At 63.2% G+C, this 55,657-nt stretch carries 59 protein-coding genes (1 of these 59 running past the window's edge); 34 read left to right on the top strand and 25 right to left on the bottom strand.

Annotated elements, in window-relative coordinates; genetic code table 11:
* Positions 1 to 145: 145 nt before the first annotated feature.
* Together ACH488_RS15105 and ACH488_RS15100 are read left to right on the top strand one after the other, a co-directional pair.
* Complete coding sequence (locus ACH488_RS15105; protein WP_397325372.1) at positions 146 to 1,579, top strand: ABC transporter permease; 1,434 nt, start codon at positions 146 to 148, stop codon at positions 1,577 to 1,579.
* Between the two features lie 2 nt (positions 1,580 to 1,581).
* Entirely contained in the window at positions 1,582 to 2,274 is a 693-nt protein-coding gene (locus tag ACH488_RS15100) for an ABC transporter ATP-binding protein (RefSeq protein ID WP_397325371.1), read from the top strand.
* On the opposite strand, the gene ACH488_RS15095 is transcribed toward ACH488_RS15100, so the two are convergent.
* From ACH488_RS15095 to ACH488_RS15080, 4 genes are read right to left on the bottom strand one after another with little or no spacing between them, the layout of a single operon-like run.
* A complete protein-coding gene (locus ACH488_RS15095) occupies positions 2,252 to 3,376 on the bottom strand; it encodes an ABC transporter permease (protein ID WP_397325370.1) in 1,125 nt (374 codons plus the stop codon). The two genes, ACH488_RS15100 and ACH488_RS15095, sit on opposite strands and share 23 nt — an antisense overlap.
* Entirely contained in the window at positions 3,325 to 3,765 is a 441-nt protein-coding gene (locus tag ACH488_RS15090) for an ATP-binding cassette domain-containing protein (RefSeq protein ID WP_397325369.1), read from the bottom strand. Before ACH488_RS15090 ends, ACH488_RS15095 begins: the two co-directional genes overlap by 52 nt.
* Positions 3,766 to 3,813: 48 nt before the next feature.
* Positions 3,814 to 4,422, bottom strand: a complete 609-nt coding sequence (locus ACH488_RS15085; RefSeq protein ID WP_397325368.1) for a hypothetical protein — start codon at positions 4,420 to 4,422, stop codon at positions 3,814 to 3,816.
* Between the two features lie 54 nt (positions 4,423 to 4,476).
* The gene (locus ACH488_RS15080) at positions 4,477 to 4,896 is read right to left on the bottom strand and encodes a biotin/lipoyl-binding protein (RefSeq protein ID WP_397325367.1); all 420 of its coding nucleotides are present in this window, start codon (positions 4,894 to 4,896) and stop codon (positions 4,477 to 4,479) included.
* A gap of 269 nt (positions 4,897 to 5,165) precedes the next feature.
* On the opposite strand from ACH488_RS15080, the gene ACH488_RS15075 reads away from it, so the two are divergent.
* A complete protein-coding gene (locus tag ACH488_RS15075; protein WP_397325366.1) occupies positions 5,166 to 6,236 on the top strand; it encodes a Gfo/Idh/MocA family protein in 1,071 nt (356 codons plus the stop codon).
* A 51-nt stretch (positions 6,237 to 6,287) separates the two neighbouring features.
* Here the strand turns inward: ACH488_RS15075 and ACH488_RS15070 are convergent, their stop codons facing one another.
* The 3 genes from ACH488_RS15070 to ACH488_RS15060 are packed head-to-tail and all read right to left on the bottom strand — an operon-like array spanning position 6,288 to position 8,234.
* Entirely contained in the window at positions 6,288 to 6,722 is a 435-nt protein-coding gene (locus ACH488_RS15070) for a DoxX family protein (RefSeq protein WP_397325365.1), read from the bottom strand.
* 37 nt (positions 6,723 to 6,759) lie between these two features.
* The gene (locus tag ACH488_RS15065) at positions 6,760 to 7,455 is read right to left on the bottom strand and encodes a phosphonatase-like hydrolase (RefSeq protein WP_397325364.1); all 696 of its coding nucleotides are present in this window, start codon (positions 7,453 to 7,455) and stop codon (positions 6,760 to 6,762) included.
* Between the two features lie 11 nt (positions 7,456 to 7,466).
* Positions 7,467 to 8,234: a GntR family transcriptional regulator gene (locus ACH488_RS15060; RefSeq protein ID WP_397325363.1), complete on the bottom strand. Its 768-nt coding sequence runs from the start codon at positions 8,232 to 8,234 to the stop codon at positions 7,467 to 7,469.
* A gap of 164 nt (positions 8,235 to 8,398) precedes the next feature.
* Between ACH488_RS15060 and ACH488_RS15055 the strand changes: the two genes are divergently transcribed.
* From ACH488_RS15055 to ACH488_RS15035, 5 genes are all read left to right on the top strand, one after another.
* Positions 8,399 to 9,637 (top strand): TIGR03364 family FAD-dependent oxidoreductase, encoded by a 1,239-nt coding sequence (locus ACH488_RS15055; RefSeq protein WP_397325362.1) that lies wholly within the window; start codon positions 8,399 to 8,401, stop codon positions 9,635 to 9,637.
* 30 nt (positions 9,638 to 9,667) lie between these two features.
* Positions 9,668 to 10,585, top strand: coding sequence for a phosphate/phosphite/phosphonate ABC transporter substrate-binding protein (locus tag ACH488_RS15050; protein ID WP_397325361.1), 918 nt, complete (start codon positions 9,668 to 9,670; stop codon positions 10,583 to 10,585).
* Positions 10,585 to 11,361 carry a phosphonate ABC transporter ATP-binding protein gene (locus ACH488_RS15045; RefSeq protein ID WP_397325360.1) on the top strand — a complete coding sequence of 259 codons (777 nt, stop codon included), beginning with the start codon at positions 10,585 to 10,587 and terminating at the stop codon, positions 11,359 to 11,361. The genes ACH488_RS15050 and ACH488_RS15045 overlap by 1 nt, the downstream gene beginning before the upstream one ends.
* The gene (phnE, locus tag ACH488_RS15040) at positions 11,358 to 12,212 is read left to right on the top strand and encodes a phosphonate ABC transporter, permease protein PhnE (RefSeq protein WP_397325359.1); all 855 of its coding nucleotides are present in this window, start codon (positions 11,358 to 11,360) and stop codon (positions 12,210 to 12,212) included. The genes ACH488_RS15045 and phnE overlap by 4 nt, the downstream gene beginning before the upstream one ends.
* Positions 12,213 to 12,347: 135 nt before the next feature.
* The gene (locus ACH488_RS15035) at positions 12,348 to 13,457 is read left to right on the top strand and encodes an FAD-dependent oxidoreductase (RefSeq protein WP_397325358.1); all 1,110 of its coding nucleotides are present in this window, start codon (positions 12,348 to 12,350) and stop codon (positions 13,455 to 13,457) included.
* Between the two features lie 69 nt (positions 13,458 to 13,526).
* Here the strand turns inward: ACH488_RS15035 and ACH488_RS15030 are convergent, their stop codons facing one another.
* Positions 13,527 to 15,746: an NADP-dependent isocitrate dehydrogenase gene (locus ACH488_RS15030; RefSeq protein WP_397325357.1), complete on the bottom strand. Its 2,220-nt coding sequence runs from the start codon at positions 15,744 to 15,746 to the stop codon at positions 13,527 to 13,529.
* A gap of 345 nt (positions 15,747 to 16,091) precedes the next feature.
* On the opposite strand from ACH488_RS15030, the gene ACH488_RS15025 reads away from it, so the two are divergent.
* Positions 16,092 to 17,093 (top strand): trypsin-like serine peptidase, encoded by a 1,002-nt coding sequence (locus ACH488_RS15025; protein ID WP_397325356.1) that lies wholly within the window; start codon positions 16,092 to 16,094, stop codon positions 17,091 to 17,093.
* A 118-nt stretch (positions 17,094 to 17,211) separates the two neighbouring features.
* On the opposite strand, the gene purH is transcribed toward ACH488_RS15025, so the two are convergent.
* A complete protein-coding gene (gene purH, locus ACH488_RS15020; protein WP_397325355.1) occupies positions 17,212 to 18,882 on the bottom strand; it encodes a bifunctional phosphoribosylaminoimidazolecarboxamide formyltransferase/IMP cyclohydrolase in 1,671 nt (556 codons plus the stop codon).
* 110 nt (positions 18,883 to 18,992) lie between these two features.
* Between purH and ACH488_RS15015 the strand changes: the two genes are divergently transcribed.
* The 3 genes from ACH488_RS15015 to ACH488_RS15005 are packed head-to-tail and all read left to right on the top strand — an operon-like array spanning position 18,993 to position 22,261.
* Positions 18,993 to 19,940, top strand: coding sequence for an N-acetylglucosamine kinase (locus ACH488_RS15015; RefSeq protein WP_397325354.1), 948 nt, complete (start codon positions 18,993 to 18,995; stop codon positions 19,938 to 19,940).
* The gene (murQ, locus tag ACH488_RS15010; protein WP_397325353.1) at positions 19,915 to 20,865 is read left to right on the top strand and encodes an N-acetylmuramic acid 6-phosphate etherase; all 951 of its coding nucleotides are present in this window, start codon (positions 19,915 to 19,917) and stop codon (positions 20,863 to 20,865) included. Before ACH488_RS15015 ends, murQ begins: the two co-directional genes overlap by 26 nt.
* Positions 20,866 to 20,908: 43 nt before the next feature.
* The gene (locus ACH488_RS15005) at positions 20,909 to 22,261 is read left to right on the top strand and encodes an MFS transporter (protein ID WP_397325352.1); all 1,353 of its coding nucleotides are present in this window, start codon (positions 20,909 to 20,911) and stop codon (positions 22,259 to 22,261) included.
* Positions 22,262 to 22,326: 65 nt separating this feature from the next.
* Here ACH488_RS15005 and ACH488_RS15000 read toward each other — a convergent pair whose 3' ends face one another.
* Positions 22,327 to 22,995 carry a hypothetical protein gene (locus ACH488_RS15000; RefSeq protein ID WP_397325351.1) on the bottom strand — a complete coding sequence of 223 codons (669 nt, stop codon included), beginning with the start codon at positions 22,993 to 22,995 and terminating at the stop codon, positions 22,327 to 22,329.
* A 386-nt stretch (positions 22,996 to 23,381) separates the two neighbouring features.
* On the bottom strand, positions 23,382 to 23,951 hold the full coding sequence (gene purN, locus ACH488_RS14995) for a phosphoribosylglycinamide formyltransferase (protein ID WP_397325350.1): 570 nt from the start codon (positions 23,949 to 23,951) through the stop codon (positions 23,382 to 23,384).
* Positions 23,952 to 23,962: 11 nt separating this feature from the next.
* Here purN and ACH488_RS14990 point away from each other — a divergent pair, with 11 nt between their 5' ends.
* Positions 23,963 to 24,412, top strand: a complete 450-nt coding sequence (locus ACH488_RS14990; protein WP_397325349.1) for a hypothetical protein — start codon at positions 23,963 to 23,965, stop codon at positions 24,410 to 24,412.
* A gap of 30 nt (positions 24,413 to 24,442) precedes the next feature.
* Here ACH488_RS14990 and ACH488_RS14985 read toward each other — a convergent pair whose 3' ends face one another.
* Positions 24,443 to 25,774: a DUF6350 family protein gene (locus ACH488_RS14985; protein WP_397325348.1), complete on the bottom strand. Its 1,332-nt coding sequence runs from the start codon at positions 25,772 to 25,774 to the stop codon at positions 24,443 to 24,445.
* 459 nt (positions 25,775 to 26,233) lie between these two features.
* Here ACH488_RS14985 and ACH488_RS14980 point away from each other — a divergent pair, with 459 nt between their 5' ends.
* Entirely contained in the window at positions 26,234 to 26,902 is a 669-nt protein-coding gene (locus tag ACH488_RS14980) for a hypothetical protein (protein WP_397325347.1), read from the top strand.
* Positions 26,903 to 26,954: 52 nt separating this feature from the next.
* On the opposite strand, the gene ACH488_RS14975 is transcribed toward ACH488_RS14980, so the two are convergent.
* A complete protein-coding gene (locus tag ACH488_RS14975; protein ID WP_397325346.1) occupies positions 26,955 to 27,938 on the bottom strand; it encodes an Lrp/AsnC family transcriptional regulator in 984 nt (327 codons plus the stop codon).
* A 98-nt stretch (positions 27,939 to 28,036) separates the two neighbouring features.
* On the opposite strand from ACH488_RS14975, the gene ACH488_RS14970 reads away from it, so the two are divergent.
* From ACH488_RS14970 to aqpZ, 3 genes are all read left to right on the top strand, one after another.
* Positions 28,037 to 28,897 (top strand): sigma-70 family RNA polymerase sigma factor, encoded by an 861-nt coding sequence (locus tag ACH488_RS14970; RefSeq protein ID WP_397325345.1) that lies wholly within the window; start codon positions 28,037 to 28,039, stop codon positions 28,895 to 28,897.
* On the top strand, positions 28,884 to 29,111 hold the full coding sequence (locus ACH488_RS14965; protein WP_397325344.1) for an antitoxin: 228 nt from the start codon (positions 28,884 to 28,886) through the stop codon (positions 29,109 to 29,111). The genes ACH488_RS14970 and ACH488_RS14965 overlap by 14 nt, the downstream gene beginning before the upstream one ends.
* A gap of 122 nt (positions 29,112 to 29,233) precedes the next feature.
* Positions 29,234 to 30,004, top strand: coding sequence for an aquaporin Z (gene aqpZ, locus ACH488_RS14960; protein ID WP_397325343.1), 771 nt, complete (start codon positions 29,234 to 29,236; stop codon positions 30,002 to 30,004).
* An 83-nt stretch (positions 30,005 to 30,087) separates the two neighbouring features.
* On the opposite strand, the gene ACH488_RS14955 is transcribed toward aqpZ, so the two are convergent.
* The 3 genes from ACH488_RS14955 to ACH488_RS14945 form a co-directional block, all read right to left on the bottom strand.
* A complete protein-coding gene (locus ACH488_RS14955; RefSeq protein ID WP_397325342.1) occupies positions 30,088 to 30,465 on the bottom strand; it encodes a hypothetical protein in 378 nt (125 codons plus the stop codon).
* Complete coding sequence (locus ACH488_RS14950) at positions 30,462 to 30,839, bottom strand: J domain-containing protein (protein WP_397325341.1); 378 nt, start codon at positions 30,837 to 30,839, stop codon at positions 30,462 to 30,464. The genes ACH488_RS14955 and ACH488_RS14950 overlap by 4 nt, the downstream gene beginning before the upstream one ends.
* Positions 30,840 to 31,058: 219 nt before the next feature.
* Complete coding sequence (locus ACH488_RS14945; protein ID WP_397325340.1) at positions 31,059 to 31,481, bottom strand: Hsp20/alpha crystallin family protein; 423 nt, start codon at positions 31,479 to 31,481, stop codon at positions 31,059 to 31,061.
* 143 nt (positions 31,482 to 31,624) lie between these two features.
* On the opposite strand from ACH488_RS14945, the gene ACH488_RS14940 reads away from it, so the two are divergent.
* The gene (locus tag ACH488_RS14940) at positions 31,625 to 32,047 is read left to right on the top strand and encodes a MerR family transcriptional regulator (RefSeq protein WP_397325339.1); all 423 of its coding nucleotides are present in this window, start codon (positions 31,625 to 31,627) and stop codon (positions 32,045 to 32,047) included.
* 133 nt (positions 32,048 to 32,180) lie between these two features.
* Positions 32,181 to 32,780 carry a hypothetical protein gene (locus tag ACH488_RS14935; protein ID WP_397325338.1) on the top strand — a complete coding sequence of 200 codons (600 nt, stop codon included), beginning with the start codon at positions 32,181 to 32,183 and terminating at the stop codon, positions 32,778 to 32,780.
* A gap of 56 nt (positions 32,781 to 32,836) precedes the next feature.
* On the opposite strand, the gene ACH488_RS14930 is transcribed toward ACH488_RS14935, so the two are convergent.
* Together ACH488_RS14930 and ACH488_RS14925 are read right to left on the bottom strand one after the other, a co-directional pair.
* Positions 32,837 to 33,307 (bottom strand): excalibur calcium-binding domain-containing protein, encoded by a 471-nt coding sequence (locus ACH488_RS14930; RefSeq protein WP_397325379.1) that lies wholly within the window; start codon positions 33,305 to 33,307, stop codon positions 32,837 to 32,839.
* Between the two features lie 450 nt (positions 33,308 to 33,757).
* Positions 33,758 to 35,647: an FG-GAP-like repeat-containing protein gene (locus ACH488_RS14925; RefSeq protein WP_397325337.1), complete on the bottom strand. Its 1,890-nt coding sequence runs from the start codon at positions 35,645 to 35,647 to the stop codon at positions 33,758 to 33,760.
* Positions 35,648 to 35,805: 158 nt separating this feature from the next.
* Here ACH488_RS14925 and ACH488_RS14920 point away from each other — a divergent pair, with 158 nt between their 5' ends.
* Both ACH488_RS14920 and ACH488_RS14915 read left to right on the top strand, forming a co-directional pair.
* Complete coding sequence (locus ACH488_RS14920) at positions 35,806 to 36,981, top strand: glycosyltransferase family 4 protein (protein ID WP_397325336.1); 1,176 nt, start codon at positions 35,806 to 35,808, stop codon at positions 36,979 to 36,981.
* Positions 36,978 to 38,387 (top strand): UDP-glucose dehydrogenase family protein, encoded by a 1,410-nt coding sequence (locus ACH488_RS14915; protein ID WP_397325335.1) that lies wholly within the window; start codon positions 36,978 to 36,980, stop codon positions 38,385 to 38,387. Before ACH488_RS14920 ends, ACH488_RS14915 begins: the two co-directional genes overlap by 4 nt.
* A gap of 140 nt (positions 38,388 to 38,527) precedes the next feature.
* Here ACH488_RS14915 and ACH488_RS14910 read toward each other — a convergent pair whose 3' ends face one another.
* On the bottom strand, positions 38,528 to 38,770 hold the full coding sequence (locus ACH488_RS14910; protein WP_397325334.1) for a hypothetical protein: 243 nt from the start codon (positions 38,768 to 38,770) through the stop codon (positions 38,528 to 38,530).
* Between the two features lie 61 nt (positions 38,771 to 38,831).
* Between ACH488_RS14910 and ACH488_RS14905 the strand changes: the two genes are divergently transcribed.
* Both ACH488_RS14905 and ACH488_RS14900 read left to right on the top strand, forming a co-directional pair.
* Positions 38,832 to 39,242: a hypothetical protein gene (locus ACH488_RS14905; RefSeq protein ID WP_397325333.1), complete on the top strand. Its 411-nt coding sequence runs from the start codon at positions 38,832 to 38,834 to the stop codon at positions 39,240 to 39,242.
* Between the two features lie 185 nt (positions 39,243 to 39,427).
* Positions 39,428 to 39,838 (top strand): hypothetical protein, encoded by a 411-nt coding sequence (locus tag ACH488_RS14900; RefSeq protein WP_397325332.1) that lies wholly within the window; start codon positions 39,428 to 39,430, stop codon positions 39,836 to 39,838.
* A 238-nt stretch (positions 39,839 to 40,076) separates the two neighbouring features.
* Here the strand turns inward: ACH488_RS14900 and ACH488_RS14895 are convergent, their stop codons facing one another.
* Both ACH488_RS14895 and ACH488_RS14890 read right to left on the bottom strand, forming a co-directional pair.
* Complete coding sequence (locus tag ACH488_RS14895; protein ID WP_397325331.1) at positions 40,077 to 41,339, bottom strand: APC family permease; 1,263 nt, start codon at positions 41,337 to 41,339, stop codon at positions 40,077 to 40,079.
* Between the two features lie 19 nt (positions 41,340 to 41,358).
* Positions 41,359 to 43,941: a LuxR C-terminal-related transcriptional regulator gene (locus ACH488_RS14890; RefSeq protein ID WP_397325330.1), complete on the bottom strand. Its 2,583-nt coding sequence runs from the start codon at positions 43,939 to 43,941 to the stop codon at positions 41,359 to 41,361.
* 253 nt (positions 43,942 to 44,194) lie between these two features.
* On the opposite strand from ACH488_RS14890, the gene ACH488_RS14885 reads away from it, so the two are divergent.
* Together ACH488_RS14885 and ACH488_RS14880 are read left to right on the top strand one after the other, a co-directional pair.
* Positions 44,195 to 44,587: a type II toxin-antitoxin system Phd/YefM family antitoxin gene (locus ACH488_RS14885; RefSeq protein WP_397325329.1), complete on the top strand. Its 393-nt coding sequence runs from the start codon at positions 44,195 to 44,197 to the stop codon at positions 44,585 to 44,587.
* A 93-nt stretch (positions 44,588 to 44,680) separates the two neighbouring features.
* Positions 44,681 to 45,412, top strand: a complete 732-nt coding sequence (locus ACH488_RS14880; protein ID WP_397325328.1) for an Abi family protein — start codon at positions 44,681 to 44,683, stop codon at positions 45,410 to 45,412.
* Between the two features lie 85 nt (positions 45,413 to 45,497).
* Here the strand turns inward: ACH488_RS14880 and ACH488_RS14875 are convergent, their stop codons facing one another.
* Positions 45,498 to 45,701, bottom strand: a complete 204-nt coding sequence (locus ACH488_RS14875; RefSeq protein ID WP_021472668.1) for a cold-shock protein — start codon at positions 45,699 to 45,701, stop codon at positions 45,498 to 45,500.
* A gap of 280 nt (positions 45,702 to 45,981) precedes the next feature.
* Here ACH488_RS14875 and ACH488_RS14870 point away from each other — a divergent pair, with 280 nt between their 5' ends.
* Genes ACH488_RS14870 through ACH488_RS14850 form a run of 5 tightly spaced genes read left to right on the top strand, consistent with a single transcriptional unit; the run spans position 45,982 to position 52,656 of the window.
* A complete protein-coding gene (locus ACH488_RS14870; RefSeq protein WP_397325327.1) occupies positions 45,982 to 47,424 on the top strand; it encodes a DUF3375 domain-containing protein in 1,443 nt (480 codons plus the stop codon).
* Positions 47,421 to 48,011, top strand: a complete 591-nt coding sequence (locus tag ACH488_RS14865; protein WP_397325326.1) for a DUF4194 domain-containing protein — start codon at positions 47,421 to 47,423, stop codon at positions 48,009 to 48,011. The genes ACH488_RS14870 and ACH488_RS14865 overlap by 4 nt, the downstream gene beginning before the upstream one ends.
* Positions 48,012 to 48,013: 2 nt before the next feature.
* On the top strand, positions 48,014 to 49,405 hold the full coding sequence (locus ACH488_RS14860) for an ATP-binding protein (RefSeq protein ID WP_397325325.1): 1,392 nt from the start codon (positions 48,014 to 48,016) through the stop codon (positions 49,403 to 49,405).
* A gap of 10 nt (positions 49,406 to 49,415) precedes the next feature.
* Positions 49,416 to 51,422: an ATP-binding protein gene (locus ACH488_RS14855; RefSeq protein ID WP_397325324.1), complete on the top strand. Its 2,007-nt coding sequence runs from the start codon at positions 49,416 to 49,418 to the stop codon at positions 51,420 to 51,422.
* Complete coding sequence (locus ACH488_RS14850; RefSeq protein WP_397325323.1) at positions 51,412 to 52,656, top strand: Wadjet anti-phage system protein JetD domain-containing protein; 1,245 nt, start codon at positions 51,412 to 51,414, stop codon at positions 52,654 to 52,656. Before ACH488_RS14855 ends, ACH488_RS14850 begins: the two co-directional genes overlap by 11 nt.
* 195 nt (positions 52,657 to 52,851) lie before the next feature.
* Here ACH488_RS14850 and ACH488_RS14845 read toward each other — a convergent pair whose 3' ends face one another.
* On the bottom strand, positions 52,852 to 53,391 hold the full coding sequence (locus tag ACH488_RS14845) for a hypothetical protein (protein ID WP_397325322.1): 540 nt from the start codon (positions 53,389 to 53,391) through the stop codon (positions 52,852 to 52,854).
* Between the two features lie 170 nt (positions 53,392 to 53,561).
* On the opposite strand from ACH488_RS14845, the gene ACH488_RS14840 reads away from it, so the two are divergent.
* From ACH488_RS14840 to ACH488_RS14830, 3 genes are all read left to right on the top strand, one after another.
* On the top strand, positions 53,562 to 53,921 hold the full coding sequence (locus ACH488_RS14840; protein ID WP_397325321.1) for a TfoX/Sxy family protein: 360 nt from the start codon (positions 53,562 to 53,564) through the stop codon (positions 53,919 to 53,921).
* 130 nt (positions 53,922 to 54,051) lie between these two features.
* Positions 54,052 to 54,396 (top strand): hypothetical protein, encoded by a 345-nt coding sequence (locus ACH488_RS14835; protein ID WP_397325320.1) that lies wholly within the window; start codon positions 54,052 to 54,054, stop codon positions 54,394 to 54,396.
* Positions 54,393 to 54,722, top strand: a complete 330-nt coding sequence (locus ACH488_RS14830) for a hypothetical protein (RefSeq protein ID WP_397325319.1) — start codon at positions 54,393 to 54,395, stop codon at positions 54,720 to 54,722. Before ACH488_RS14835 ends, ACH488_RS14830 begins: the two co-directional genes overlap by 4 nt.
* A 42-nt stretch (positions 54,723 to 54,764) precedes the next feature.
* Here the strand turns inward: ACH488_RS14830 and ACH488_RS14825 are convergent, their stop codons facing one another.
* On the bottom strand, positions 54,765 to 54,935 hold the full coding sequence (locus ACH488_RS14825) for a hypothetical protein (protein ID WP_397325318.1): 171 nt from the start codon (positions 54,933 to 54,935) through the stop codon (positions 54,765 to 54,767).
* Between the two features lie 90 nt (positions 54,936 to 55,025).
* A complete protein-coding gene (locus ACH488_RS14820; protein WP_397325317.1) occupies positions 55,026 to 55,226 on the bottom strand; it encodes a hypothetical protein in 201 nt (66 codons plus the stop codon).
* 217 nt (positions 55,227 to 55,443) lie between these two features.
* Between ACH488_RS14820 and ACH488_RS14815 the strand changes: the two genes are divergently transcribed.
* A protein-coding gene (locus ACH488_RS14815) for a hypothetical protein (RefSeq protein ID WP_397325316.1) crosses the window boundary here: on the top strand, positions 55,444 to 55,657 show its 5' portion. 152 nt of this gene lie beyond the right edge of the window; the window shows 214 of its 366 coding nt (coding positions 1-214); its start codon is at positions 55,444 to 55,446; its stop codon lies off the right edge, out of view.

Below are 55,657 nucleotides of genomic sequence, written 5' to 3'. Positions count from 1 at the left end.
GGGCTTTTTGCTGCGCCTGATTCTTCACAGCCCACGCATAGCTTCGGCTGGCTTCCTGCACAGCCGCCTTAACGAAGGTTGGATCTGCGGCCGGCGTCCAGCGGGCCGGGGCCTCCCGCGGCCCGAGCAGCTCCAAAGGAGAAACGTGAGCGTCCTTGCCCGAAGCGTAGGCAATGCCTTCCGCAACAAAATCAGAACGGCGGCCGTGGTTGCCGTCCTGGCCGTCGCCATCGGTTTGGCCCTGGCCATGCTCGTGGCCAACCAGGCCGTGGGCGCCAAGGTCCAGGAGCTCAACGCTTCGGTGGGCACCACCCTCACGGTGAACCCGGCCGGCGGGCAGGGCTTTGAGGGCGGCGGCGAACCGCTCACCTCTGCCCAGGCGCAAACCGCAGCGGGCGTCGCAAACGTCACGTCCGTCGTCGGGACCAAGGCGCTGCGACTCCAGACGGCGACCACCGGCACCACTGCCACGACGCAACAAGGCTTCGGCGGCCCGGGCGGCCAGCAAGGTACCACCGTCACCACCAACCTGACCGCCGCCGTCGATGCCGGAACGCTTGGAAACCGCAACAACGCGAGCGGAACAACCGGCAGCACTACTACGCAACCTGCCCGCTCCCTTCCCATCACGGCCACCGGCATCGGGGCCGAGGTGGACAGCACCGGCAAGGCGCTGGACATCACCAGCGGCACCGGCCTGGGCGACTACACCGCGGCCGAAGCCAAGGCAATCGTCGGAACCACACTGGCCGAAAAGAACAACCTGACGGTTGGCTCCACCTTCACCATCCAGGACAAGACCTTCACTGTGGCAGGCTTGTTCGACGCCGGAACCACGTTCGGCAACAACGCCGTCTACGTGACGCTCCCGGAGGCCCAGACGCTGGCCGAAACACCTGATGAACTCTCCACCATGATCGTCACGGTCAACAGCATGGAGAACGTGGACAGCACCAAGACCGCTCTGCAGAGCGCACTCGGTACGGACAAGGCCGACGTCACGCAGGGCCAGCGCAACCTTCAAACTGCCGTCAGCTCGCTGGACAGCGTCAAGAACATCTCCCTCGTTGCGTTCATCGCCGCCCTCGCGACCGCCGGGCTCATCATCCTGCTCATCATGGTGATGCTGGTCCGCGAACGCCGACGGGAAATCGGCGTCCTCAAGGCCATCGGCGCCCGCAACCGCACCATCGGCCTCCAGTTCGTGCTCGAGTCACTGGTCTTGGTGGCGTTGGGCAGCGTGGTGGGCGCGGCGATCGCGTCCTTCGCGAGCGGCGGCATCGCTTCCGCGCTGATCAGTTCCAACACAAGCACGACGGCGGCAACCACCAACCAGCGCGGCGGCGGCTTGGCAGGGGCGGCGGCCAACGGCGGCGTTCCCGGTGGTGGCGGCTTCGGTGGACAGGGCGGTCCGTTCGGCGGAGCCAACCAGTTGCTGACCTCCGTCACGGCGAGCGTCTCCCCCGGCGTCCTCGCTGCAGGCATCGCCGCGGTGTTCGCCGTCGCCATCATCGGAGCGTTGGTTCCCGCGCTGCTGACCGCCCGTATCCGTCCCATCGAAGTACTCCGAGGAGAGTAGCCGTGATCGTAGTCAAGGACCTGGTCCGTCAGTTCAAGTCCGGAGACCGGACCATCAAGCCGGTCAACGGCGTCAGTTTCGAGCTGGAGAAGGGCTCGCTGGCCTCGATCGTTGGCAAGAGCGGCAGTGGAAAGAGCACCCTGTTGTCCCTCCTGGGTGCGTTGGACAAGCCCACATCCGGAGACGTCGTCGTGGATGGCGTGAGCCTCGCCGGCCTTCCGGACGGCAAGCTCACCGAGTACCGCCGCCAGGACATCGGCTTCGTGTTCCAGCAGTTCAACCTGATTCCCAACCTCAGCGCTGTGGACAACGTGATGCTGCCCATGGAGTTTGCTGGGGTCCGGAAGTCAGCGCGGCTGCAGCGCGCCAAGGAACTCCTGGAACAGGTCCAATTGGATCCGGAGAAGCACTCCCGCCGGACCAACCGCCTTTCCGGTGGTGAGCAGCAGCGTGTGGCCATCGCCCGCGCGCTGGCCAACGAACCCAAGCTGATCCTGGCTGATGAGCCCACCGGCAACCTCGACGAACAGACCGGCGAGCACATCATCCAGCTCCTGAGCTCATTGAGCCGTGACCACAACACCACCATCCTGGTAGTAACCCACGACCGCTCCCTGGCCCAGAAGACGGATCGACGCTTCCGGCTTCAGCAAGGCCGCCTGACGGAGGAACTCAAAACCGGATCGCGTCAATAACCTTCACGCGCACCGCGACGAGCGCGGGAATCGCTCCCGCGAGTGCGCCTACAAGGACGGCCGCCCCGAAACCGAGGAGGGCGGCTTCGATGGGGAACGCCGGGTGCTCTGACAGGCCCGGCGCCACCTTTGACTCGATCCAGGGGTTCTTTACCACCGCGATTGCCAGCATCACTCCGGCCAGGCCGGCAACTGCGGTGGCCACCACGGACTCCATCATGACCCCGAAGAAGATGCGGCCAGACGTGGCCCCGAAGCTGCGCCGGATGCCGATCTCCCGGACGCGGTAGCGCACGGTGACCATGGAGATGTTCAACATCCCCACAGCCCCAAGCAGCAGCACCAACCCTGCGACGCCGCCCACCACCAACTGGACCGGGGCCAACGGATCACCGTGGGCGGCGTAGTCCATCCGGCTGGCTTGGGCGGAGTACGCAGGGAACTGACCCTGGAGGTCGGCGGAGATCGCGGCGGTCAGCGCATCCGCTTGTTCCTCGCCCACCCAAACCTTGAACTCGGACATATCAGGTGCCATACCGGCCAACGCCGCAGCTTTGGTAAGAATGAATGCGGCGGGCGGCGTCTCCGGCCACGCGTCAGGAACGACGCCGATAATCACCGCCGTTGCAGGCTGGTCGCCCGGGATGGAAACCGTTGGCTGGGTTGTCAGGTTGGGCCGGCCGGCTTGGTTGTAGAAGGCTTCGGAAACCACGACGGCGGGTGCCATCCTTTGGTCGTCATCGGTAGCGAACCAGGTTCCCATCAGCAGGGGGACGCGGTGGATGACGCCATAGCCCACGTCCACGATGGTCATGTCCACGTTCGTGACGCCGCGGGGGAATTGGAAGCCAGCTTGGGTACGGCCCACATGGGTGGACGTGGTGATGCCATAGCGCTGCTGGATGCCCTGGTAGGCCTTTTCAACTTCCGCGGGATCGGGCATTGTGGGGCCATATACGCCCAATGACAACGTGGCGGCCCGCCCTCCGTTCCGTTCGGATTGCTCCTTGTAGCCTTCCCGTGCGAGGTTGCCGAGTCCCACAACGGACGTCAGGGCCGCCACGGAAAGGGCAACACCAAGGAGCGCCAGGAGGATGCGCACTTTGTTGATGCGGAGTTCCTGCCACGCATGTCCATGGCGAGTTCGCGGCGACGCCAAAAATCCTTGCCCTTGGCGTACAGGAGCGGTGTGATCACGTTGTCCAGCGCGCTCCGGCCGGGCAGCAGGTTGAATTGCTGGAACACGAATCCCACAGTGGATCCGCGCAGCCGAGACCGGGCGTTGCTGCCCAGGCGTTCCGCGGGCTGCCCAAGGAACTCGAGTTCACCGGATGTGGGCACGTCCAAAAGGCCCAGGAGGTTGAGCAGAGTCGATTTGCCGCAGCCGGATCGGCCGACGATCGCGGTGTGGTCGCCGCTTTGTATTTCAAGATCCACGCCACGGAGGATCTGCAGCAGCTGCCCGTCCGGCAGCTTGACCGAGCGGGTCACCTCTCGAAGTCTGACCAGTGTTTCGTTGTTGTTCGAAGACTCCATGCCCTAGCCTGCTTGGATCTGTGTCACTGGCCCCGGCCCCATCATCGGGCCCTGGACGGCGGGAGCGCCGGGAACGAACTCGAGCACCTGTTCGCCTTCAGTCAGGCCGGACACCACCTCAACCACAGATCCGTCGTTCAAGCCGAGCTCTACCTTCCGCTGTTCAGGAGCTCCCCCGGCGACACCGGACGTCCAGACGATGCCGTCCTTCACGCTGCCCTTCACCGACGTCAAGGGCACGGTGACGACGTCGGTCGCCACGCCAGCGCTGACAGTCATGGTGGCACCGAGGCCGGCGAAGACTTCCTGGTCGGAGGGAACAGCGCAGCTCAGTGTGCCGGTGGGAGTGCTGTCCTCCTGCGACTGGCCGCTGGAACCTGGCCCAGCGATTGCCGCGCCAACTCCCATGCCAGCACCTCCGCCGGAGCCGGACAAACCGCCGGAGCCCGCGCCGCCGTCGTCGGACGCGTTGTTCTTGAGCGTCACCTCAGTGCACTGGAAGGGCGCCGGGCCACCCACCAAAGCGATCTCCGCCGGACCTGGCTTGCCCAACAGGCGGTACTGCTGGGCTGCGGTCACGGAACCCGAGACGACGTACGTGCCCGGATCCACCTTGCCGACCGTTTCGCCAACGGTGACTTGCTGATCGATCAGCGTTGTTAAGGATTACAGCGTTCCGCCGCTTGGCGCGAGGACATCGAGGTAGTCGTACACGGGCTTTGGCGGCGTACCGTCCTTGGACACCTGTGTGTTCGTGGCGACGCGCTCGGCTTTGACCTGGAAGAGCGGCGTGCCTTTCTCCACAGTTGCGCCCTGTTCAGCAAAGACTTTCACCACTTTGCCTGCAGCGGTGCTGCGGACGGGATCGGCGGCGTTGCTTTGAACGGTGCCCTTGACCTGAACAGTGTTGGTGACGGTGGCCCGCGTGGCCGGGACCATCGGAATGTCCACTTCGGCCAACGGAGCCGGCTGCGAAGCTGTGGACTTGAGTCCATCAATGAAGGCGATCTTGACCAAAGCCACGGCGATAATTGCGAAAACCAACAACCAGGCAACCGGCAAAATGACGCGCCGAAAAACACCCATCCCTGCTCCATTTCGGTAACTCCCCACAGAACCTCTGCGAGGGATGATTGCTCCAGCCTAGGCGAAGCCACCGACACCCCCGGTCATTCGAAAGGATGAACAGGCTGCTTACCGTGTCGCCGGGTTTGATCGGTCGCGGGACCCGTGCAAGACTGGTTACGTACACGCCCCAGTGACTATTCGGCAGAAATGCCGGACTCCTGGGGCAAACGTGTTTAAGAGCGGTGTTAGGCGCCGACGGCGGCCCCTGGTCTGAGAGGATTGCTGGCATGACTCTCCCTATCGCGAAGCCGTGGCTCTTCTCCCAGACCAACCAGGATCCGCGGGCTGCCACTGGTAGGCGGCTTCGGTGGGGTGTGGTGTCCACTGGGAACATCGCCAACAGTGTGTCGCAGGACCTGTCCTTGCTTGAGGACGCGGAGTTGTACGCAGTGAGTTCGCGGACCCAGGCGGCTGCGGACGCTTTCGCACGGAACCTGGGGTTCGCCAAGGGTTACGGGGACGACGGCGGCGTGCCCGGCTACCAGCGCTTGGTCGAGGATCCCGATGTCGACGTCGTGTACGTTGCCACGCCCCATGCCCAGCACTTCCTGATCGCCTCGGCCGCGCTGCGTGCGGGCAAACACGTCCTGTGCGAAAAGGCCCTCACCATCAACGCCCGCGAGGCCACCGAACTGGTCCGTTTGGCCCGGGAGCACAACGTCTTCTTCATGGAAGCAGTGTGGAGCCGGTTCCTGCCCAGCATGCGGCGTGCTTTCGAGATCGCGGCTTCCGGTGAGATCGGACAGATCCAGTGGGTCAGCGCGGACCTCGGATTCCCGGCACCCTACGATCCCTCAGCACGTATCTGGGCCTTGAACGATGGCGGCGGAGCACTCCTGGACATCACGGTCTACCCGTTGCTTTGGGCGCTCGGAACGCTGGGCTTCCCGCAATCAGTCACCGCTATAGGGACGCTCAACGACGACGGCGTGGACTCCCAAAACGCCTTGACCCTCGGCTATGACACCGGCGCCCAGGTCCAACTCACCTCATCGTTGATGGCGCATGGGCCCCGGACGGCGACCGTGGCCGGAGGCCTGGGCTACCTCCAAACCGTGGGCTCGGTAAACAACCCCCGCGAACTCGTGATCCGCGTGGGCTGGGACGAGCCACGGCACGAGCGCTTCGACGTTGTGGGAATCGGCTACACGTACGAACTCCGCGAAGTGACGCGCTGCATCCAGCAGGGCCTGACCGAGAGCCCCACCATGCCGCTGGAGGACTCCATCAACGTGATGCGCCTGTTCGACGGCGTACGATCCCAGTTGGGTATCCGCTACCCAAACGACGCGCGCTGACGGGCTGGAACGGGAAGACGAGTACCGCCGTCGTGATTTAACCCAGGCGCGCTAACGCTTGGCCGGTTGCCGCGTCAGTTTGCGGTCCAACGAGAGCGCACCCGGGCCAAGGAAGATGAACGACACCGAGATGGCAAAGTAGACGATCAGCAACTCAGCCGTTACTCCGGAGGCATCCGTGAGCAACGGCTTTCCTGCTTCCGTCACGAACCAGATGGACGCGAACAGGATCGCCGCCAGAAAGCCAGCCACACGGGTCAGGGCGCCAAGGACCAGCAGCGCGCCGAGCCCAAGTTCGCCGGCGATGACCAACCAGGCGATGACGTCCGGCTTCTGCACGCCCATGGCCGCTACGGAGGCGGCAAAGGCAGCGTGGCCGGCCATAAATTTCTGGAAGCCATGCACCATGAGCAACGCGCCGAAGACCACGCGAAGAATGGTGACGCCGCGGGAGGAGGACTTGGGAGACGGGTGAAGGAATTTCACGCATTCCAATCTTCCATGCCCACGGCCGCTCACCAAACTAGTTGAGCAGCGCCGGGATGTCCTTCACGCCGTCCAGGATGTGGTGGTGCGGATGCGCGGCGAGGGCTTCGCGATCCAGCTTGCCCGTGAGGACACCCACCGCCACGACGCCGGCATTGTTGGCGGCGGCGAGGTCGTTCACCGTGTCGCCCGCCGCGATCACGGCCCGGACGTCCTGGACGCCGGTCCGATCCATGGCACGGTGGATCATGTGCGGGGCCGGGCGACCCGCGGCTACTTCGTCTGAACATACGACGGCGTCCAGCACCTTGCCGGGGTCGCCCGCCTCGACGCCTGGAGCAGCAACACTCCAGCCGAGGCTGGCCAGCAGGGGCTCGGCAACATCGCGGGAGAAGCCCGTGGTCAGCGCTACTTTGACGCCCTGGCCGCGCAGCGTGCGGAACGCCTCTTCCACTCCGTCCAAGGCGACCGGCGGGTTGGCGGCGTAGAACTCGCCCAGGAGTTCCTTGAAGCGCGAGAAGGCAGCCGCCACGATTCCGGGAGAAGCTACGCCCCCGCCCGCCTGGATCAGCGCGGTGATGGCCTCCACCTTGTCCGCGCCCATCCACTCCTGGACGGCTTCGGGTGTGGTTTCGACGCCGGTTTCCTCGACGCAGCGAGCCAGGGCAACGTAGACGTCGCCGTGTTCGTCGATGGTGGTACCTGCCATATCGCAGGCAACTAGCTCGATCATGGGTAGCTCCTTCAGGTGGCTTGAGAGTCTGTGTGGATGCGGACCAGGGCAGCCCTGCGCTCCACAGTGTTGTCGATGGTGAAGTTGGTGAGCGCCGGGAGGTAGCGGTCCTCGGAGTACTCCAGGGGCTGACCGTCGGCGGACCGGGTGATGCGGCGTTCGCGCAACAACGGAATGCCTTCGGACTGTTCCAGCAGTTCGGCGTCCTCGTCGTTCGCAGCCACGGCGTCAATAGTGTGCCGGGCACTGTGCAGGTCCACGCCCTGTTCCTTGAGGAACGCGAAGATGGAGCCGGAATCGGTATCGAAGTCGAAAAGCTTCCTGCCCACTTCCAGGATGAACGTGGTCCGTTCGATCATGGCCGGGACCTGATCGAGATAGCGGACACGCAGGACCTCCACCACGGTGGTTCCCGGCACCAGGTTCAGGGCCTCGGCGGCTTCCGGGCTGGCCTCGCGACGGGCCACTTCGAGTGTCCGCTGGCCGGGGGTTTTGCCGATACCGGACGCCCATTCCGTGAACGAGTTGAACGTGGAGAACGACTGGGACGGCACCGACGAGCGGACCATCGGCGGCCGCCCGCGCCCACCCGTCACAGCACCTTCGGCACGCAGGAAGGCGAGCGCCTGGCGGATTGGCCCACGGGACGTTCCGAACTCACGGCACAGTTCCGCCTCGCTGGGCAGTTGGAAGCCCGGGGGCCAATCGCCGTCCGTGATCCGTCGCATGAATTCCTCGCTGAGACGGACGTGAAGGGGTGAGTTCTGTTGTGCGGTCACCAGTTGATCATACAAGTTGACCCGGTCCAGATCGCTGGTTTTGGGGTTATCCAGATGAATTCAGAGTGAACTCGGGTGAACAGATATTAAATTCAGATTAACTTGTATATACAAGTGCCGATCTGGCTTGATTTACCCCTCGACGGGCGGCCAGAGTCGTTGGTGTGAACATCCCAAGCCCTTCCTCCAACAACCCCAGCCAGCCCGCCGATGTCCTGATCGTCGGCGCAGGCATCGTCGGCCTGGCACACGCGGCACACGCCGTCGCCAACGGCCTGACCGTGACCATCATCGATCGTGACCACCGCGCGGCAGGCGCCTCCGTCCGGAACTTCGGGCATTGCTGCATCACCGCCCAGTCCGGCGAGCTGTACGAACTCGCGCAGACCTCGCGGAAGTATTGGCTCGAGTTCGCTGAACGGGCGGGCTTCTGGGCCGTCGAATCCGGCGCGGTGGTGCTTGCCCGCACCCAGGCCGAGTTGGAGGTGCTCCGCGAACTCTCGTCTGCGCGGGAACCGGGGCAGGTGGAACTGCTCACTCCCGAGGAGACCCGGGCCCGCTTGGGTGCCGGACATGCGTCTGCGAAAGAAGCGTGCGACGGCGGCGCCCGCCAAGGCGTGCCCGTCACCGGCGGCTCCACGTCCGACGGCGGCGCCTGGCCGGGACTCGTGGGCGGCGCCTTCCTCCGGGACGACCTCCGCGTCGACCCCCGCACCACCGTCGCACGGTTGGCCGAATGGCTGAGCCGGCAGCCCGGCGTCGAACTTCACTGGAACACTTCCGCGCTTGGCTTCAACCCGCAAGCCGAGGCAACCACGGTGCACACCTCCCGTGGTGACTTCAGGGCAAAGCAGGTGTTCGTGTGCGTCGGGCACGACGTCGATTACCTGTTCCCTGACCTCGCCGCCGAGCACAGGATCCAGCGGTGCGCCCTTCAGATGTCCTTGGCCGCCAAGCCGGCCGGGCTCGAACTCAACCCGGCGGTACTGACGGCAACCTCCATGCTGCGCTACCCCGCGTTCACGGACATGCCGGCAGCAGCGGCGCTCCGCGACGAGGTCCAGGCGACCCAGCCTGGACTGTTGGACATCGGGGCCAACGTCATGTTCACCCAACGCCCGGATGGCTCAGTGATCCTGGGCGATTCGCATCACTACCACCTCACAGCCGACCCCTTCCTGGACGAATCGGTGACTGCTGCCCTCAACAACGACATCGAGGCGAGGATCGGCCTGCCGCTGGAGATCATCCAGCGCTGGCAGGGCGTCTACGCGTCCTCGGATGTCGCCCCCATTTTGGTCAGGGACATCCAGCCCGGCGTCACGGTGGTGTCCGTGACCTCGGGCGTGGGCATGACCCTGTCCTTCGGGCTCGCCCACCGCAACGTTTCCCGCTTGACCTAAATCCCTCCCCCTTCGCATCCAAGGATTCCCATGAAAACCACGCTCTTCACCGGCTCCGCCCTGGCTCTTGCCGCCGCCCTCGCACTGACCGCGTGTGGCGGATCGGCCGAGTCAGCTTCATCCCCACTAGCGTCAGCCACTTGCCCCAATGGCGAGATTACGTTCGGCATCGAGCCCTATGAGGACCCTGCCAAGCTCAAGCCTGCCTACGACGTCCTGGCCAACGCCCTGTCCAAGAAGCTCGAGTGCCCTGTCTCCGTGCAGGTGGTGGAGGACTACGCGGCCGAGGTCCTGGCCATGCGCAACGGCAAGCTGGACCTGGGGCAGTTCGGTCCGCTCGGCTACGTTTTCGCCGACTCCAAGGCCGTCGCGGAACCCGTGGTCTCGTTCGGCACGGCGGAAAAGGAACTCAGCACCTACACGGCTGGAATTTGGGTTCCGAAGGACAGCCCCATCCAGGCAATCGGCGATCTCAAGGGCAAGTCACTGGCACTGGGCAGCGTGGGTTCCACGTCGGGTGACGTGCTCCCCCGCTTTGGTCTGCGCGAAGCAGGCATCGCGGACGCCGACCTCAAGATGGACTACACCGGCGGGCACCCCGAGGCCCTCCTTGCCCTGACCAACGGCAAGGTGGACGCTGCCGAGATCAACTCCCAGACCCTGGCCACCGCCATCGCAGCGGGAACGTTCAAGAAGGACGACTTCCACCAGGTGTGGACCTCCGAGGCCATCCCGAACGATCCCATCACGGTCCGCGGAGACGCAGATCCCGCGTTCAAGAAGGCCGTCAAGCAAGCCTTCCTTTCACTGGATCCCGCGGATGTTGCCAAGGTGGGCGAGTTCCTGGACGTCACCCCTCCAGGCCCGCTGCTCGAAGTCACCAAGGACGACTACACCCCGCTGTTCGACCTCGCCAGGACCATGAACCTCACCGAAAAGGATCTCTAGTGGCACCGCTCCTATCCGTTCGAGGTTTGCGCAAGTCGTTCAACGGCCGCACGGTGCTGGACGGGGTGGACTTCTCGGTTGCTGCCGGAGAACTCGTCGCCTTCCTCGGTGCCAACGGTTCCGGCAAGTCCACCACTTTGCGTTGCGTCATGGGCATCACCGAACCAGACTCAGGGAACATCAGCATTGCCGGTTCAGCGTTGGACGGCTTGCAGGGCCGTGAACTGCACCAGACGAGGCAACGGATGGCCATGATCTTCCAGAAAATCCACTTGGTCCCCCGCCGCACGGCGCTGGACAACGTCTGCGCCGGTGCGCTCTCCCGCATCCCGACCATCCGCTCCCTCACACCGGCGCTGTTCCCGGCCGAGGTCCAGCAGGAAGCCCTCGACTGCCTGGACCGCGTAGGACTCGCTGACCGCGCCTTCGACCGCGTCGGCCGTCTTTCCGGCGGACAGCAGCAGCGCGTGGCCGTAGCCCGGGCGCTTTGCCAGCGCGCCGACGTCGTACTCGCCGACGAGCCCGTATCCGCACTGGACCCGCACGCCGCCGAGCAGGTGATGGCGTTGCTCCGTGAACTCGCGCACTCGGAGGGCCTCGCTGTGGCGGCAGTCCTGCACCAGCCGGATCTGGCACTGCGTTACGCAGACCGTTCCATCGGGTTGCTGCAGGGTTCCATCACGTTCGATCTTCCCTCCTCCGAGGTAACTGCCAAACACCTCGACACGCTCTACGCCCCGGACAGGGACACCGCAGACAGGACTGTTGCCGCATGACTCCGCAGACCTTGAAACCCGCCGTCCTGCGACGCGACACGTCAAGCAAAACCCGCGTGGCACTGGTCCGCCCGAAGAAGCCGCTGCGATGGATCACGACGGCGGCAGTGGTTGCCGCCGTCGTCGGACTCCACGCTGTGGCCTTCGAGGGGACGGACTTCAAACCCCAACTCCTGGTGGACGGTTGGAAGGGCATGGCTGCGTTCGTTGCCGACGCGTTCCCGCCGGACCTGAGCTGGGATCGCACGATTCGGCCGGGTCTGGAAGCCACGCTCGTGACCCTCTGGATCGGTTTGCTGGGCACCACGTTGTCCGTGCCGTTCGCGCTGCTCCTCGCTGCCTTGGCCGCCGAGAACACGAGTCCGCACCGGCTGGTGTACCAAGCTGCGCGAGCTGTGTTGTCCTTCTTCCGTGCCGTGCCGGACATCGTGTTCGCGCTGATCTTCGTCACGGCGGTGGGGCTGGGCCCGTTCGCCGGCGTCCTCGCGCTGATCTGCCATAACACGGGCGTCATGGGCAAGTTGTGGGCGGAGTCGATGGAGGAGATCGACGCGGGGCCGCAGGAGGCCCTCCGCACCGCCGGCGCCAACCGCGTTCAGCAGGTTGCCAATGCCACGCTGCCCATGGTGGTCCCGCAATTCGTGGGCCTGCTGCTCTACCGCTTCGACGTCAATGTTCGGTCTTCGCTGGTCCTTGGCCTGGTGGGCGCTGGCGGCATCGGCTTGCTGATCAACCAGTCCATCAAGTCCTTCCAGTTCGACTCGATGCTCACGCACATCCTGATCGTGCTGGTGCTGATCATCGTGGTGGACCAGTTCTCCGCGTGGGTCCGCCGCCGCCTGGCCGCGTAACTTCCCCAAGTAGGTCGCAGATCAGGTCGTTCCCAGCGCTGGAAACGACGCGAACTGCGACCTACTTGGGTGAGTGGGGGCAGAATGGGAGGTGGCCCGGACATGCGGGCCGCGGACTTTGTGGATGGAGCGGGTATGCAGGTTGACGTGGTGGTTGTTGGCGGCGGAGCGATGGGATCGGCTGCCGCGTGGCAACTGGCCCGCAGCGGCAAATCCGTGGTGCTCCTGGAACGGTTCGAGGCCGGACACCACATTGGCGCTTCCCACGGCGCAACCCGCAACTTCAACACCGCCTACGCCGAGGCCGACTACCTGGACCTCCTTGATGAATCCAAAATCCTGTGGGACGAGCTCGCCGCCGAACACGGCGCTCCCCTGCTGGACCTCGTGGGCCTGGCCAACCACGGCAACACGCCCAAGCTGGAAGGGATTCGCGCTGCCCATGAGGAGCGCGGCGTGGAGAGCTACTTCATTTCCGCTTCAGAAGCCGCAGACCGCTGGCAAGGCATGAACTTCGCCACCGATGTTCTCTTCGTCCCAGGCTCCGGCCGGATCCGCGCCGCTGACGCGCTGGTTGCGCTCCGCACCTCGGCGGAGTCCCGCGGCGCCGTTTTCAAGTACTCGACGCCGGTCCGGGACATCGGCGTCGACGGCGCCGAGTCAGTGGTGGTGGTGACGGACGAAACCGAGTACACGGCCAAGCGCGTAGTAGTCACAGCGGGTGCCTGGACCACGAAGGTCCTGGACGGGCTCGCCAAGCTCCCGGCCTTGGTGGTCACGCAGGAGCAACCAGCCCACTTCACACCGACAGACAACACGCTGGTGTGGCCCAGCTTCAACCACAACCCGGACCCCGACCCCAACAACGAGCTCTACGAGTACTGGTTCAGCCCCGTCTACGGCATGCTCACCCCCGGCGAAGGCGTCAAGGCCGGCTGGCATGGCGTCGGGCCCGTCATGGACCCGGACGAGCGCACCTTCCAGCCCATCCCCCAGCAGCTCGAAGCCCTGGTGAGGTACGCCGAAGAGTGGCTTCCCGGCGTCGACCCTTCCACCGCGGTTCCCATCAGCTGCACCTACACCACCACGCCCAACGAGGACTTCGTCCTGGACAGTTTCGGGCCGCTGGTGGTGGGTGCCGGCTTCTCGGGGCACGGTTTCAAGTTCACTCCGGCTATTGGACGGGTGCTGAAGGACATCGTCGACGGCGGCACGGCCCCTGCGCGGTTCGCGGCGGACCGTTAAACGCAACTGACTCGCAGTTGTTGGTGTTCGAAGCTCTCAAACAACAACAACTGCGAGTCAGTTGGCAATTTACTTCAGCGTCGCGAGGACCTTGTTGAACGTGGCCGACGGGCGCATGATCTCAGCGGCCTTGGCGGCGTCCGGACGGTAGTAACCGCCCAGCTCGACGGCGGGACCCTGCACTGCGGCAAGCTCACCGACGATTGCCTCTTCGTTGGAGGTCAGTGCATCGGCGATCGAAGCGAAGGCAGAAGCCAGTTCCGCGTCGGAGGTCTGCTTGGCCAGTTCCTGGGCCCAGTACATGGCCAGGTAGAAGTGGCTTCCACGGTTGTCCAGCTCGCCAACGCTGCGGCGCGGGGACTTGTTTTCCAGCAGGAACGTACCCGTGGCGCGGTCCAGCGTGTCCGCCAGGACCTGGGCGCGGGCGTTGCCAGTGGTGGTGGCAAGGTGCTCAAAGCTGACGGCCAGGGCGAGGAATTCACCCAGGCTGTCCCAGCGCAGGTGGTTTTCCTTGACCAACTGCTGGACGTGCTTGGGAGCGGATCCACCGGCGCCGGTCTCGAACAGGCCGCCACCGTTGATGAGCGGAACGATCGAGAGCATCTTGGCGCTGGTGCCGAGCTCAAGGATGGGGAACAGGTCCGTCAGGTAGTCGCGGAGCACGTTGCCCGTGACGGAGATGGTGTCCTGGCCCTTGCGGATGCGCTCCAGGGTGAAGGCCGTGGCCTCGACCGGGGAAAGGATCTCGATCTGCAGGCCGTCGGTGTCGTGGTCCTTGAGGTATTCGTTGACCTTGGCGATCAGGTTGGCGTCGTGGGCGCGACCCTTGTCCAGCCAGAAGACGGCCGGGGTCTGGGAGGCGCGGGCGCGGGTAACAGCCAGCTTGACCCAGTCGCGGATCGGGACATCCTTGGTCTGGCATGCACGCCAGATGTCGCCCGGGGAAACCTGGTGTTCGATCAGGACGGTGCCTGCGCGGTTCACGAGCTGGACGGTGCCGGCAGCTTCGATCTCGAACGTCTTGTCGTGGCTGCCGTATTCTTCAGCCGCCTGTGCCATGAGGCCGACGTTGGGAACGGTGCCCATGGTGGTGGGATCGAAGGCACCGTTGGCACGGCAATCGTCGATGACAACCTGGTACACACCGGCGTAGGAGCTGTCCGGGAGGACTGCCAGGGTGTCGGCTTCCTTGCCGTCCGGGCCCCACATGTGGCCGGAGGTACGGATCATGGCGGGCATGGAGGCGTCCACGATGATGTCCGAGGGAACGTGCAGGCTGGTGATGCCCTTGTCCGAGTCGACCATGGCCAGTGCGGGACCGTCTTCGAGGCCCTTGGTGATGGCGGCCTTGACGCCTTCGCGGACGTCCTCCGGCAGGTCTTCCAAGCCGTTGAGGATCGCGGCGAGGCCGTTGTTCGGGCTGATGCCGGCTGCAGCGAGCTGCTTGCCGTAGGTGTCGAAGAGCTCGGAGAAGTAGGCCTTAACCACGTGGCCGAAGATGATGGGGTCCGAGACCTTCATCATGGTGGCCTTCAGGTGTGCGGAGAAGAGGATGCCCTCTTCCTTGGCGCGGGCAACCTGTGCTGCGAGGAACTCGTCCAGGGCAGCGGCGCGCAGGACCGTGCCGTCCACCACCTCGCCGGCAAGCACGGGGAAGTCCTTCTTGAGGACCTTGACCGTGCCGTCTTCGCGGACCAGCTGGATGCTCAGGGCGTCATCGGCTTCGATGACGACGGACTTCTCGTTGGAGCGGAAGTCGTTCTGGCCCATGGTGGCAACGTTGGTCTTGGAGTCCGCGGTCCAGGCACCCATGGAGTGCGGGTTCTGGCGGGCGTAGTTCTTTACGGACAGGGGTGCGCGGCGGTCCGAGTTGCCTTCACGCAGCACCGGGTTCACAGCGGAGCCCTTGATCTTGTCGTAGCGCGAGCGGATGTCCGTCTCGGTGTCCGAGGAGGGGTTGTCCGGGTAGTCCGGGAGGGCGTAGCCCTGGGCCTGGAGCTCGGCGATGGCGGCCTTGAGCTGCGGAACGGAGGCGCTGATGTTGGGCAGCTTGATGATGTTGGCTTCCGGCTGCTTTGCCAGTTCGCCGAGTTCAGCCAGGGCGTTGCCCGTGCGCTGGTCTTCAGTCAGGAAATCGCCGAACACGGCGATGATGCGGCCGGCCAGCGAAATGTCGCGGGTTTCGACCTCCACACCTGCGGTCGAGGCGTACGCTTCCACAACCGGCAGGAACGAGTAGGTTGCCAGCATCGGCGCTTCGTCTGTGTGGGTATAGATAATCTTGGCCATTGGCGGGGTTCTCCCTGAAAGTCTGCAGATTTCAACATCTCTAACTTACCCGAGCACGCCGATTTGAGGGCTCTTCGTGTCCGGGATCACGCCTTGCGTTACCGCTTTCACAGCCACTTCGCACACGCCTCCCGGGCGCCCAAAAGCCCGACGGCGGCCTGACCGCCGGAGGTGCCGCAACGCCGTCGTACTCCTTTCCCGGGACCCATCAAGAAACTGACAGCAAAATATCACAAACTCTGAAACATCTCTTTACAAACTTGTCATACGGCGGGTAGCTTCGATTCCGTCAGTCGGCGGTCGCCATCACTGGCCGCCTCACTCCCTCGATTAGGTAGGAACAACGTGACAAAAACCAAGACCCTGGCCACAAGCCTGCTGAGTCTGTCCGCTGCCGCGATCCTTGCGCTGGTTGGCACCACCAGTGCAAACGCGGCCCCCGTCAAGGACATCGACTCAAGCGGTGCTGCGGTCAGCAGCCATGTGACGCAGGACGCCGGCGCCGCAGACTACTGGACCCCGGAACGCATGAAGAACGCCAAGAACGGCGACGTCCTCGCCACCAAGGCACTGCAGCGCACCGGTTTGCGCAACCTCGGCAAAGCCCCGGTCACCGAAGCCCCGGGCGCCGTCACCAGCATCGAAGGCCAGCAGGCCTCCACCGGCTCCAAGGCCATCAACCTGAAGGTCAACCAGAGCGAATCGCCGGTCAAGCACATCGGCAAGATCTTCTTCACGCTCGGCGGCTCCAACTACGTCTGCTCCGGCAACTCCGTCACCGCCGCCAACAAGAGCACGGTGTCCACCGCAGGGCACTGCGTCAACGAAGGCCCGGGCGCGTACGCCACCAACTTCGTGTTTGTCCCGGCCTACCTCAACGGCTCCGCACCTTACGGGAAGTGGACGGCAAAGGCGCTGTACTCCCCCACCCAGTGGGCCTCCAGCGGCAACATGCAGTACGACACCGCCTTCGCCGTGGTCAACACACTCAACGGCCAAAAGCTCGCTGACGTTGTTGGCTCCTCGGGCGTCCAGTTCAACGCTGCCCGCGGCCTGAGCTACAAGTCCTTCGGCTACCCGGCTGCTCCTCCGTTCAACGGCGAATCACTCAAGAGCTGCTCCGGCACCGCCACCAACGATCCCTACAACCCGCAGTTCAACACCCAGGGCATCCCCTGCAACATGACCGGCGGTTCCTCGGGCGGTCCGTGGTTCATCGGCAACAGCTCCAGCGGCTACCAGAACTCGGTGAACTCCTACGGCTACGGCAGCAACTCCACCACCATGTACGGCCCGTACTGGGGCTCCGTCATCCAGTCCACCTACACCACCGCTGCGGCTTCGTAACGGCTTCTTTTGTAGCAAGTCCCTGTTAAATAGACACACCTAATTACGACGGCGGCCGTCCCCTGTGAGGGGCGGCCGCCGTTGCGTTGGGGTGCTTCGCGCCTTGGGCGCCGCGTTCTTAGTGGAAGAAGTGGCGTGCGCCCGTGAAGTACATCGTGATGCCAGCGGCGTTCGCTGCGGCAATGACTTCCTCATCGCGGACCGAGCCACCGGGCTGCACCACGGCGCGGACACCGGCGTCGATCAGGATCTGCAGTCCGTCAGCGAACGGGAAGAACGCGTCCGATGCTGCCACGGCACCGCGTGCGCGCTCAGGCGCGTTGGCACCGCTGGCGTTGGACGCGCCGCCGGCGCCATCGACGTCGGACTCCACCTGGAGACCCAGCGTGTTGGCGCGCTCGACGGCCAGCTTGCAGGAGTCGAGGCGGTTGACCTGGCCCATGCCGATGCCAACTGCGGCACCGTCGTCGGCGAGGAGGATGGCGTTGGACTTGGCTGCGCGACAAGCGGTCCAGGCGAACGCGAGGTCCGCCAGGGTCTTCTCGTCGGCGGCGTCACCAGCGGCGAGGGTCCAGTTGGCGGGGTTGTCGCCGTCGGCGTCCACCTTGTCGCTCATCTGGACCAGGACACCACCGGACACCTGGCGCATCTCGGATGCGTAGCGGCCGTAGCCCTCCGGCAGTGCGAGGACGCGGATGTTCTTCTTCTTGGACAGGATCTCCACCGCTTCCGGCTCGAAGTCCGGTGCGATGACAACCTCGGTGAAGATGTCGGCCACGGTGCGGGCCATGCCGGCGGTGACCGTGCGGTTCGCAGCGATGACGCCACCGAACGCGGAGACGGGATCGCAGGCATGGGCCTTGGCGTGGGCGTCTGCGATCGGGTCGGCTGCGTCGGCGGAACCGACTGCAACACCGCACGGGTTGGCGTGCTTGATGATCGCGACGGCGGGCTCGGCGAAGTCGAAAGCTGCGCGGAGGGCGGCATCGGCGTCGACGAAGTTGTTGTAGCTCATGGCCTTGCCGTGCAGCTGGTCAGCCTGGGCGATGCCTGCCGGAGCAGCCTTGTCCACGTAGAGGGCAGCCTGCTGGTGCGGGTTTTCGCCGTAGCGGAGAACCTCGGAACGCTCCAGGGCCAGGCCGGCGTAGGCAGGCCAGTCGATGACGCCGTCGCCGTCTTCGTCCAGGAACTGGCTGGCAGTCCAGGAAGCTACAGCGTTGTCGTAGCTGGCCGTGTGCGCGAAAGCCTTGGCAGCCAGGCGGCGGCGGGTGTTCAGGTCGAAGCCGCCATGTGCTGCGGCGTCAACCACTGCGCCGTAGAAGTTGGGGTCCGTAACGATGGCGACGGCGGCGTGGTTCTTCGCGGCCGAGCGGACCATGGCCGGGCCTCCGATGTCGATCTGCTCAACAACGTCGTCCTGCGCTGCGCCGGACTTCACGGTCTCGACGAACGGGTAGAGGTTCACCACCACGAGGTCGAAGGTTTCGATCTCCATGCCGGCCAGGGTTTCCATGTGTGCTTCCACGCGGCGGTCGGCAAGGATGCCGCCGTGCACGCGAGGGTGCAAGGTCTTGACGCGGCCATCGAGCATTTCCGGGGAGCCGGTAACTTCTTCGACTTCCTTGACCGGGATGCCTGCAGCGGCGATCTTCTTGGCGGTGGAGCCGGTGGAAACAATGGCGACGCCGGCTGCGTGCAGGCCCTTCGCGAGCTCCTCCAGTCCCGTCTTGTCGTAAACCGAGATCAGTGCACGGCGGATGGGAACACGGTCAAGCTGCGTCAAGCTCACAAAAGTCTCCGTCTTAGTTCGCGTAGATATCGCGGGTCGGTGGGGATATGGGCAGTTTATCGTGTTTCGCTGCATGGCTGGTTTTGCGTCCTGCAACATAGGGTTGAGCCATGGATGCCACGGACGTCGTTCTTGTTGCCGATGTTGGGAAGAGCCGCTGCCGCGTGGAACTGCGGAGTGGTGCTGCGTTACTCGGCGCTGCGGACCGGCACGGCTTCCCGGGCGTCCACATCGACAACGGGCCGACGCTGGCGTTCGATCTCCTCCTCGAGACCACGGCGATGCTCCCACCCGGCCTGCCCGTGAGCACCCTGACCGGAGTCGGGGCGGCAGTTGCCGGCGTCGAGGCTTCCGCCGAAAAGTCCCGCGAACTCGCAACCATGTTGTCCCAGCACTTCAGCGTCCCCGCAGCTGTCCTCTCCGACGCGACCGCCGCCCACCTCGGGGCACTCCAGGGCGCACCTGGGATCAGCCTGATCGTAGGTACGGGTGCTGTGGCCTTCCGCTTCGATGAGGGCGGAGTCCTGCACCGTGCCGACGGCTGGGGTCCTTACCTTGGGGATCACGGCAGCGGCCGCTGGATCGGCCAGCAGGGTCTTCAAGCAGTTCTGCTGGCGCACGACGGCGGCCCCGCCACGTCGCTCTCGGCTGCGGCAGGCGCCCTGGTCGAGTCGCCCCAGCACCTCCCGGGTTGGCTCGCCGAACAAGAGAACCCTTACCGTGCCATGGCTCGTTTCGCACCGCTGGTTCTGCACGCCGCGGAGGCGGGTGACGCCGTCGCACGTGAGATTGTGGACGACGCCTGCCGCATCCTGACCGGCACCGTGGAGCGCGCGGCAAGCGGTGATCCGAACGCCAAACAGCGGGTGGCCGTACTGGGCGGAGTGGCCGCCTCTGGGTTCTTCTCCGGACTCTTGCAGAAGTCCCTCGCTTCGGCTGGGATTGAGATGGTGGCCCCGCTCGGCGACGGCCTGGACGGTGCCGCCCTCGCTGCGACGCGCCGCGGGCTCCTCCAGGAAAGGTACATCCACCGTGACGGAACAAACTGGCCCGACTGACGCTGACAAGCTTGCCGATCTCCGCACGGAACTCGCCGGCCTGCAGACCGAAGCCGCCGCAGAGAACCTCAAGGACCTGGACATCCTGGGCACCGACGAACTAGTGGAGGCCATGCTCTCCCACAGCGCGGGCGTGCACGCGGCCGTCGCAAAGGCGAGTGCGGCGATTGTCCAAACGGTCGACGCCGTTGCGGAGCGGCTGCAGCGCGGCGGTCGCCTTTTGTATGTGGGCGCCGGCACGGCAGGACGGCTGGGTGTGCTCGACGCAAGCGAGTGCCCGCCAACGTTCGGCACCCCGCCGGGACTCGTCGTCGGGCTGATCGCCGGCGGCACTCAAGCCATCCAGAAGCCTGTGGAGTATGCCGAGGACAACGCGACCGCGGGCGCGCGGGACCTGCACGATATCAACGTGACGGAAGCGGACGCCGTCGTGGGTATCACCGCGTCCGGGAGGACGCCGTATGTGATCGGCGCGCTGGAGGAGGCCCGGAAGAAGGGTGCGTTTACGGCGTCGTTGGCGTGCAACAAGGGCTCGGCCGTGAGTCATTTGGCGAACGTGGCGATCGAGGTGGTGGTGGGTCCGGAGTTCATCGCCGGTTCCACGCGGCTTAACTCCGGGACCGCGCAGAAACTTGTCCTCAACATGATCAGCACGCTCGTGATGGTGAAGCTTGGCAAGACCTACGGGAACCTGATGGTGGACCTGCGCGCAACGAACGAGAAGCTGCAGGCGCGGTCGCAACGGACTGTGCAGCATGCAACGGGTGTGTCCGCTGGCGAGGCGGCTGCGGCGCTGGACTCGGTTGGTGGTTCGGTGAAGGCAGCGATTCTGGTGGTGCTGACCGGCCTCGATCCGGCGGCCGCCAAGGGTGCGCTGGAGGAAGCGGGCGGATTTCTGCGGAGGGCCATCGAAAGCCAGAAGTAACAGTGTCAGGCCGAGCGCCTAGAGTTGCAGGTAGGAGGCCTTGATGAATACATACACAACCGTGCCCAGCGGCGAACAAGTGGTGCAGGAACTGCCGTGGCGGTGGAAGGTCCAAGGCAAGATCTTCCTGATCGGTGGCCTCGGCTTCATGTTCGACGCGTGGGATGTGACGCTCAACGGCATCCTCATTCCATTGCTGTCCAAGCATTGGTCTCTCCAGCCTGCCGATGCTGCGTGGATCGGCACCTCCAACCTGATTGGCATGGCCGTGGGTGCGTTCGCCTGGGGAACCATTGCGGACACCATCGGCCGAAAAAAGGCGTTCACCGCGACACTCCTGATCTTCAGCCTCTTCACGGTGCTGGGTGCGTTGGCTCCGGACATCGTGTGGTTCTGCATTTTCCGGTTCATGGCAGGGTTCGGCCTGGGCGGCTGCATTCCCGTGGATTACGCGTTGGTTGGTGAATTCACGCCCCGGAAGCAACGCGGCAAGGTGCTCACAGCCATGGATGGTTGGTGGCCAGTGGGCGCCGCTCTCTGTGGGTTTGTGTCGGCCGGACTGGTTGCTTTGTACGGGGATTGGCGCCTCACGATGCTCGTGATGGTGATCCCCGCGCTCCTGGTGTTTTGGGTTCGCCGTTCGGTTCCGGAGTCCCCGCTGTTCCTGATCCGGAAAGGCCGACGCGTGGAGGCAGCCGCCGTGATTGACGGGTTGGTTGAAGCAACCGGAGCTCCTGCCCGCGCTTACAGCTTGCCCGAACCGCAGGACGCTCCGCGGCTCTCCGCCGGAAGTGCATGGGGTCAGCTCCGCAGGATCTGGACGTTCAACTGGAAGATCACCACGGCTGCGTGGGCTCTCTTCTTCTCTGTGCTCCTGGTCTATTACCTGTCGCTGACGTGGATGCCACGGATTCTCATCGGCGCCGGGTTCGAGGAGTACAAGGCCTTTGTCACCACAGCCGGCATGGCCGCCGTCGGGCTTTTGGGTGTTGTTGTCGCCGCCCTGTTGGTGGAGCGCGTTGGCCGCAAGTGGATCCTGGCCATCACTGGCCCGTTGTCTGCGGTGACCCTGGTGATCGTGGCGTTCGTGGTGGACATTCCCTCGGCCGCCGTGATCTGGCTGCTCGTGTTCGGCTTCGTGGTCCAGGTGGCCATCCCGGTCCTCTACGCCTACGTGTCCGAGCTGTACCCGACCGAGCTCCGGGGCTCGGGGTTTGGCTGGGCTTCGACGTTCTCCCGCATCGGTGCTGGCTTCGGGCCGCTGGTGTTTGCCTCGTTCTTCTGGCCGGAATTCGGGTTGGCAACATCCTTCGCCTTGGCGGGCGGGCTCGTGCTGATCTCCGTGCTGTGGATGGCGTTCTTCGCCCCGGAAACAAAGCAACGCGTCCTCTCGTAGCCGGCTTACCCAACTGGGTCGCAGTTCAGGTCGTTCCCAGCGCTGGGAACGACCTGAACTGCGACTCAGAGGGGGGTCCAGCCGTGTTCTTCGAGCGCGCGCCGCACTTTTCGCACGGCGGTTGTTGCGTCGGTGGACATATGGCGCTTGGAAATCCTCACCAAGGTCCATCCAGCACGGCTGAAGTCCTCTTCCTTCGCGATGTCCCGGGCGATCTGTTCGCGGTCCGAGTGCCCCTCACCCTCGTAGTCGACTGCGACCTGCCAGTCGCGGTAACTCAGGTCTGGTTGGCGTACGACGCCGGGACCCAGTTCCGTGCGCACGTTGACGCCCGCTGTGGGCAGCCCAGCCCGGCCCAGTGCCAGCCTCAGTCGGGTTTCCGGCGCGGAGTCGGCGCCGACGCGGGCCTGCTCCAAAGCAAGGCGGGCTTTGCGGATTCCGGGTGTCCCCCAGTGCCGGTCCAGCATGTCGTCAAGGTCGGCCAGAGTGCAGTACGGTTCCGTGCGCCCCTCGAACTCCGGCCGCGGAATGCGGATCAGATGATCGGCCACGACGGTGATCTCGTCGATGTCCATCTTCCGGGCACAGTCGAGCCAAGTGCGGGCACGGCTCGTGATGTACAGGCCATTCAGTGTGGTGATCTCGTCTTCGAAGAACTGACCCCGGTGGCCCACCACGCCTCGTCGACGCGGAATGGCAAACCCCTCTGGCCGGGAGATGTGAATCCCAGGCAAGTTGCTTCCTGGTAGAAACCCCGGAAACTCCCACAGCAGGAAGGCCGTGGCGTGGGACGCAGCGGAGAATGCAGTTACGTGAGTCAGAGGCCGCGCGTCATCGGCGAAGCTCGTTGGGATCTCACCGGCAACGGTTCGGATTCCGCGGCTTGGTGCGACCAGGCTCGGGTGACGCAGCCGCCGTCGTGATGCACCGGCGTCGAGGGCTTGCTGCAAAGTAAAGGAGGCTGACGACAGGGATTCTGGGAGGGGGCCGGGATACTTCATGCCCCATGCTGACAAAATCAGCGGGTGCGCGGGCCGTTATCCACAGGCCTGGGCCGCGGAACGCAAACTGAGTAGCACTTCGGGTCGTTCCCAGCGCTGGGAACGACCTGATCTGCGACTTAGTTGGGCGAAGCGGCGAGGTTGGCCAGGGTCTGGACCAGCAGGCGACGCTCCACTACCTTGATGCGCTCGTGCAGGGTTTCCTCGGTGTCCTCAGGCTCGATCACCACGGCTTCCTGGGCAATGATCGGCCCCGTGTCCACGCCGGCGTCGGCCCAGTGGACGGTGCAGCCGGTGACCTTGACGCCGTAAGCCATGGCGTCGCGAACACCGTGGGCGCCGGGGAACGACGGCAGCAAAGCAGGGTGGGTATTGACGTACTTGCCGCCGAAGGCATCAATGAAGTCGGCACTGACGATGCGCATGAACCCCGAGGAAACCACCACGTCCGGGCTGTAGGAGAGCACCTTGTCCCGCAGGGCTGCATCCCACTCGGCACGGGTTTCAAAGGAGTTGAAGTTGACCACGAAGGTCTCGATGCCGGCCTCGTCCGAGCGCTCCACACCATAGGTATCCGGGCGGTCGGCGCCAACAGCGGCGATCTCCACATCCAGTTCACCCGACTTCACGGCGTCAATGACAGCCTGCAGATTTGAACCAGTACCGGACACGAGGACAACAATGCGCATTGCACTAGCTTATGGGCGGCTCGCGTAGGCTGGAAAACATGAATCCCGACGTCGATCCCCGGCAGAGTCCCAAGTCCCGCGCCGAGGCGGAAAAGTCCGCATTTGGGCGGACGCAGGTCCTGTTCCGTGCGTTCCTTTTGTCGGCCTTGGGATCCTTCTTCGTCTTCTCCCTGAACGTGAACTACGTGTGGCTCAGCGCCATCCTCACCGTGGCCAGCGTGGCATTGGGGATCGTGGTCCTTGTCCGGGCCGTGAAGTACAAGCACTCCAAGATCGTGCTCTTCGGAACCATCTCCGGCTTGGTGGTTTCGGCGATCATGTGCCTGCTGATCCTCACCACCTCGCTCTTCTTCAAGCAGGTAAGTACGTACCAGGATTGTGCACGGTCGGCTTTGACTGAGACGGCAAAATCGCAGTGCCTCGCGGACCTGGAAAACTCGATGCCCGGGCCGTTGCGCTAGGCACCCCAACCCAAGCGGCCGCCTACAGGCTTAGGCGTGCTCGTCGTCGTACGCTTTTTCGTCCAGGTTCGCCTCGCGGAGCTTCTGGCTACGTTCCAGCCACGGCCCCACTGCGTAACCGATAACGACGCCGACACCCACCTCGGCGGCCACCCACACCGCCGTCCACAACGGGTGGGGACCTATGTCTGTGAGCCGGCCGATACCGGCCGAACCGCGGGCGATCCACGCCAGGCCCGCACTCAACAGACCCGCAACGGCGCCAATAAACGCACCGAGGAACAGCGTGGACACCGCCGCCGTGAACCAGCGGGCCTTGATCTTGATGGAGAGCCACTCGTCAAAGTGGTTCTCGCCTTCGCGCAGGAACCACCAACCGGCCACGACGCCCGCCACCACGGGCAGCGCGAGCGCCATGCCGCCGAGGTCGAGCTGTCCGGCGGGCAGCCCACCGAAGATGGGGACGGCAGGCAACGGCCCGACGGCGGTTCCCAAGGGTCCCGCGGTGGAGCCGACTCCGAGTGAGAAGCCCGCGCCGGAGGACCACGCAAGGGTGAAAATGACGAGGTTCGGCAGGAAACCGAGCTGCGCGATGGTGAGGACCGCGCCGCCCAGGGCACCCGCCTTCAAGCCTTCATAGACGGCAATGATGTCCGTCCAATGCCACACGATATCCACGGCGAGGAGCACGGCGGCAAGCGCTACGGCAGCCATGGTTGCCACGAATCCGGCCTTCAACGCCGAGCCCACGTACGAGCCGGCCCAGCGCGAATGTTGGCTGGTCTTGGCGAGCCATTTGACGGCGTCCACGCCGATCAGGCGGCTCCAGGAACCGGCCTCGCGGCGGGCACCCACCACCAGTCCCAGGCCGAAGGAGATGAGCGGAATGGACATGGCCAACCACAGGTTGATGACCACGTCCGAGGTCCGGCACACAAAACCCGTGGCAGCACCGAAGGCTGCGTAAACAAGCCATGCGCCCAAGAACGCCTGCCACAACTGGTCCGTGTAGGAGGCACGTGCCAGTCGACGGCCCGCCCGCCAGGCGAGCAGGAACGGAATGAGGGTCAGGCCAAGGGGAATCAGGGACAGAGACCCGGAACCCGGCTGGCCCGCAGTGCCCAGATTTACCTGGGCCAGATGCAGCGGAACCCCATGGATCAGCAACCATGCCTGGCCGGCCAAACGGGCCAAGGCATCCACGTTGCGGTTCTGGAATCCGTCCGTCGCCCACACCCCCACCAAGGGCAACACCACAACGATGGCGGAAATGAACGCTGCCTGCGCCGCTTCCAGACCACCCTGCAGCCAAAGGGGCATGGGGAGGCCACGGTTTCCGGTCTGATCAGCGCGCAGTTTCATCGTGATCTATCGTGCCACGGTGGGCTCCACTCCCCCGGCAGACTCCCGGTAATGCCGCCAATTCCGGAGCTTTTTCCGTGGCCCGGCCGTAAAATTGGAGGTGTTTTCACAGACTTCACAAGCCCGGAAAAATCATCGAAGCCGGGAACTAGGAGCGGCCAATGGATAGGTGTCACAACTAACTACTGAAAGTCGTACTAGCAGCTGGTGCAACCACCTACGGATACTCTCCAGGTTGCACCAGCCTTCTTATGCCCTCTTGGGTTCCGCCGAGTTGGTTCCCGCCGAGGGTGAGCTCCCGGCTTTTTGGCTCGGGCAAAGTGTTGGGAACTCACCTCCCGTGAGCGGAAACTGCCGCACTGTCGGAGTAGCTCCGACGTCACGATATGGCTGTTTGACCACTTGTATGGAGGTGGGCGCAGGCGTTCGCCATCCGCAGGCGAACCGAAAGCTCCCCACATGCTCGACTCGAATGACTCCTTCAACACCTCTGTGATGGACGGAGCCAACACCATCAGGCTTGCCGATTTCCGCGGTCCTTCCATGGGACGAAGGCCGTTGACCACAGCCAGCGGCCGGCACTCCTTGCCGCGGACTCGCAGGCTGCCGCTGGGGTTGGTCTGCTTTGCAGCATGGTCGGCTTCGGTAGCGACTGGGCAATTCATGGACGCTGGTCCCGAAATTCACCGCATCGGTCTCGCAGTTCACGTTCTGGCCCTGGTGCTGGCTTTCGGCACGATACTGGTGGTTGATTGGCTCGGCCTCCTCTGGATTCTCGGCAAAGTGGCACTCCATGAACCGGGCAAGCTCGAGTCGGTCGCACGACCTTTGATCTGGGGCGGTATCGCTTTGCTGCTGGCTTCGGGGGCAACCATCAAACCCGACCTTGGCAATCCGGCGACGTGCGTCAAACTTGTGAGCGTTCTGGTGCTCATGCTGAACGGCCTGGGCGTCAGTCCTGCCATGCATAAGTTGATGTCCCTTCCGCCCCAGACACGTTTGGGAGGGCTGGGCCGGCGGCTGCGAGCGAGGATCATGATTGCTGCAGCGGTGTCCCAGGGCTGCTGGTGGACTGCCGTCCTGGTTGGCCTTATCAACAGCACGGTGCGTCGTTGGGCAGGACAGTAGGCAATCCGTGGGCGCCTCTTGAGGCATCTTCGGAAAAGCCCAAACGTATTCCCTAGACGATCCGTCTCCCGTCAGGGGCGAGCCTCTTGCCCACATGCTTGGGGGTGCGAAGAACAATGGATCGGTCAACAATCTCAACGTAGGGAAACCGTTGGCCCAGCTGCTTTTCCAACCGGGTCATGTCTTCCACCCGCCTCAGCCACACCGACATAACCAACGAGTAGAGACCACCGGTGGTAACAACCAAGCGCACTTCGTCCAGGCCGGCAAGGCTGACCGCGACAGACTCAACCTTGGTGGTTGGGACACGCAGGAAATACCAAACGCTGATGGGCCAAGGCGTGAAGGTCCGCGCAACCTCCAGCCTTACCACCACCCGCTGGTGGCCCAACACGTTCGACAAGGCATTCTTTCCCCGGGTAGGCGAAATGTTCAACCACTGAGCGATGTCTGCAACCGAAGCCCGGCCATCGACCAGCAGCATGCGGATCAGCTTTTCCTCCACAGCTGTGGGTAAGGCAGACGGCGCAGGACTCATCAGTGGAACGGCCCGTTCCAAGGTTTTCACCTCCTCCTCACCCAACGCACGCAGTCGCCAGCGCTGCGCATCTGTAACCAAAGTGATGACTCGATGCGTGCGCGTACCCCGGATGCCTGGCACCCCAGGGATCCGGTCAACAAGGAACGCTGAGAGTTCAGGATCACTGCGGCAGAGCACAGTGATAACAAGGTCGCGTCCACCCGCTGTCTGGTCGACGCTGATCACCTCATGGATCCCGGCAAGGTCATCGACGATGGCGGGGAGGGCAGCTGGTTTGCAGTCCACTTCGACTATGGCGCCAACGAACCTCGTACCGGCCCCAATATAGGACGTCATCCACGCCAGGCCGTCCTGCTGCAAAGCGGTCCACCGCCGGGCCAGGGTCACCGCGTCCGCACCCACGATGGGCGCAAGCGACGTCCACGAAGCCCTTGGTCTCACCTGGAGGGCATGCAACAAGCGCAGATCGCGCTCGTCCAGATCGAAATCCTGCATCGCTGGTGCACTTTCCGGTTTTTCCTGCGTTTGCCGTGAATTCAATCACGCGAGCCCTAGTTTTGGGCCACTGCCTTCCCCATCCTGAAAGAAATGCCATGCTCGCACAGGTCCTGCCTGTACTCTCCCGCTACGCGGCGCTCCATGACAAGGAACTCATGGAGCTTGTTCGTAACGGAGACCCCGCGGCCTTCGATGAACTGTACGGTCGACATCGAAAAGCGGTCGCATTCGTGGCCTTCAAGGAAACCGACAATAGAAATGATGCCGAAGACGTTGTCGCCGAAGCTTTTCTGGAGGTCTTCCGGGCGCTCTCGGTCGGGACGGGACCACAGGAGCACTTCAAGCCCTACGTCCTGACCATTACCCGCCGCATGGCCCATCGCCGAAACCAGCTGGCCCGTCGCGCCAAGGCTCTGGAGCACGACCGGGCTCTGGAACCAATTCATCCGCAGGCGGAGCAATCCACGGTGAAGGAAGAGTCCACCATGCTGATGCAAGCGCTGCGGTCCCTTCCGGTGCGTTGGCAAACAGTCCTGAAATGCATCGACTTGCAGGACATGCGCCACGCGGAGGTTGCCGCAAGGCTCGGAGTAAGTCCAAATGCGGTTGCCTCGTTGCTCATTCGGGCACGGGAGGGACTACGCGTCGCCTATCTGCAGCAGCATGTGCGGGCTGCCGAGTCAGACAAATGTGGCAAGGCACGCCGGCTACTCGTGAAGCTCGCCAGGGAGACCATCGGGTCCTCGGAACGGAACCGCGCCGAGAGCCATCTGGCTGTTTGTCCGCGTTGCAGGACAGTGCTCTCCGACCTGCGGGACATTCAAAGCTTGATGAGAGTCCGAAATCACGGTCGGAGCGCGTCACGAATCCCGCCCTCACCGGACTTATCTGCTGGGGCAACTCCGCCCCTTTACGAGCAATGGCAGAGAAAAGAGACACCCCATGGGACTTTTTGAAGATTTGCAGGGCAAGGCCCAGGACCTTATCGCAGGCAACGAAGAAGCCATCCAGGACGGAATCGAAAAAGTCGGCGATTTCGTGGACGAAAAGACAGACGGCAAGTTCGCCAGCCAGGTTGACCTCGTTCAGGGTGCGGCCTCGGACTTCGTGTCACATATCGACGGCGAAAAGGAAGAAGCTGGTCCCGCGGAAGACACTCCCCAGCAGTAGCCGCAGCCACTACCTCCGGCAACTCGAAACCACGAAAGCCCCCGGAAGTTCCCTCACGGGGGCCTCCACCTCCGTGGTTGCCCTCGAAGCGATACTCAGCCCTTCAGTTTGAAAGGACCACTATGGTCAGCCCGAAAGCCAGCACACTTCCACATCCACATGACCTGGAACCCGCCCCAACCCTGGCTACCAAACTGGGCGCCGAGGCCATCGGAACATTCATCTTGGTGTTTGGTGGCGTGGGTACGGCTTTATTCGCCGCAAATTTCCCGGACAAGTCGAACACCCTGGGGGTTGGATTCCTGGGAGTGTCGCTGGCCTTCGGACTTACCGTCGTGGCGGGAGCGTACGCCTTCGGACACATTTCCGGTGGGCACTTCAATCCGGCAGTAACCATCGGCATGGCTGTTGCAGGGCGTTTCCCCGCAAACAACATCCCGGCATATGTGATTGCCCAGGTTGCGGGCGCCGCTGCCGCATCAAGCGTGCTGGCCGCGATTGTAACCGGAGGCCCCGAGGGTTTCTTTGCGGCCGCACGTGCCGGCGGATTCGCCTCGAACGGCTTCGGTGATCACTCCCCTGGTGGGTTTGGGGTTGGTTCGGCACTGGTCATCGAATTCGTCTTGACCGCGGTTTTCGTTCTGATCATTCTTGGTGTCACGGAGAAGCGGGCAACGCCAGGATTCGCAGCCCTGGCCATCGGCTTAACCCTGACTCTTATCCACCTCATCAGCATCCCTGTAACGAATACGTCGGTAAACCCGGCACGTTCCATTGCAACGGCCCTCTGGGCGGACGGCTGGGCAGTCGGTCAGCTTTGGGTTTTCGTCGTTGCCCCCATTGCCGGCGGCGTCGCCGCTGCGTCCCTCTATCGCCTGGTGCGCCGGTCGTAGCGCACTTCGCCTTGACTGCCTTCGATCCGCCAAGATTCGCTTCGTCCATCGGCCCAGAGGCGGTCGCTCGACGGCGGCACCCCTCACGGCTGCGGCCCGTAGATGAACTCCTTGGCATGGTTAACGGCCTTCTTGAACGCATCGTTGCGCAGGGAGACCTGATCGCGCGATGAACCGCTGCCGGGCTCCATGAACGTGGTTGGCCCCGGCCGGAGGATCCAGATGTCCCCCGCTGGCGGGAGGTAGAAGACCCCGAAGGAACGATGCTCCGGATCGTCCGTCCAGATGGGAACAACGGCCACCGCGGCACCCGTGTCCACGTTGATCCACTGGGCGCGGGGCATGGGTTGTTCGTGCACTTCGGGGTCCAGAAACGGCGCGGTCCCTTTGCCCCAGCGTTCCTCAAACCGCTCGTAAAACGCGGGCATCAGGTGGCTGTCGTAGGAACGCCAGGCGCTCATGTGGGTCTCCTTGGATGTGTACGGCGGAGTGGTGTCCAGCGGGTAGGTCCGAAGCTGAGGGGTTGCTGCTGCCGCCCAGGTACGGGCACCGCCGTCGTTCGATGGACCCGAACGCTGACGGGAGTGCCGACAGCGCGCGTGCGACCCCCGTCGTAAGCCGCCCGCTTTCCTGGGTCCGACAAAACGACGTACGCCTGCATGACGGCGTGCAACTGCTGAAGGTCGAGCGCCTCGGAGGCACCGCCGTCGTGCGTCTTTTGGCGTGTGTCCGGGTGGTGCTGCCGCAGCAAGGCGCGGTAGGCGCGGGCGATTTCGCGTGCCGACGCGGTTGGCGCTACACCGAGGATCGCGTAGTAATCAGGTTCATTTCCCAAGGCCGGTTCCCGGTGGACGTGCGGTTGGCTGGGAGATGGCCCCCGGCGTGAACCCGGGGGCCATCCTTTCGGGAGGCAACGTCGGGGGCCGCGCTTCCTCTGCGCAACAAGCGCTATGGCGTGGCGCGCAGCCTGCGCCCATTTCTCCGATGCGGCCGGTCGGATGCTCTCCCGCTTGCACGCTTGGCGTTGGCTGCATGGCCTCAGCGAAGCGAACTATCAGGCGTTGATCTCCTGGCGTTGTCCGGTGGAGCTGATCTCGATGCGTCGCGGCTTGGCCTTTTCGGCGACGGGGATGCGGAGGGTCAGGACGCCTGCGTCGTAGCTGGCGTTGACGCCGTCCGTGTCCAGGGTGTCGCCGAGGATGAGCTGCCTGCTGAAGACACCTTGGGGCCTTTCGGCGGCGATCAGTTCCTTATCTTCTCCGGCGGTCGACTTCCGCTCCGCCTTGACCGTGAGGACGTTGCGTTCCACGTCCAGCTCAATCGACTCGGGGCTTACTCCGGGCAGGTCGAGAGCAACAATGAATTCCTCGCCGTCCTGCCAGGCGTCCATCGGCATCCCGGCAGGCCGTGCTGTTGTGCCAAAAACCTGTTGGGCGAGCCTGTCGAATTCGCGGAACGGGTCAGTGCGCATCAGCATGTGGTTCTCACTCCTTTGGATCTTGATGCTGATTCTGTTGTGGTCCCAGCCTTCCTGATCTGTATCGGCTGGTATAGATTTTTTATAGCACTCAGCTACGAGGGCTGCAAGTGGATTTTTTGGAGATTTTTGGGAGTGGTTTCGTGGCAGGTTTTCCGGCGGAAGCGCACGACGGCGGCTTGGCTGGTTCGGCGCCGGGCGGCGGCTCCGGCGCAGCTGCTTCGCGGGACGACCTGGGGGTCTACGCCATCTCCGTTGCGGCCGAACTCGTGGGCATGGGTCAGCAGAACATCCGCCTATATGAGCGCAAAGGGCTGCTCACTCCCGAAAGGACCGACGGCGGCACGCGGCGCTACAGCGAACGGAACCTGGTGACACTGCGACGGATCGGAGTGCTCCTGAACGAGGGACTCAACCTGGCCGGAGTGAAGCTTGTGCTGGAGTTGGAAGCTACGAATCGCGGGCTCGTGGAGGACAACCGTGGGCTCACCGAGGACAACCTGGAGTTGCGGGCGGATAACCGGGGGCTGAGGAAGGATTTGAAGCGGGCGCGGGGTGGGGATTGAGTAGCCGCAGGGCGTGGTTTTTCGATTCCGTCGGGAGTAATCTCTGTCCCGACGCCGCATTCCGGCGTCCGTTACGGAGCGGCTTCCCCTGTTAATGGCCGCCGTCAGGGACTCGTCCCGTGAGCACCGGCACTTGGTCTCCTTCCCTGCAACAGGGATGGTGCCGACATTCATCACCGCATCGCTCAAAATCGAGAACACCATGAAAAACAGGATCACCCTCAGGCTTGCGCCTGTGGCAGTATTGCTCGCTGCTTTGATTGCACCGGCTGCGCCCGCGGCAGCGGACGAACCGCTCATCCTTGGCAAAGGCATCGGCTGCCCTGACTTCAACCTTGGTTTGGAGTCCAAGGGAGGAATCCTCCACACCAAGGAATTTGTGGACAAGAATGGCGATATTGTTCGCATTCTCACGGCCGGCAAAGGCGTGGTGCTTACGTACACGAATTACGGAACGGACCCAGCGGCGCCGGTCGCAGGAAAGTCGGTAACAATCCGCACTGACGGATCCGTGTCCAACGCAACACTCAATCCCGATGGAACCTACACAGTCAGGACGAGCGGCCACTACGGAATTATCTGGTTCCCCAGCGACGTACCTCCCACACCTCCTGGACCCGCGACGATTCAGTTCATAGGCACAGTTGTCTTTAACGTCGACCCAGCAACGGGCGTCTTCACGTTTGTGAGCAGTTCGGGCAAGCAAAGGGATATCTGCGCTGAACTGTCCTGAGATCAGCAGTGGCCGCCCAATTTACTGGGCGGCCACATTCCTGACGTTCGTTCAGGCTACTTATCGCAGCCCCAGCCGTCGCCGTCTCTATCCAGGTGTCTTCCATAGCCTGGTTGGCTGCTGTGAATGGGTGCTGCACCTGCCGCCCGTACGGCATCACAGTTCTTGTAGTACGGGGCCGCCGGAGCAGGCGCCGGTTGAACTTGCGCAGGTGCTGGCTCGGCGGCCGGCGGGGCAGGGGCTGCGGGTGCAACCGCTGCGGGAGTCTCGACGGCGGGCGGCGCCACGAGCGGTGCCGGAGCCGTCGTCGCCGTGGGTGAAGGCGACGCCGTTGCGTCTGTCAGGTGCCGCACGCCAAGCTGCACCGTTGAGCCCTTCGCAGCTGAAGTCGCCTTTCCGGGATCCTGGCTGACGACTTCCCAGTTCTTCTTGGCGATAATTGCTTTGTCGTCGTTGACGTCCTTGGCCTTGACTTTCAGCCCAATGTCTTCCAGTTGGTCGTTTGCTTTATCCAACGTCAGTCCCACAACGTCCGGCAACAGGATGGTTTGCTCTGCCGCTGCCGAAGCTGCGGCAACTGGTTCAGCATTTGAAGCGCTTTTACTACAGCCCGTCAACGCCAATCCAGCCAACACCGCTATTGCAAATAGTTTTTTCAATGCTTATTACCCCCTTTTGATGCAAACCGGAGATTCGGAAGGGCCTAGGTTGCTTCACTTCCGAATTGCTCGCAGATCAAAAGTTATCAGCAGCCCCATGAAAAGCAACGTAGCTATCGAAGTGCATGTAACAAAAGAGAATAACTGATGGACTCCGACTAGAAGATTGCAGTTATGCCTTCCAGACGTAGCCACCCTGACCGGGCATTGGGTGGGGAACGAGAGGGCCGAGACTGTCACGTCTGAAGCGCGAGGGGTGAGATCTCTGCCCTTAGTTGCTTCGTTAGGGCTGGGACCTCACCCCTCGCGAAGGGAGTCTTAGAGAATCGCCGTCATCCCATTCCAGCCCGTGCCCACGCGCGAGGCCGACGGCCACACGGAGCCGCCGGCTCCCGAGTACAGCCACAGCTCCCCCGCCGCATTCCGCGCCAGGATGTCGGCACGGCCATCACCGTCGAAATCGCCTGGGCCAACCAGCGAGTTCATGCTGTTCCAGCCCTGCCCGATGTTCTGACGGGACAGCCATCCCCCAATGCCGTTCGGCGGGTAGAGCCAGAGGGCGCCCGAGGAATCTCGGGCCGCTATGTCGGAGACACCGTCGCCGTTGAAGTCTGCCACTCCGGTGATTTCGGACATGCCGTTCCAGCCCGAACCTGCCCATGCTCGCGAGAGCCAGCCCCCTTGGCCGTCGCCGCGGTATCGCCACAAGGTGCCGCTGGAGTCGCGGGCCATGACGTCGGGATTTCCATCGCCGAAGAAGGGGCCGCTACCGATGATCGCCGTCATGGAGTTCCAGCCCACGCCTACCTGCGAGCGTGGGAGCCAGCCGCCGGAACCGTTTCCGGGGTACAACCACAACGCGCCCGCGGAGTCGCGGGCCAGGACGTCCGGATGCGAATCCCCGTTGAAGTCGCCTGGCGAGACCAGCGCAGTCATCACATTCCAACCGACCCCCACCTGGACCCTCGGCAACCACCCACCCACACCGTTGCCGGGGTAGAGCCACAGAACGCCGGACGAGTCGCGGGCCAGAACATCTGAGAAGGAATCGCCGTTGAAGTCGTTCTTGACGGGAGCGGCGGCAGAGCCAGCGATGACGGACACCGAAGCACTCCCGTTGTTTGCCACATAGACCATCCCCGTGGAGGAGTTAACGGCCGCATCAACGGGTTCCTGTCCGGTGAACAGTCCGGAGACCTTGCCCGAAGCGCCATCCACAACGGTCACTCCCCTGCCACCCATCAGGGCGTAGGCCTTATCAGCGCCGGGGTTCACGGCAAGGTCTGTAATCCGCGTGGGTGTCACATAGGATGCGATCTCTGTCAGCGTCTGCCCGTTGAGCACCTTGACATATCCCTCGATCGACGTGCTGTCCGCGGCAACGTAGATCTTGTTGGTAGCCGGATCAACGGCGACTTTCCCCACGAATTGGTCAAAGGGAACAGTGCCGGTGACTTCATCCGTGATCCCATCAACCACTCGCACGCTGGCGCCGTAGCGGCCGAGCGTCGTGAAGTAGACCTTGTTCGTGGCCTCGTTCACTGCCACTGCCAGGATGCCGCCGGCGCCGATGTTGATGGTGGTCTTCACGGTACCGCTCGCATCAAGGACCCTCAGCGTCCCTCCCGAGAGCACGTAAGCCTTGCTCGTTGCAGAGTTCACCACAATGTCCTGTGCACCATTGGCCAGGGCAACGGTCTTCACGGCATTCGTGGCCCCGTCGATGATGGCAAGGCCGGATTGAACTCCAACGTAGATCTTGTTGTTCGGCTCATTCACCGCGACGACACCCGGCGAAGCGCCAACAGCCACAGACGTGACGGCTCGCGTTGCGCCATCGACCACGGCCACGGAGCCGCCAATTTCGCTGACATACACCTTGTTCGTCGCCGAGTTCACGGCTACATCTACTGGCCGGTCACCGGTGTAGAGCAGACCTGAGGAGGTTGACCCGTCCAAGACGGACACGCCATCACCAGTAGCAATGTACGCCCGGTTGGTCACCGCATTCACCGCAACGGCAGAGGGTTGCGCTCCCACAGGAACAACGTTGGTTACGTCGTCCGCCACCGCCGGCGAAACCATGGTTCCCAACAACAAAGCCAGCCCCAAGCCGCCCGCAACGACCCGCGCCGCTGCCAAGCGCCGCCGTCGTACGCGATCCGAACCTGCAACAAGCGCGCGCGAATGATCCCCAGCAGCAGTCATGGCAAGACCCCCAGAACTTTCGACGCCCAGCACGTCGGATGCAGGCAGTCTACGCGGGGGCTCCGGCAAAGAACACGAACCTCCTGTTAACCAACTCTTCCTCCACAGGCCACCCGATCGAACCCGCAACGCCAACCGCTCCGACCACCGTGGAATGCGTGAGGATCGCAATCGTCGCCGAATCATTCCTGCCGCTGATGAACGGGGTAACGCACTCGATACTGCGGGTGCTGGATCATCTGCAGGAACGCGGGGATGAGGTGATGGTGATTGCGCCGTCGACGTCGGACACTGATGTTTCGAGCGTCGTGAAGGGTGCGTATGTGCACCGGCTTCCGTCTGTGCCGCTGGCCGGTTACACGAACGTGCGGGTTGCGTTGGGTGGTGTGAATCGGGTCAAGCGAATCCTTGCCGATTTCTCCCCCGACGTAGTTCATCTCGCCTCCCCGTTCGTGCTCGGCTGGCGCGCCGTGCAGGCCGCCGACCAACTCGGAATCCCGACGGTCGCGATCTATCAGACCGAGGTTCCCAGCTACGCCGCCCGATACGGCGTGCCGTTCCTGGAGAACTGGGCCTGGAACCGCGTGGACAACATCCACCTCCTGGCCACCCGCACCCTTGTGCCATCGACGTTCGCGCACAACCAGTTGCGCGGGCGCGGCATTCTCCGCGTGGACATGTGGCGGCGCGGCGTGGATACCGCCCGATTCAATCCGGCAAAACGTTCGACGGCGTGGCGCAGCTCAGTTGCGCCCGACGGCCAGCGGATCATCGGGTACGTCGGGCGGCTCGCTGTGGAGAAGCAGGTTGAGGACCTCGCCGTGCTGGACGGCCTGCCGAATACGAAGCTTGTGATCGTGGGTGACGGTCCGCAGCGAGCCGCCCTCGAAGCGCAGCTGCCGGACGCTGTTTTCACGGGCTTCCTCGGTGGCGAATGCCTCGCTGAAGCCGTTGCCTCCTTCGACCTTTTCGTCCATCCCGGCGAGTTCGAGACCTTCTGCCAGACCATCCAGGAAGCCATGGCTTCGGGCGTCCCTGTGGTCGCAACCGGCCGCGGCGGGCCCTTGGACCTCGTGGAAAACTCCCGCACCGGATGGCTGTACGAGCCGGGCAACCTTGCCCAGCTCCGCGGTTATGTGCGGGACCTGATGGGCGACGACGCCAAGCGCCGCGCGTTCGCCACGACAGCTACCGCTTCGGTCCAGGGCCGGACGTGGCCGGTGCTCTGCGCCGACCTGGTGCGGCACTACGACGAAGTGACGAACGGCGTGACTTCCGATTCCGGGCCCGATACCGGCTCCGAACTGACTCCAAGCAAAGGACCTTTCTCATGAAGATCTCCGTAATCGGCTGCGGTTACCTCGGCGCAGTGCACGCCGCCACCCTCGCTTCGATGGGCCACAACGTGGTGGGCATCGACGTGGATTCGCACAAGGTTGAGCAGCTGAACAAGGCGCTTGCTCCCTTCCACGAACCCGGTTTGGACGAGCTCCTCGGCGACGGACGCACCACCGGCCGCCTCGTGTTCACCACGGACTTCTCTGCCGCTGCGGATGCCCAGGTCCATTTCCTTTGCGTGGGCACCCCGCAGTCCAAGACCTCGGACACCGCGGACCTCTCCTACCTGATGAGCGCCACCCGGAGCCTCCTGCCGCACCTGGCCAAGGGCGCCGCCGTCGTCGGTAAATCCACGGTGCCGGTGGGCACTGTGGAAACTGTCCGCGCCGTGTTGGCCAGGCGGTCCGACGTGCTCCTCGGCTGGAACCCCGAATTCCTGCGGCAGGGCACGGCCGTGAAGGATTCACTGGTGCCCGACCGCTTGGTTTACGGCGTTCCAGGCGGCAAGGGTGCCGCCGCTGGCGCGCCGGTGACCGCCGTGCTGGACGCCGTGTACGAGCCGCTGATCACCGCCGGCATCCCGCGGTTGGTCTGCAACTTCGCGACGGCGGAGCTGATCAAGTCAGCGTCAAACGCGTTCCTGGCCACGAAGGTCAGCTTCATCAACGCGATGGCCGAACTGTGCGACGCGTCGGGCGCCGATGTCAGCGAACTCAGCGAAGCCATGGGCCTGGACCCGCGCATCGGCAACCGGTACCTCCACGCCGGCCTCGGTTTCGGTGGCGGCTGCCTGCCTAAGGACATCCGTTCCTTCCGCGCACAGTCCCGCGAGCTCGACGTGCCCTCCGTGGATGAGTGGATGGCCCTAGTGGACACCGTGAACCTGAACCAGCGCTCCCGCGCCGTGGACGTGGCCCGCGAAATGTGCCGTGGGTTCCTCTCCGGCCGCACGGTCACCATCCTGGGCGCAGCTTTCAAGCCCGACACCGACGACATCCGCGACTCCCCCGCCCTGGACGTCGCTGCGCAGCTCGCCTCCGCCGGCGCGCACGTGACCGTCACGGACCCGAAGGCCATCAACAACGCCTGGATCCGCTACCCGCAGATCCGCTTCGAGGCCTCCACCAAGCGCGCCCTTGAAGGCGCCGAGCTGGTGCTGTTGCTCACGGAGTGGAACGAATACATGCAGCTTTCGCCGGTTGAGGTTGGGGCACTCGTACGACGCCGGATGGTGCTGGACGCCCGCAACGTGCTGGACGCTGAGGCCTGGCGGACGGCCGGCTGGACGGTCCGCGGCTTGGGAACCGGCGCTGCGGTTGCGGCGGAGGAGCGGGCTGGGGCCGCTCCTGGCGAGCGGGCTTCGGGTGTGTCCGCGCCGCGGCGGAAGCACGCGCGGGCGTAGTCTGATTCCGGCGGTCAGCCTGCCGTGGACGTAATCTTCGTGGCGCTCTAAGTCATAGGAAACTTCTCCTCCCTTTGCTGATTGAGCGGGTGTTATGGTCGCATCACGCGCCATCGCATCGGCGCATTCTAAAGGGGGCACTATTTGAAAACGCGATCTATTCGCACGTCCAAAAACCAGCATCTCATTCGCAAGTCTTCGTGGGTTCGAGGCCCGAAAGCATTCGGGTTGGTGGCTATTGGGTCGTTGTTGGCGTTCGCCACAGCATGCGGCGGCACGTCGACCGCCAGCTCCGTTAGCAGCACAAAGGTCTCGCCGTCGTCGACGCCTTCGCCTACGCCGAGCAAGGTTGCAGGGACGGCATGCACTACCGAGAAGACCACGCAGGTTTCCTTGGGTGAGACGTATGTCTGTTCGGTAGACCGTGCAGGGAAATTGACCTGGTTGGACTCAGCAACCGCAAAGTCAATGTCAGACGAGCGTGCCGCTGAAGCCGCAGCAAAGGCTGCTGCGGAGAAGGCGGCGGCTGATAAGGCAGCCGCGGATAAGGCTGCTGCCGACAAGGCCGCCGCGGACAAAGCCGCAGCAGACCAGGCCGCGGCCCAAGCAGCAGCTGCCGCGAAGACTGAAGCCGACCGGAAGGCCGCTCAGGCTGCGGCTCCCAAGGCAGCCCCGCCGGCACAGAGTAACTGCGATCCGAACTACACCGGCTGCGTTCCCATTGCCTCCGACGTCGACTGTGCAGGCGGCAAGGGCAACGGCCCCGCCTACGTTCGGGGACCTGTGACTGTCATCGGCACCGACATCTACGATCTGGACAGCGACGGCGACGGGATTGCCTGCGAGAAGGGCTGACTCCGGCGAGCTGGGGCGTCAGCCTTTGCTGGCGTCCCAGCATCGGAAAAGTGACCGACAGCCCACCCCTAGACGATCCCGCCCACCACCTAATTTTCCGGAATCACTACCTAATTTCGTCCTATGGGATCTAGGGAGACGCATTCCAAACACCTAGTCGCAAATTCCGGGTCCAGAATCTGACCATGGTGACGCGCTTCTTTCCCTGGGCCCTGCGAATTCTGGGCCTCATCACAGTGGTTGGCTCGGCAGCCTCGGCCACGCTGCTGTGGCTCGCTCCTCCACCCACAGCATTCAGCGTGCTCGATCCCCACCTCGTGAAGACAACCGCCGTCGTCCTTCTGGCGGTCCTGGGCGCCGCAGCGCCGCTGGTGATGATCTTCTCCAAGGCGAGGAAGTTTCCGCTATTGAAAGCTGCCATTTTCGCGCTTGCCGCCTTCACCAACGCCATGACGCTCGGCCCGGACGTGGCAGTCAGGTTTCAGGACACGGCGTCGACCATCGCGGAGGTATGCGGTCTGATACTGACGGTCGCCAGCTTGCTGGTTTACATGGATCATGTTCACCACCAAGTGGCAGCCCGGAGACGCCGGTAGGGACAACCCCACCACCTAGAGACGCGCGCCGAGCACCTATCTTTTGCTCCACGTCCGATAAAGACAACCAGAACAGGTTGAAACCAGCCCGTTTTCACCACCTAGAAAAATCAAAACGACACCTAGACGCAAAAATCGCCCGTAGGCTCACTGTGTGCTTCCGGGGCGGGAGACCCGGTGTCCGGCGGGAACCCCCACCCGCTCCAGGCGTAGGAAGCATAGGGCACGGTTCCGTTGGTTACCCCAAAGCGGAGCCGTGCCCGCCACGGACACGCAAGCGCACCAGCCGGTACACGATGCCCACGGCAAACATCAGCACGCCAAGCCCGATCGAGAGCGGCGGCAGCGTTGCCACCAGCACCACACAGGCCACTGCGCCCAGCACCTGAAGCACCTTCGGATAACGCCGGTCCTCAACGGACTGGGTGAAGGCCGCGACGTTGGCCACCAGGTAATACAGCAGCACCCCGAACGACGAGAACCCAATCGCCCCTCGCAGGTCGGCCACCGCTATGACCACGCAGATTACGACGGCGATCGTCACCTCGGCCCGGTGCGGAACCTTGTATCGGGAATGAACGGCTGCGAGCGCGTGCGGCAGGTCGTGCTCGCGTGCCATGGCCAGGCTCGTCCGTCCCAGCCCGGCCACGAGGGCAAGCAACGCCCCGAGCGAAGCAACAGCGGCGCCTACGCGCACCACCACCGAGACCCAGCCACTTCCGACGGCGGCAGCCAGCGGGGTCGGATTACCCGCCACGCCGTCTGGGCCAAGCGATGCCAGCAACGTCACGGCGATCACCGCGTACACCAGGATGGTGATACCCAAGGCAATGGTGATGGCCCGCGGAATGGTCCGGCGCGGCTCCACGACTTCCTCACCCATGGTGGCGATCCGCGCGTACCCGGCGAACGCAAAGAACAGCAGCCCGGCCGACTGCAGGATCCCGTACCAACCGTGCGAGAGCAGCCCGTCGCCAAGAATGTTGCCCGGATCAGGCGAACCACCCCAACAAGCCGCAACTGCGATCCCGAGGGCGAGCAGCACCGCGATGACCAGCACGCGCGTCAGTCCTGCTGTCCGCGTCACACCGTGATAGTTCACGGCCGTCAGGAGGACGACGGCGGCAATCGCCACCGGCCGCTCCCACCCCGGCGGCGCGGCGTAGGCAGCGAAGGTCATCGCCATGGCCGCAGCACTGGCTGTCTTGCCGATGACGAATCCCCAACAGGCAAGGAACCCTGGCCATGGCCCCAGTCGCTCCCGCCCGTAGACGTAGGTTCCTCCCGATGTCGGGTAGGCCGCGGCGAGCTGTGCCGAGGACGTCGCGTTGCAGAAGGCCACGAGCGCAGCTACCACCAGTCCCACGAGCAGCCCGGAGCCAGCAACCGCAGCAGCAGGCGTGAAGGCCGCGAACACGCCAGCCCCGATCATGGAGCCCAGGCCGATCAAGGACGCATCAAAGGTGCCGAGCCTGCGGGCCAAGGCGGGTGGGTTGTTCACCCAGCCAGCCTATCCAGAGTCACTGTGGCGGAAATGTATTCCCAACCAAGATGAAGAGACTTGTCCGTGAAGTTGCTCCGGTCTTCCTCAGAGCGTTCGAAATATGGTTCTCCACCGTTCTGGCGCTGATCCGCAGGCGCTCCCCGATCTGCACGTTGGAAAGGTACCCGGCCAGCGCAGCGATCTCGATTTCCCGCTCGGTCAGGGCACTGGCCTCGAAGGTATTGAAGGACAGTTGCTCGTTCTCTGAGGGGAACCTCGCAGCGAAGGCCGATGACGCCGTGGCCAACGCTTCGGCCGACGTCGTATCTCCTTCAAGCACGTGGCCCCGGAGCGCACTCCGGAGCAGCATGCCCACCTGGTACACGTCCTGGTCCGGCTCGTAATGCTTCAGCAGCAATCCAAGGAGCTGGTGGTCAGTCTCCACCACTGCGGCAGCGATGGACACGAACTGGTCATGGACCAGGATCCCGCTGTCCCTCAGCACTTTCTGCAGCAGGTCCAGGACCCTGCGTCCCGGAGCCAAACAGGTGCACAGCAATGCCGTCATCTTCGCCTCGAGAACGTAGCCGCTCTTGAGTTGCCGCTTGATGAGTTTGCTGGCGTCCTTGTCGAAAGCCGCGGGCTGCATGTCCGAGGTGGTGACCAGGACGTAAGGGCCTTTACCAATCCCAGGCAACGGCCCGACGTCGGGCATTTCAGAGCGGGCCTGCGACGCGATGGAAAGCGTAGGCGTGGTGGACGTGGTGGCTTGACGAAGGCCGGCGAGCCGGAGCATGGCGTCGTAAAGGATGTCCACCACGAACCCCGGGCGGCCCATGGCGAAGACGCTGCTCATGAGGTATTCCGCTTCGTCGAAGTAGCCGCTGTAGAGCAGACCATGGACGGCCACGTAGCTGCTGGTGACCACGCCGAACTGGTCCAGGTTCTTTCGGGCTTCGGCGCGCCAGTCCAGTGCGAACACCAACGACTCATCCACACGCCCGGCCGCGAACAGGGCATAGCCGTGGATGAAAGGGCGGAGATGCGGGAAGAGCTCGTCGTTTTCGACGTCGTTGATGAGTTTGAGGGCGGCTGTGGGCCGGCACCGGTATAGCTCAAGCAGAGCCTGCGTCAGGACCTCGAAGGTCCGTGCGCCCACTCCTGGCGTGCCAGCCGACTGCTCTGGCACCCGTCCGTGGGAGGCGCCCAAGAAGAGCATGGCGGCTTCCGCGTCGGCCCTCAGCTCCGGGTTGGCGTCCCCGAAAGCCTGCAAAACCTCGACGGCGGCATTCGCGCCGCCCGCCGGGATCGCAAGGAGCGCCTTCGTGATGGTGAGGAACAGCAGCTCGCTGGGGTCGGCGTCGTCCGTTGGCGTTTCTGTCAGGACGCGCGCCGTCCGCACAGGATCCACCGGCGCGCCCCAATAAACGCGCAGCAGCGCGGCCGCGTTCGTGGCCGTTTTGTTGGCTTCCCAGCGTTCGAAGCGGGCACGTTCGCGGACAGCACTGTGGTCCTGGAAGTGCCGTGCGGTGACGGCGTCGTCGTTGCCGCGTTCAAGGCGCAGGGCCGAGAGCGTACGTGAGAGGCAGTCGGCCGTGGAGGTTTCGTCCCGCGTAACCTGCTGTGAGGATTCGAGGAGCCCCGCGATCCTGCTTCGCAGCAGATGCCGGTCCCGCAGCGTCCGGCGGCCACGGAAGTAGTCCACGATCACGGGCGGGCTGATAGCGGCGATGGTGCCGTTGTGGTGGTCGTCCATGACGGAAAGGAAGCCGCGGCGTTCCAAGCGGTCCAAAACGTCCGGCGAGACGATCTTCTGCAGGACGTCGATCCGCGCAGTACCCAGGATGGCCATGCTGTGGAGTGCGTTGACGTCCTCTTCGGGCAGTTCGGCGAGGAGTGCCTCGACGGTGCCGCTGAGGTGGTCGTTCCACAGGGTGCCGGCGGACATGTGCCACATGCCATCGCGCCGAACCAGGAGGTTGCTCAGTAATGCCGTCTCCGTGATCCGCACGATCAGGCGCGGATTACCGGCGGACTTGGTGAGGATCCGTGCCGTGGTGTCCACGTCCGCGGGACCGCCGAGCACCTTGGCGATGAGCGCATGAACTTGCTCGTAATGCAGCGGATCCAGCTGAACCACGGCCTCGCGGCCTTGGTTCAGGACAGCCAATTGGCCGCGCGTGAAGTTGTGGGTCTCCGGCGCCGTGGCGATCATCGGCGCGAACGACTGCTGGCGGACCGCTTCCAGCACCGCAAGCGACTCGTTATCCAGGAGCTGGATGTCATCCACCATCATCAGGTGCTTGCCCGGCTTGGCGAGCTGGCTGACCATCACATCGGCGAGGTCCAGGACGCCGCTCCGGCCTGGCCGCATCTCCATGCCGAGGCCCTTGACGGCTGCGTAAGGGATGTTGCGGTGCGTGCGGAGCCCGGTCACCGAATGGATGGTGAAGCCGGTCTTCTCGGCGTTCGCCACCGCGCTGGAAATCACCGTGGTCTTGCCGCTCCCGGGCGCACCGATGACGCGCACGCCAATGCCGCGTCCCACGTAGTCGAGGATGCGCTGCACCTCAATATCGAACACCCTGCCCAACCTTCTGTCTCCGTTGACCACTGTCATGCGGTTCACCCCGGAGACTAAGCCCGAAAATCGGGACTAGGGGTCCAAAAGTGCCTTGCACAGGCGTTTTTGGGCGAAATTAGGTGGTGATTTCGCAAAATTAGGTGGTGGCGCGGATCGTCTAGGTGGTGGTTTTCGGGCTCGGGTTGGCTCTGGCTGAAGGTCGGGCGGATCATCGGTACCCCTTGCGTGATGGTGTCTTGATGTCCACGCTATGGGCTTGGGGAAGCGAATTACATGGGTGTAATTTGCTATGTGGATATGTGTTCGACTGTCTTCATCAGCACTAGTAGATATATACGATGGGCACGACAAAAAGGGGTGGTCACTGAGGGGAGCCGGAGCGGCCGTCACAGCTTCAATGGCAAAGGCAGATCTGCTTTCACTCATAGAACAGGTGATCGCAGACCGCACTGCAGTGGAGATCGTTTCGAACAAGGGCAGCGGCGTCCTGATCTCGCTTGCAAAATACGAGGCCCTGCAGGAAACTGCCTTTCTTCTGCGTACCCCGGCCAGCGCTCCCCCCTCCTCGAAAGCATCGTCCAACACAGGTCTGGTGGGGCGACTCAACGAGAACTGGCCGAGTAAGAACCCGTGGCTTAGCAAAACCCTTAGACCTCGGTTGGGACTTCACGAGCAGGGTTAAACAAGTGATCCCTGGTGCAAGCACCAAGGATCACCGATATATGACGCGCCGGTCCAAGCCCGACGCTCGCTCAAACAAGGTAGCATCAACCCCGTGGATCAGCAAGCAATGATGACGGCCTTCCTGGGAGAGAAGCGTCTGGAGCCCTTCTTGGACGCAGCCGCACGCGACAGCGAGCGCGCCTCCAACCTTTACCGCTGGAACATGAAGCTAGGCGGATCCTTCCACACCCAAATCTCCTACGTGGAGGTTGCAACCAGGAATGCGATCACGAAGGCCATCTCGGACTGGAACGAACAGCAACCCCTTCCTCAAGCTCAGGGGACGTTCGGACGTGACTGGACTGCACCCGGCGGCTTGGCGGACCCGTTATATGGTCAGATGAGCCACACTGTTAGACGGGCGCGTAAATATGCGCTTCAAGAATCTCAGAACAGGCATCCTTCGCATCCGCGGCACAAAGACTCCCCTACACACGATGACATCGTTGCGCAGCTAACCTTCGGCAACTGGACATCCCTCTTCACGGATCGGAATGTGCCAAGCAGACGCGAGCAGCTGTGGACAGATGCGCTTCGTTTCGCTTTCCCAAACGCAGATCAATCTCTGACAGGCCTGAACAAGCTCACGTATCAACTGGAAACACTCCGCCGCCTTCGCAACAGAGCGGCGCATCATGAGAATGTGCTGGCCGTTAACGTATCTAGCCGGCTGAACATGACCTTGTCAGTCCTCCGGGCCATCGATAAGCGTTTTCCAGACTGGGTTATGGCTGCGAGCACCCTGCGGCGCATAGCCAGGGAAGACCCTCGGCGTCTCTGGTAAACAATGCCCCCAGCGCGGGGGCATGAACCAAAAGAGCAGGGCCGGTCAGTGAACTGACCGGCCCTGCTCTTGAGTTATCCGAAGACTAGATAGCCTGGATGTTTACTGCCTGGGGACCCTTGGGGCCCTGCTCGACGTCGAAGGAGACCTTCTGGTTCTCTTCGAGGGAGCGGTAGCCCGAGGAGTTGATTGCGGAGTAGTGAGCGAAAACGTCCTGGCTGCCATCTTCCGGGGAGATGAAGCCGAAGCCCTTTTCAGCGTTAAACCACTTGACGGTACCTGTAGCCATAATTTCAGTCCTAACTGAAGGTGGAGATTGTTCCCGACTTTCGGGTCTCCGGTGTGGGGTGTTCTCCACCGTTACTTCAGAAGGTCGCAGACCAAAGTGGACTGCGGGGACTGCCTGAACTACCAAATGCCAAACACAACAACACCGTCAAGTTTACAGACATCTGGCGGTATGGCTAGTGCTGGGGCGGATTTATCCAGCCGATGGCGTGAGCAGAGTGTCGCACCCTTGGCATAGCCTTTGAACAGGACACCGCAGCGGCAGGACATTGAGGAACCAAATGGACTACTACGCAATCAACGCGTTGCGTGAAAACCATGCAGGCTGGGCGCTGCTTCGTGCACAGAACGCGCCTCTCGCCCTGCACTTCTTTATGTCCGCATTCACTGATCCGAACCAACGCAACGTAGGCCGCCAGCAACTGATCGATGTCCTGGAGGATGTCCTTTTCGGCGTCCGGGAGTCCTTTGGCGAGGACAGGTTTCCCAGGAGCGCGTCGGAGTACCTTGACGATTGGGCTGCCCCTGAACGCGCGTGGCTGCGGAAATACTACGTCCAGGGCGCAGACGAACCTCACTTCGATCTGACGCCCGCCGCCGAAGACGTGGTGAGGTGGGTCGAAAGCCTCAAAGGCCGCGAGTTCGTAGCTACTCAATCGAGGCTAACCAGCATCTTCGCCGTGTTGAAGACACTGGTGCAGCAGTCGGAAACAGATCCCGATATCCGCCTGGCAGAACTCCAGCACCAAAAAGACCGTATCGACCACGAGATGCAACTAATCCGTGACGGCAACGTCAAGGTCATGACTGCGCCGGAAGCACTCGACCACTTCCAGCAACTGACCACCCTGGCTAAGGACCTCCTCTCCGACTTCCGCGAGGTCGAGCAGAACTTCCGCAAGTTAGACCGCCAAGTTCGCGAGCAAATTGCCACTTGGGACGGCAGCCAAGGCGAACTCCTTGATTCCATCTTTGCCAACCAGCAGGACATCGGAAGCTCGCTGCAGGGCCGCACCTTCCAGGGCTTCTGGGACTACCTGATGTCTCCGCAGGCCAGAAACGAACTCAATGACTTGCTCCAACGGGCAACGCAGATTGAAGCGTTGGCCCGGATAGACGGCCTGCACACCATTACCAACCTGCACCAGGATTGGCTGCCTGCCGTCGAGCAGACGCAGGGCACGGTGCGCCAACTGTCCCAACAAATGCGCAGGCTCCTGGACGACAAAGTATTCCTGGAGAACAAGCGCATCATGCAACTGATCCGAAGCATCGAGGCGAGCGCACTCGACAACCGGGACCACCCGCCGTCCAACCTTGTCATGGAGATCGATGCGCCGTCCGTGGACGTCGCGTTGCCGTTCGAGCGGCCGCTCTACGAACCGGGCAGCCGCGTCATGGTCGCGGACGAGGTTGTGACGGCCGAGGACGCGGATGTGGACGCGAGCGCCTTGTTCAATCAGTTCCATGTGGACAAGGAACGGCTCAAAGGCAACATCGACGAGGTGCTGGAGAACACGGACCAGGCGACGCTCGCTGACATCACCATTGCACATCCGCTGTCCCAAGGACTCGCGGAGTTGGTGGCGTATTACCAGCTTGCGTCGGAGTCGGACTGGGCCAGCATCAATCCGGAAGCAACGCAGCGAATCACCTGGAATGCAGCAGACGGCAGCACCCGGGAAGCAAACATCGACCATATCATCTTTGTGAGGCCGGTATGAACCCTGCAAACGAAACAAACACACCGGAAGAACTCCCGGCGGTCGTCACCAAACTGTTCAAGGGCGTGGTCTACGCGGAGGCTGATGAGAAGGTGTGGCAGTCGCTGCTCACCTTGACCTCGCAGGTGCGGGATTACGTCGCGGTTCTCGGTCTCAACCTGATTCTGGACGAGTCCGAGGGCTACGCCTTCCTCAAGTCGCGTGAGGATCCGGACGCCACTCTCCCCCGGCTGATCCCCCGCCGGCAGCTGACCTTCGATGTCAGCCTGCTGCTCGCCCTGCTTCGGAAAAGGCTGCTGGAGTTCGATACCAACAGCAGCGAGCTCCGCCTCATCATGACCGAGGAGGAGCTCAAGGACATGGTCTCTGTGTTCCTGCCCGAGACGAGCAACGAAGCCCGCATTCTGGATCGGCTTGGTACCAACATCAAGAAGGTGGTGGAACTCGGCTTCCTGAGGAGGCTCCACGGCGAATCGGGGACGTATGAGGTAGCGCGCATCCTCAAGGCGTACGTGGACGCGCAATGGCTGGAAGAGTTCGACGCGCGGCTGGCCGACTATCGTGAATCCCTCACCGGAAGTAAATGACCATGACCACTGACGTTCAGGACAGCCTGTTCACGTTTGAGGAGCCAGGCGACGGAGAATCGCACGACGCCGCCCTGCCGCCAGGGTTTCGACTGCAGCGTTTGGAACTGCTTAATTGGGGCACATTCCACGGCGGGGTGCGCACGTTCCGTTTGGACGGGGCCAACAGCCTTTTGACCGGCGACATCGGATCGGGGAAATCCACGGTTGTGGACGCGATCACCACGCTCCTGCTGCCGGCCAACAGGATTGAGTACAACAAGGCTGCCGGCGCGCAGAAGCGTGAGCGGACGCTGATGTCCTATGTCAGGGGCTTCCATAAGAGCACTCGCAGCGTGGGCGGTGAGTATTCCAAGCCTGTCGCGCTGCGGGCGCCCGGTACACTCACGGTGGTCCTTGGCATCTTCCATAACGCCGTCATAGACAAGACCGTCACGTTGGGCATCACTCTGTGGACCATGCAGGAAGCGGGCCAGCCGACTCGGTTCTATTCCCTTGCCGAGCGGGAGCAGACCATTGCTGAGGATTTCTCAAACTTCGGGCAGGACCCTGCCAAGCTCAAGAAACGGCTCAAAGCGGGGGGCGTGACAGTCCACGACACCTTCGATCCCTACGCCGCAGCTTTCAAAAGGCATTTCGGCATAAGCGGGAACCAGGCCATGGACCTGTTCCACCGCACTGTTTCCATGAAACAGGTGGAGAACATCACCCACTTCGTCCGGACGAACATGCTGGAGGACGATGATGTCGAGACCCGGATCAACAGCTTGATCGGCCACTTCGACGACCTCAAGAAGGCACACGAGGCGGTGGTCAGAGCGAAGGACCAGATCGAGTTGTTGAAACCAATCCGCGACGGCGCCGGCACCCACCACAAGCTGAGCGCGGAAGAGCAACAGGCCCGCCAGCAACGCGATCAGTTGCATCCTTGGTTCACGGACCAACAACTCACACTCAGCCTGGAACATCAGGGCGAGCTGGAACAGGCAGGCAAGAAGCTCCGGGAAGACAGCACGCAGCTTGGCTCTGACATCGCCAGGCTTCGCCACGAACTGGCGATCGTCCAGGAGGACATCCGCACCAGCGGCGGCGGCCGGTTGGCCGCAATCGACGCCGAAGTCGCGCAGCTCGGTGAGACGGCCCAGACCCAACGCAAGCGCTTCGAGCAGTACTCAGCTGCCGCCGTCGAACTTGGCCTTAACGCTCCCGAGGACCGGGTGCTGTTTGATGCGAACAGCGCACGGCTGGCGGAGGTGGAAACGAACCTCGCGGCGAGGGCAGCCGAGCTTCAGGATCGCAGGACGGACTTGGATGCGGAGCTACGGCAGTTGGCGGCCCGCAAGGACGAAATCGATGCTGAACTGCTCAGCCTGAGCTCGCCCAACTCTGCTTGAGCGTGGTGAGTTGGAGCTGCGCACCCGAATCTGCCAGGGCACCGGCATCCCTGAATCTGCGCTCCCCTACGCTGCCGAACTATTGCGTGTCCGCGACGGCGAAGCCGAATGGGAAGGTGCAGCGGAGCGAACGCTGAAACCGTTCGCGCTGTCACTGTTGGTGTCCGCAGAGCACTATGCGGCGGTGAGCTCGTGGGTTGACGCGAACGATCTCAAGGGCAGGCTGGTGTACCGAAAGGTTGGGGATTCCTATACGTCCCGCCCGCCCGCGGCCGGGACGTTGGGTGCGAAGATCGCGATCAAACAGGGAACGTCGTTCCGGGACTTCCTGCTGGATGAGCTCAGCACCCGCTTTGATTACGTCTGCTGCGACACCATGGAGGACTTTCGCCGGTACCCCAAGGCGCTAACGGTAAACGGCCAGTTGAAGGGTCCGCGGGGCCGGCATGAGAAGGATGACCGGCGGGGCCTAATGGATCGCCGGTCGTTCGTCCTCGGTTGGGATAACCACGACAAGATTGTGCGTATCCGCGCAGAGCGCGACGATGTCGACGGCGAGCACCGGACCGCCGGCACCCAACTGGCGAAGGTGGACACCTCCCTTGGCGACGTGGGCCGCTTGCGGCAACTGTTGGGCAACGTAGGGTCCGTGGCTGAGTTTTCCGAAATTGGGTGGCAACAGACCGCCCGCAGGGTCCAGGACCTGAAGGACGAGAAGGTTGAGCTGCAGTCGGCGAGCAGCGTGTTGCAGCAGCTCACGGCCAAGGAACTCGAGGTTTCGGGCCGCATTGATCGACTGCAGGAACGGTCGGACAAGGTCCGCGAGCGCATCGGGGCCAATGGCAACGCTTCGCGGGACATTGCGGCGGCCATTGAGGAATGCCGCCTGACGCTCAAGGAACAACCGCTGACGGACGACGGCGGTGTGCTCGCTGCCGTGGCTCGGCTCACCACTTCTGCACTTGGGGACGAGGCACTCACCTACCGGAACACCGGCGCGGCGGAGAGTTCTGTCCGGTCCGGGCTGACGAGCGCAATTGACGCCCTGACAAAGCGCATCGCGACCGCTGCGGCCACGACAGTTCGGCTAATGGCCGATTTCCGGAACAAGTACCCGAACGAAACCACGGACATTGATGCGACCTTGGATGCGGCCGGGGAGTTCAACAACCTCCTGGAGCAGTTGGAACGCGACGATCTGCCGCGCTTCGAGGCGCGGTTCAAGGACTCGCTGACACAGAACACCATCCATGAGGTGGTGGCCTTCAACGCGTTCCTGGACAACCGCCGCCAGAACATCGTCAGCCGGATTGGTGAGATCAACCAGTCGCTGGCGGAGATCGAATACAACCCGGGCCGCCACATCCAGTTGGAGCACCAGAACTCCTCGGATCTGGACGTGCGGCAGTTCGGCATTGACCTGCGGGCTTGCTCCGAGGGCACCATCGGCGACGACGAGCAATACTCCGAGCAAAAGTATCTTCAGGTTGAGCGGCTGATCGAACGCTTCCGCGGACGCGAGGGCTACACCGCCTTGGACGAACGCTGGACGGCCAAGGTCACCGATGTGCGTAATTGGTTCACGTTCTCGGCGTCCGAGAGATGGAGTGAGACAGGCGAGGAATTCGAGCACTTCACTGACTCCGGTGGTAAGTCCGGCGGCCAGAAGGAGAAGCTGGCCTACACCATCCTGGCGGCGGCGTTGGCGTTCCAGTTCGGCCTGGCGGCGGGTCAGGGTGCTCCCCGTGCCGGTTTGGCGAAGGAGAGGAGCTTCCGGTTTGTGGTGATCGATGAGGCATTTGGCCGGGGCTCGGACGAGTCGGCACGGTATGGCATGGAATTATTCCAGCGGATGAAGCTGCAGTTGTTGATCGTCACGCCGTTGCAGAAGATCAACGTCATCGAACCCTTCGTGGCCCATGTGGGTTTCGTCGCCAACACCAACGGCAACGACTCCCAGCTGCGAAACATGACCATCACCGAATACCGCGAAGAGCGGGAGCGACATGCCGGCTAAGGCTGTTCGCTGGACCTCCTTGGCTGATCTCCGCGCGCTTTCCGTCACCGCGTGGGACCGTGGCCAGCTGCTGCGGGAAGCCCTTGAACCTACGGGCTTGTATCCGCGGCGACGTACGTTGAAGCGGCCGTCTGCGACAGAACTGCGTGACTCCTACGTGCTTGCCAGGGCATGGGCGACGGAGCTGTTCGACGCTGCGGGCACGTTTGTTGTGGAGACGGTCGATGTCGGCCGCACCACTATCGGCGCTAACCAGCTTCCCGCTGTGGCTATGTTTGGTTCGGTGGAGGACGAAGTGGCGTTTGTCGGGAAGAAAGGGGAATTGAAGCGTTTCCTGTCACTGTCGGCTGCCTTGGAAGCACTGGATCCACGCTTGCGGAGCTGGGCTCTCAGGCGTCCACTGCAGTTCCTGGCGTTGGGTGACTCCGCTTTGACGGCAGCCCGTGTCGCCTTGTGGCTTCGGGACAATCCCTCGCCCGGATTCTTTGTACGCCAGCTGAGCTTGCCGGGCGTGCATACGAAGTTCATTGAGAGTCACCGCCGCACCATCGACGAGATGGTAGCGATGCTGGACTCAAACGTTGAGGAGCCAACCGTCGATCCTCTTGCGGATTCGCCGGGTTCCGAGGATGCCTTGCTGGGGCCTCTGGAGGCCCGCACCCCCGCAGGACGCTTCGCGGAACGCCACGGTTTCCTCCACCCGCCAGAACAGGTTCGTTTCCTGATGTTGGACCCGTCGATCACGTTGCTGGGCGGCGCCCGGGACATCACCGTGACGGCTTCAGCGTTCCAAGCCCTCGATTTGCCGGTTACAAGGGTGATCATCACCGAGAACCTGGTGAACTTCCTGTCCCTTCCGGATCTTCCCGGCACGTTGGCGATCTTCGGCAAGGGCTATGGCTTCTCCTCGCTTCGGGACGCCGCGTGGTTGCGCAGTTGTGAGGTCCGTTATTGGGGAGATCTGGACACACATGGATTCCGCATCTTGGATCAACTCCGCGCGATTCATCCCCACGTTGTGAGCGTGTTGATGGATGAAGAGACACTGCGGGCGCACCGGGATGCGTGGAGCGTGGAGACGTCGGCGTCAGCAGCCGTGTTGTCGCGTCTCACGCCGGAGGAAGCCCGCGTATACAAGGGTTTGCAGTCCGGAGCGTACGGCGACAGGGTTCGCTTGGAGCAGGAGCTAATTGGATGGGAGTGGGCGCTGGCTCGGCTTGAACGCAACCCGTAGCGCGCAATGCCAGGAACCAGAACAAGGAGGCTAGACGATGGCAGACGAAGATTTCTTAGATTTCCCGACCATGTCCGGGGAGGTATTCGACAACGTGATGGCCTCGGCGGACACCATGATGAGTCCGTCGAGTTGGAAGAGCTGGCCAAACTGCCGCGTCTCATCGGTCGCTGACGTCAGAGGTCACATGAACTGTCAGAGGCGACCGGCTCTCCGTTCCAGTCGTCCGTCCACTCCGCGTAGCCATTCGCGGCCGTCACTATCAGTGAATGAAACCGACGGCATGTAGTCGGTATTGCCGGGAATGGGCTCCAGCACTTCGTGCGGTTTCACGTGACTTGGCCATCGTTTCCGCTCACTGAAAAAGTAGCGGCCGGGCGGCAGGATCTTGGCTGACGCCCGGATCTCCGGGATCTGGCTCCCGCTGCCACTCCTGCCTTCCGACCGCTGGAGCTCCAGCCCGAAAACAGGGGCCTCGCTGGAGTTGACGAGTTCGATCCCCCACCGATAGTTGCCGTCCCCGTTGACGGGCCAGAACACCAGCTGCGACGCCTGCCGCCGCTCCTGCAGGGCAATCGTCCGCTCGTCCCGCTCGCCTTCCAGCTCAAGCATGCGTTGTGCGTCCCGCACCGCCTGGCCGGAAAGCCTGGTGGCTCTCATGACATAGACAAGTGTCACCATCCCCACGATCGCACCAACGAACTCGCCCAAGTCAGCCAGAAATTCCATAGTCACCCTTCCTTCGCGTCTGCGGGACAGAAATCTGCCCTCTTGTTGGTGACGCAAACGACTGCGGCGTGACGGACCAGCGCTTCTGCCGCCTATCCGCATGGCCCTATCTGACTCGCAGCTTCGCGCCGTATGCTGCTGACAGGTCCCAGCCCTTACACCCGGAGGAAGATCCAATGCAGATGCCCAAGCCGTCAGAGGCCGATAAGGAACGCTTCCGCGCTGCTGTGCCGGAGCATCCTGATGTGGTGGTCAAGCCGATGTTCGGGAACCTGGGAGCGTTCGTGAACGGCAACATGTTCGCGGGGTTGTTCGGACCAACCATCGGAGTGAAACTCTCCGAGTCCGACCAGCACGAGCTCGAGACGAACCACCCGACGCAACCCTTCGGCCCGGAAGAGCGCCCGATGGGTGGCTACGTCGGTCTCCCGGAAGCCTGGCAGGACGACGCCGAGCAAACGGCCGAGTGGGTGGCGAAGGCCTTCGAGAACGTGTCGAAGATGCCGCCGAAGGCTGCGAAGGCGTCCAAACGCTAGCCAACCCCTCGACCGCGGCCATCCCTCGTTGACAGAAGCGTACGACGGCGGCATGACCGTTGGGTGCGTCACGAACCTTCAGTGCGGCTCACCTAAGTTTTGGGAGCTCGTCAGGAATCAGGGGAAGCACATGCACATGGAATACCGGGCCGGTGAATCAACGTTCGGTCCGCTGCCATTGAAAAGCATCTGGGAACCGCACATCCTTCGGGATTTCGAGCTCAGGGTCATCCTGCAGGTGGCCGGTTGCGAAGATATCGTTGCCCGCCTCCTGCAAGGCGACGGTGTGGGTCCCGCGGACATACCACCCTTGGATGTCGCAAACTACGTAGCCAAGCAAAAGGGCTACCTTCCCCTCTTTGTCGGTTCGGACACGGAAGTCCGCATCTCAGAGGGTGGCGAGGACGTTCTCCGAGAGTTCTTTGCCTCGGATGAGTGGAAGCATCGGAACCGTCAGCAGACGCGGCGCTTGTGAGTCACCCAATTGGCCCTTCGCCGGAACTGCTTGTGCCGTTCTTCAGCTCTATGGTGAGTCACGACTGGGAGCGTTTGGGATACCCCAGCCACGCCGCGGCCACATACTGGGACACCCGCTCCTGCGGCGTTGCTTGCCTGCGCATGGCTTATGGCCGCCTGACTCCCGGCCATACTCTGCTGCCTGCCACCATCACCGAGGAACTCCTCCGGCTCGGTGGCTATACAGAGACGCACGGCTGGAACCACGGAGGTTTGGCGCGTCACGCAAGGCGGTACGGACTCGTCGCTCAGGTGGTGACGCTCTCACGCCGGGACGACTTTTGACAGGCTGTGAGGGCGCCTGGAGTTCTGATCGTTTCGATCAGCTCATCCTTCGAGGACGACAGCGACTCCGGCCACCTTGCGGTGGTGGCCGGCGTCTCCGATGCGGGCCACGTGGTCATCCATCGACCGTCCAGCCAGCATCCAACGGAAGGACGCAGCCTGCAGGTTGATCCTGATACCTTCTGGGAACACTTTTCCGGCAGGGCCATCCACATAAGACTCCCGCGGTAGGCCTAAGACAAACCGCTGCACCTCCCCGTGGCAGCCCTGGCTTCGTAGATAGATAGGTGCCCTACCGGCGGCCTAAGCCGCGTCCCGCATTTTCTCGGCCCCCAAGCGCCTCTCCAGAATCACCCCGGCGATCGTCGCCGGAACACCGATGAGCACGAGAAGAGTGACACTCCAAAACCCGCTGATCACGCGGGTGAATTGCAAAATCAGAATGGCCAGAATTAGGGCAGTGGATGCCAAGCTCAGTACGCGGAACTTGCGTGCAGTAGTCATGCTGGAAATCGTCCCCCTACGACGTCGTCCAAGAAGCGTATCGCCTCCTATCCCGAACGGCACGTAGTCGTGCGAGGATGGCACAACTGACAAATGGGGGTGTCCAGTGATTAGTTCGCGGCAATTCGTGTGCATTGCGGCAGGGTTCGCTATAGCCGGCATGTTGTCCAGCTGCCCGTCTGAGCGGGCGATAGAGCCCGACGCGGGCCTCCCACCCGTGCCAGGCCCGACGTTCGCGTCACTTGCCGAAGCTCGAGAGGCAGTCGCCGCCGTCGTCGGCTGCGAGAACGAACCAACCGCGAGACCGATCGTTAACCCGGATCTGGCCGGGTTAACGGCCGAATACGCGGTTTGCGGCAACAGGGTCCAGATCGAGTGGTTCAACAGCTCGGATGCTCGGGCCGACGCCGCGCAGGTCTACATGGATACCT

The sequence above is a fragment of the Paenarthrobacter sp. NPDC018779 genome (assembly GCF_044391085.1).
In the GTDB taxonomy this organism is placed as follows: Bacteria; Actinomycetota; Actinomycetes; order Actinomycetales; family Micrococcaceae; genus Arthrobacter.
This window is presented reverse-complemented; position numbering and strand designations above follow the sequence as displayed.

What these genes read in the sequence shown, in the direction of transcription:
- ACH488_RS15080 (WP_397325367.1), bottom strand. Translation starts at nt 4,896, where the DNA reads ATGGGTGTTTTTCGGCGCGTCATTTTGCCGGTTGCCTGGTTGTTGGTT.
- ACH488_RS15075 (WP_397325366.1), top strand. Translation starts at nt 5,166, where the DNA reads ATGACTCTCCCTATCGCGAAGCCGTGGCTCTTCTCCCAGACCAACCAG.
- ACH488_RS15065 (WP_397325364.1), bottom strand. Translation starts at nt 7,455, where the DNA reads ATGATCGAGCTAGTTGCCTGCGATATGGCAGGTACCACCATCGACGAA.
- ACH488_RS15050 (WP_397325361.1), top strand. Translation starts at nt 9,668, where the DNA reads ATGAAAACCACGCTCTTCACCGGCTCCGCCCTGGCTCTTGCCGCCGCC.
- phnE (WP_397325359.1), top strand. Translation starts at nt 11,358, where the DNA reads ATGACTCCGCAGACCTTGAAACCCGCCGTCCTGCGACGCGACACGTCA.
- ACH488_RS15035 (WP_397325358.1), top strand. Translation starts at nt 12,348, where the DNA reads ATGCAGGTTGACGTGGTGGTTGTTGGCGGCGGAGCGATGGGATCGGCT.
- ACH488_RS15030 (WP_397325357.1), bottom strand. Translation starts at nt 15,746, where the DNA reads ATGGCCAAGATTATCTATACCCACACAGACGAAGCGCCGATGCTGGCA.
- ACH488_RS15015 (WP_397325354.1), top strand. Translation starts at nt 18,993, where the DNA reads ATGGATGCCACGGACGTCGTTCTTGTTGCCGATGTTGGGAAGAGCCGC.
- ACH488_RS15005 (WP_397325352.1), top strand. Translation starts at nt 20,909, where the DNA reads ATGAATACATACACAACCGTGCCCAGCGGCGAACAAGTGGTGCAGGAA.
- purN (WP_397325350.1), bottom strand. Translation starts at nt 23,951, where the DNA reads ATGCGCATTGTTGTCCTCGTGTCCGGTACTGGTTCAAATCTGCAGGCT.
- ACH488_RS14990 (WP_397325349.1), top strand. Translation starts at nt 23,963, where the DNA reads ATGGGCGGCTCGCGTAGGCTGGAAAACATGAATCCCGACGTCGATCCC.
- ACH488_RS14985 (WP_397325348.1), bottom strand. Translation starts at nt 25,774, where the DNA reads ATGAAACTGCGCGCTGATCAGACCGGAAACCGTGGCCTCCCCATGCCC.
- ACH488_RS14980 (WP_397325347.1), top strand. Translation starts at nt 26,234, where the DNA reads ATGCTCGACTCGAATGACTCCTTCAACACCTCTGTGATGGACGGAGCC.
- ACH488_RS14975 (WP_397325346.1), bottom strand. Translation starts at nt 27,938, where the DNA reads ATGCAGGATTTCGATCTGGACGAGCGCGATCTGCGCTTGTTGCATGCC.
- ACH488_RS14970 (WP_397325345.1), top strand. Translation starts at nt 28,037, where the DNA reads ATGCTCGCACAGGTCCTGCCTGTACTCTCCCGCTACGCGGCGCTCCAT.
- ACH488_RS14965 (WP_397325344.1), top strand. Translation starts at nt 28,884, where the DNA reads ATGGGACTTTTTGAAGATTTGCAGGGCAAGGCCCAGGACCTTATCGCA.
- aqpZ (WP_397325343.1), top strand. Translation starts at nt 29,234, where the DNA reads ATGGTCAGCCCGAAAGCCAGCACACTTCCACATCCACATGACCTGGAA.
- ACH488_RS14955 (WP_397325342.1), bottom strand. Translation starts at nt 30,465, where the DNA reads ATGAGCGCCTGGCGTTCCTACGACAGCCACCTGATGCCCGCGTTTTAC.
- ACH488_RS14945 (WP_397325340.1), bottom strand. Translation starts at nt 31,481, where the DNA reads ATGCTGATGCGCACTGACCCGTTCCGCGAATTCGACAGGCTCGCCCAA.
- ACH488_RS14925 (WP_397325337.1), bottom strand. Translation starts at nt 35,647, where the DNA reads ATGACTGCTGCTGGGGATCATTCGCGCGCGCTTGTTGCAGGTTCGGAT.
- ACH488_RS14915 (WP_397325335.1), top strand. Translation starts at nt 36,978, where the DNA reads ATGAAGATCTCCGTAATCGGCTGCGGTTACCTCGGCGCAGTGCACGCC.
- ACH488_RS14900 (WP_397325332.1), top strand. Translation starts at nt 39,428, where the DNA reads ATGGTGACGCGCTTCTTTCCCTGGGCCCTGCGAATTCTGGGCCTCATC.
- ACH488_RS14890 (WP_397325330.1), bottom strand. Translation starts at nt 43,941, where the DNA reads ATGACAGTGGTCAACGGAGACAGAAGGTTGGGCAGGGTGTTCGATATT.
- ACH488_RS14885 (WP_397325329.1), top strand. Translation starts at nt 44,195, where the DNA reads ATGTGGATATGTGTTCGACTGTCTTCATCAGCACTAGTAGATATATAC.
- ACH488_RS14875 (WP_021472668.1), bottom strand. Translation starts at nt 45,701, where the DNA reads ATGGCTACAGGTACCGTCAAGTGGTTTAACGCTGAAAAGGGCTTCGGC.
- ACH488_RS14870 (WP_397325327.1), top strand. Translation starts at nt 45,982, where the DNA reads ATGGACTACTACGCAATCAACGCGTTGCGTGAAAACCATGCAGGCTGG.
- ACH488_RS14865 (WP_397325326.1), top strand. Translation starts at nt 47,421, where the DNA reads ATGAACCCTGCAAACGAAACAAACACACCGGAAGAACTCCCGGCGGTC.
- ACH488_RS14860 (WP_397325325.1), top strand. Translation starts at nt 48,014, where the DNA reads ATGACCACTGACGTTCAGGACAGCCTGTTCACGTTTGAGGAGCCAGGC.
- ACH488_RS14850 (WP_397325323.1), top strand. Translation starts at nt 51,412, where the DNA reads ATGCCGGCTAAGGCTGTTCGCTGGACCTCCTTGGCTGATCTCCGCGCG.
- ACH488_RS14840 (WP_397325321.1), top strand. Translation starts at nt 53,562, where the DNA reads ATGCAGATGCCCAAGCCGTCAGAGGCCGATAAGGAACGCTTCCGCGCT.
- ACH488_RS14835 (WP_397325320.1), top strand. Translation starts at nt 54,052, where the DNA reads ATGCACATGGAATACCGGGCCGGTGAATCAACGTTCGGTCCGCTGCCA.
- ACH488_RS14820 (WP_397325317.1), bottom strand. Translation starts at nt 55,226, where the DNA reads ATGACTACTGCACGCAAGTTCCGCGTACTGAGCTTGGCATCCACTGCC.